Origin of the sequence: Shewanella marinintestina (assembly GCF_023283845.1) — a bacterium.
GTDB classification, from domain to species: domain Bacteria; phylum Pseudomonadota; class Gammaproteobacteria; order Enterobacterales; family Shewanellaceae; genus Shewanella; species Shewanella marinintestina.
In genome coordinates this window covers 57,672-98,634 of sequence record NZ_JAKILC010000020.1, presented here as the reverse complement: position 1 = coordinate 98,634, position 40,963 = coordinate 57,672, and the positions used below count along the sequence as shown (strand labels likewise).

Below are 40,963 nucleotides of genomic sequence, written 5' to 3'. Positions count from 1 at the left end.
TTCTATAATCCAGTGCGTCGTCATGGTAGTAATAATGGACTGTCTCCTGTGCAGTTCGAAAAGCAGTACTTTGAGAAACAGTTAAGTGTCTAAGAAATTAGGGGCTTACCAGACTCCATCTTCATAAGAGATACTGATATAAGCACTGTAAGTTTCTTTATGCTGAACGATAGACTCATTACGAAGAATAAATACATACTGTTTGTCTTCTGGATCCCAAGGTGAACGATCATAATCAGGGACTGAATAGTGTGCTGTGACCGTGACATCAAACTCAACTTCATATTCAGCATGTTCATTAGATACTTCTTGTAAATTACTTTTTGCAATAGAGACGGAGTCAATTTCAACTGAACTAATAATATCTTCGAAAGGATCAGAATTTTCGTAAGTAAATTCACTATCTCTTAAATAGTCTGTTACTTGTTCAATAACCTGAGCTGCCAAGCCCTCAAATATTTCATCAGCAAATCTAGTTGGCTCCGCTAGTGTCTCATCATGACGAACGACAAGGTCAATCAGTTCATCAACGGACTCAAGTGGAATAAATTTATCTTCCTTTTCAGCAAAAGACAGCATATCCCCATCACAACTGACAATATAAACAGAGTTCTGACGCTCCAAGCTTATGTTTTTGATTGCTTCCAGTGCGAATGCATCAGGAAACTCATGTTTTTTAGACTCTTTTTCAAATGGAGGTTTTGCTTTAAAATAAGCATCAAAGACTATTTTGGGATCAACCGTGTCAATTGATATTAGGTCTACGAGTCCATTTTCAATTAGTGCGATAAACTTATTATGTACAACTTTATAAATTTCATCGGATGAAACATCGGAGAAAATACCATGACAGTCTAGATCTGGGGTGTTTCTAAGAAACATTGCTTCTTTGGTAAGTTTTTTAACTTTATTTGCAGCGTCACTAGCGTTTTTATACAGATGAGCTTCTATTTCTTGCTTTGTTACATCAGTAATCAAAAGATGAATTTTTTCATCTTCAACAAGCTCCTGAAGACGCCCCAATGCATGCTGGCCAAATTGATAGTTTTTCTTTTCATACGCAGAGGTGTCAACAAACACCAAACGAGTCACAAGTTCCGCAGTCATGAACAACTCCAAATAAAAGGTAAGACAATGATTCTAAATGCAATAGTCGCCCAGTTAGGTACTTTCAGCAAGTCCAAATATTGTACGAATGACTCTTTACGTTAAAAACATGAGAAATATATCGAAATTTAAAGGAGTTAAAGAACTAAGCCCACACATAATCTAGAAAATACAAGCACATCAGTTCCAAAAAACAAATACCCCGCCAAAAGCTGAACAACTTGAGCTACTCCCAAGCCAATGCCTTAACTAACTTCAACATGTTCTCTATCTTGTACTCTTTGCCATAGCGGTCAAAGGTTATCGAGCCATGAGAATGACCAAGCAAACCTGCGACCATATCAGAGTTAAACTCTTTATGTTTGAGCTGAGTAGCCACTGCATGACGAATGCCATGTAAGGTGTCTCGCTCCCCCCAACCTAACTTAGGCTTAAAGGTGTAGAACCATTTAGAGACCTGATGTGAATAACCACGAGTCGATATCTTCCTAAGTTCTGGGAATAGTCGTTCGTGGCCGCTAGCCTGTTGCTTATCAACAAACTGAAGGAAGCCCATAGCGATTAACTTAGGGTGAATAGGGATGACACGTTCACTGGTCGCAGTCTTGATAGATTGATCTGGATGTGTCGCTCTAATGTGGATACAGGGGTAACCATCAATAACGGTAAAGTCATCTATATATAGTTGAGCTAACTCCCCTAGCCTCGCGCCAGTATAAGCAGCAAGCCTTGGCAACCATGCACGGTAAGGCATCTTATGCTCGGTGGTCGGTGGGATTTCCCTAAATAGCTGTTTGATTTTGGTCTCGCTCAAAGCATCACGAGCCTTAGAGGCTTTAACCTTTGCCGACACTTTAATACTTAAGCCTACCATCGGATTGCTAGTGCCGTAATGAAGACTTGCCCACTGTAATAATGAAGAGACTCGAGTCAGTCGCTTGTTAACTGTAGAGACTGCAAGGTCAGCTTTAGATGAGAAGTGTCGTTTGTATTCTAATGCCTTAGCCAGTGTGAACTGTTCAAGACGTATATCACCTAGAAGACCAATCATATCTTTATAGGTCTGACGGTTAACCTGTTCACTGTGTAGTGACCAAGCGCCTTGCTTACGTTTCTCTTGGCAAAACTCTTCTACAACTTGGCTGAGTCTTGGGAGCTTAGGATGACTGCTGTTGCTTTGGGTAGTAATAGTGGCGGCAGAAACCTTGGTAGGTCTTACGGCCTCTTGCGTACAGGCTTGAGTATGAACCTTCTCAGTCGTGCCTTGAGTATCACCATCGGCAACACATCTAAGTTGACTTAACACCTGCCAAGACTTACGAACGGCTTCAAGACGGTCTCTAGTCGCTAATGACTTTCTGATTTCACGTTTACCAAGGGAGCTTTGCTGAGCTTCAGGTACGACTATTCGCGCATACCAAATGCCATGACGAGATTGAAATAAATATGGGGGAGTTTTAGATAAACTATTTCTCATCGAGTGTACCACCAAGTGTATCACCTGAGGTCTTTCTGAGATAAGTCTTTGATTAGACTTTAGTTTGGAGGCTCCCCTAGAGCCGCACTCCGGCACATGAGTCACTTGCTGCGGTTGCTCCCTTCCAGGCCTGGCCGAGTTCACAAGTTATCATTGCGGAGGGACCCTAGGGTCACCATCGATTTCTGTTAGAGGCTTGCTCTAAAGAACGGACGCATTATCTATCATGCATCACCAGCAATCAAGTGATTATCGCCTAAGTTTGCCAAGATTGGGTCTAATCGATGATTCTATAAACAAAAGCTCTTAAAAAAGAGCTTTTAACGTAACAAAGAACATTTTATCTACAGGCTTAATCTACTTCGATTTTTCTCTATAAACTTTTCACCAATTCCTTTTACTTCTGTGAGTTGTTCAATAGAGTCAAATTTCCCATTTGCCTTACGGTACTCAACAATGGCTGCCGCCTTGGTTTCACCAATACCCTTTAAAGCGGAAAGCTCGGCAGCCGTCGCACTATTAAGTTTAATTAATTGAGCTTTCTGCACGGTTGTATCAGCATTGACTTTTGCTGGTTTGGTGGCAGATTGAGATGGAAAAGTTGTGAAGATAGATAGCAGTAAAAAAGCCGATAAGATTACTTTATACATAATAACTCCTTTTATTTATCCTTAAATTAATGGCCGCAATCCATTTCCTTGGCCACGATTAAAAGGTAGATCATGCTCTCGAATTTCGCTAGCAGGAGCTTACCATCACATCCATCAGCACACTAAAGCGATCCCGATCACACTTAGGTGATAACAACTAACTTTCAGTAACTTGGGTCCTCAATCTAATTAGTGCTTTTTTGTATAAAAAAATCGAAACAGCAGAACAAAAAACAGTCAAGCCAGTCACAAAAGACAAAATTAAGTGACTTAACACCATAAAATATGCACTCAATCTTGAAAGTTTGCGACGGCAAACTGAATTTTGAACTTGCAGTAAGCTGAACTAAAGTGAGCCATCTAAAATAATAATGGACATTCCAATGTCATTTGAATCTACAAAAGTACCCGATAATGCTGATGGTAAAATGTCAAAACAGCAGAAGAACTTAATTATTCTTGCTGCCGATTTGTTGCTGTTGTTTTTAATGTACAACTTCTTACCTTTCGAAGAAGGAGTGAATACTGGTTTATCCCTTCTCGTGTTTGCTGCGATTTTATGGTTAACGGAAGCCATTCATATCAGTGTCACAGCAATCATGATCCCCATTCTAGCGGTGCTATTTGGTGTATTTGAAACTCAGTCTGCCATGAGTCACTTTGCCAACCCAATTATTTACCTATTCTTTGGTGGTTTTGTATTAGCTGCGGCGCTTAACCACCAAGGAATTGACCGACTTATAGCCCAAAAAGTGCTAACGGTTTCTAAAGGCCGTTTATCTGTAGCCTGTTTAATGCTATTCGGGATCACGGCAGGTCTGTCTATGTGGATCAGTAACACTGCAACAACTGCAATGATGTTACCTTTAGCCCTTGGGATCTTGCATCAAATTGATATTGCAAAACATAAAAACACTTACCTTTTTGTACTACTAGGCATTGCTTATTCGGCAAATATCGGTGGTATTGGAACCTTAGTTGGTAGCCCACCAAATGCCATTGCTGCAGCCCAAGTTGGTTTATCTTTTGCTGACTGGTTAGAGTTTGGTCTTATTACTGTCGCGATTATGCTGCCGATGATGCTAATTGCGCTTTATATGTATTTTAAACCTGACCTTTCAATGATTTGCGAAGTCAAAACAGAACAGCACTCACTGACATTTTCAGGAAAAGTTACCCTACTGATCTTCATCTCGACTGTATGCTGCTGGATCTTCAGTAAACCGATCTCACAGGCCTTAGGTGGAATAGCAAAATTCGATACGATTGTTGCACTCAGTGCGGTAGTACTGTTAGCGGGTCTTGGCCTAGTTAAATGGAAAAAAATAGAAACAACAACTGATTGGGGCGTACTGATCCTTTTTGGTGGTGGCCTAACATTAAGTGCTGTTCTAAAAGCAACCGGCACCAGCGTATTCCTAGCTCATTGGATCACCGATATTTTCGGTAATACTCACATGGCTTTATTTACCTTTGTTGTGATTGCGTTTGTGGTCATGCTAACGGAATTTGCTAGTAATACAGCGAGCGCTGCATTGTTAGTCCCCGTATTTGCTGCAATTGCAGAAGCTCTAGGCCTATCCCCCGTCATGTTATCAGTACTAATTGGTATCGCGGCCTCTTGTGCCTTTATGTTACCAGTAGCAACCCCACCTAATGCGATTGTTTATGGCTCTGGCTACATCAAGCAATCTGAAATGATGCGAGCGGGGGTTATCATTAACTTTATTAGTATGATAGTACTTTACATCATCGCCCATATGTTTTGGGATATTTAGCTTTATTAACATGAGACTAAGAGCCCAGCATTAAACTGGGCTTTTTTATGACATAGCGGATCTTGAGATTAAGTTAATCTATCTAGACCCAAATTTAATGCTTGAATAATATCTTCAGCCGACTCCAAACCAACAGAGATCCGCAATAGACTATCACTGATACCTGCTTGGGTTCGCTCTTCATCGCTATAGGGGGAATGTGTCATTGACGCGGGGTGCTGAATAAGGGACTCAGCATCACCTAAACTAACCGCAATAGAAAAGAGTGATAATTGATTAATGAAGTTAATCGACTCTTCTAACGTTGCATCCAATTCAAAGGCAATGACTCCACCAGCTCTGCGCATTTGCGATCCAAGTAATTTAAACCCATTGTGGCTTTTCAAACCTGGGTAATAAACCTTAGATACCTTAGAGTGTTGCTCTAAATATTCAGCCACTTTTTGTGCATTATCGCAATGCCTTTCTAGACGTACATCGAGTGTTTTTAATCCTCGTAAAATTAGCCAAGCATCATGCGGAGAAATAACCGCTCCGACGTCCTTAAGCACTTCATACTTAATCACTTCCATTTGTTGATTGCTGGCACACACAATACCTGCAATGACATCACCGTGGCCATTTAAGTACTTAGTCGCACTGTGTATAACAATATCAATACCGTGTTTAATTGGTTGTTGGAGTAATGGCGTCATAAAAGTATTGTCGACGACGCTAGTCAAACTGTATTTGTTCGCTATGGCTGCAATCATGTCGAGATCATAAATATCTAGATGCGGATTAACCGGAGTTTCACAAAAAATCACCTTGGTATTTGGTTTAATGGCATATTCAATTGCTGCGCTATCGCTAAAATTAACCAATGTTACCTGTATGCCAAATTTTGCCAACTGAGAGCTCATTAATGAAAATGTGCAACCGTAGACAGCATTCGATGCAACTAAGTGATCACCATGACTCAGATTGGCTAATAAAGCGGCCGAGACAGCCGCCATACCTGATGCTGTAGCGGCCGCAGCTTCACTGCCCTCCAAAGCTGCCAGTTTGCGCTCTAACTCCGCAGTCGTAGGATTACCTAAACGGGTATAGATATAACCTGGTTCGGCTCCCGCAAACCTTGCTCCGCCCTGCTCTGCATTATCAAATACAAAAGTCGCGCTTTGGCACAAAGGACTTACTAAAGCCCCCGCTTCATTTCGCTCATGGCCTGCGTGGATAACTTGTGTTGCCGGTTGCCATTTCTGCTGCATATTTTACCCGCCTTATTGCTAACTAACTTTATAATCGTTGTGAGCGCCAGTTCTGTTTAAATTAGCTTAATAAAGTCAGCCAACACATGTTTAATAGGGAAATGAACAGCAAAGTTTGGCTTAACCTTAGATATCAAACATGAACTAGTCCGATTAAAAATCACACTCGTTGTACACAATTGACAAACAATTAATTGTAAATAATATGTTACAAGTGAGAATTTATGAAGTCAGCTATCGAAGTAAAAACTAAGCAGTCCGGCAGCAGAAATTAAGCGCAGATAAAAAATCCCAATAACGTTAAACGCTATTGGGATACTCTTGAACTCTATTTTTATAACTAACGAGATTGTACGCTTTTATCAGCCTTCATTGTTTTAGATAATACATTCGCTGACAACGCTTTAAGATCGATAAGGAGTTCTTTATGGATCCCTGAGAGTTTAGGTTTAGACTGCTCATTAAACTCTAGAGGCCGACACAATGACATTGCTTGATACCCTAGCCTTGCAGTTAACAATCCACCACCTAAACCTTGACCGAGTCTAGCGGAAAGCTTACCCGACATTTCAACTGACAATAATTGCGTACCTAAGTCAGTGATAATCTCACTAGAACCTGCATAAATAATATTTGCAATGATACTGCGGATCAGCTTTATCCTGCTCCAATAGCCAAGCTCGACTCCGTAACAAGCAGCGATCTTATTAATCATACTTTGATTGCGCCACAATATAATTGCCATATCTAATACAGCAAGTGGGCTCGCGGCTAGCAATAGTGCCGACTCTTGCGCAAAACGGCGAACTATTTTTTTTGCCACTAAATCTCGTTCGATTAACACAATCGAGTCAAATAAAACCAATTTCTCAGCATCATTATGCTCAGATGTAACACTGTCTAGATAACGACTGGTTTGCTTTGTTTGCGGTAGCTTATCGATCACTGAATCAATAAATGGATCGGCTTCGCCCATCTGCATACTTTGTACTAATCGATTACCTATGCTTTGTGTATCTTCAATCTGCTTTAACGATTTTAGCTTACGCCACTCAGCAAAGCTGACTTTACCCGCCCACAGAGTGACCAAGCCAGTCACCCCCGCATAAAGTGAAAATAGCCAAGTACTTTGATTAAAAGCCGCTTGCAGACTCATCACCATTTCAACAAAAACAACCACCGCGATACCTAACAAGCATAACTTGGCAAGTAAACTCTTTTTTCTGTTACCATTCTTGTTTGTATGATCTTGCTCTAACGAGTCAAACCCAGCTAACCGCTCGTCAACAAGCTCCTCTAATTCAGTATCAGAAAAGTTATCTTTTTCTACAAACTCGACCTCATCGTCAAAACGATTGGCAGCCGTAATCTTTAGCTCAACTTGAGATTCACTCTCTTCGAATCTTTGCTGCTTTTTAATGGCACTATCACCTGCTGACATAAATACTCACTTAATTACACTGTCGCGACACGCTGGATAAAAGCTACTGCAATTTATCACCAAGCAAATACTGCAATACATGATCTAAACGAATATGTTCAAAATCCGCACTGCTACGTCGGGATTGTTGGTTTTTCATTGGCGCAAAATTAACAAATTCAAACCCCTGGCTTTTCCAAAAGTCCGCAGAAGGTAAGGATTTAGGGACTTCGCCCGGGTATAGCGTTACAGGAGTCTGCTGCTTAAGTTCGGTGCCGCGCACAACTTCTATCTCACCACCATTTTGCTTAACCATGCCATGAGTCGTCGATTTAATAGCGCTAATAGCCATCGTTTCAACTTCACAACCTTCAAATTTGGCATGTTGCTGACTTTGATGAACTAACTGGGTCAGTAATGACAGTACATTACCTTGTTGGTCTCGAGTAATATGATCGACCTTACTCGCTGCAAACAGTAGTTTATCGATTTTCGGTGAGAATAAGCGTTTTAATAAACTCGACTGACCAAATTGAAAACTTTCCATCACCGCATGTATCGCTGAATTCATATCTTCAAACTGAGCATGCCCGCGATTTAGCGGGGTAAAACAATCAACTAGCAATAACTGCCTATCAAACTTAGCAAAGTAATCATGATAAAAAGGCTTAACCACACGCGCCACGTACTCTTTATAGCGCAGCTTTAAGGTGTGATAGAAACTGTTTGCGGCAGATTGCTCTAACGATTCAAAGCCTATTTCGTCCAGTTCAAGCAACGGGAACAATGCCAAAACAGGTGTACCTTCAAGTTCACCAGGTAACAACAGTCGTCCTGGCTGAGCATAATAAAAGCCATGGTTAGTCACACAATCTTGTAATAGCTTTTGATAACAATCAGCGATTTGCTGCAGTTTTAGCTCATCTGCAGTGGCCGCTAAGTCGACACTCTGCACTAACTGGCTAAATTCTGCGAAATAACTAGAGCGCTCAAATATCGCCTTTCTTTCAACTTGGGTGTTAGACCACTGCTGAAATGACAGTTTTAACATAGGCAAGTCGAGCAACCACTCACCAGGATAATCAACAATATCTAAATAAAGTGTCGCGCTATCGGTAAATTTTGATAATAAGCCTTTTGCCGGACGATACTTAATCGCGAGCCGCAATTCACTAATACTTCGAGTCGATACTGGCCAACTGGCAGGTTCTGCGGTTAAAGATTGTATTGCCGCATCATAATTAAAACTTGGAATTGTTAAGTCTGGTTGCATATCGCGTTTTACGCCATAAAGGCGACCATCGCGAGCAACTTTCCAAAGAGGCAAGTGAGCACTAGTTTCGCTAAGTCCACTATGCAGTAGTTGATTAACCAAGCCGGTGATAAAAGCCGTTTTACCTGCGCCAGCTAAACCCGTTACCGCTAGGCGTAAGTTTTTATCAGTGGTTCTAAGCGCAACAGCTTGAGTATTTTTACTGAGTTTTTTGAGGGAGCGTTTAAGACTTGACATAAAATGAAGTAAAACCCGCTAGAGAAAGTTCTTGGGCAGTATAACCTGCCCCGTCATTGAACTGTAATTTATCGCTTATTTGTGGCTTGAATTCGTGCCACTATAAATTGTTGATTTGACTTTTAAGGTCGTAATTATCAGAAGTGACATGACGTTCAAGATTCTGCAATCTCACTTCAAGTGATCTAAATTGGCTATTTACGTCCCTTAATGCCATTTTAGCTGGCTCACCTGACTGCCATACCTTTTTCTTCAGTCCAATTTCTTTATTTAAGACTTCGTTCTTACCAGTGCCGGGCTTAATATCCAAAATCATCCAAAGTAGCACATAGATGATTAACACAATGCCAGAGCCGCCGAGTAAAAAAATTGAAGCTGCAACGACTCTGACTAACCAAGTTTCAAAATTAAAGTAATCTGCAATCCCTGAACAAACACCTGCAATTTTACCTGATTGAGGAATTCGATATAACGTTCTATTTCCTTCGCTCATCTGCACTTCCTCCTATGAGTTATTTAAATAATGTTGCTTATTAACCGGGGTGGGGATCGTCATCTTAATCATGACGATTTCTCCATTGCGGCGCCTCGCTGTCTAAGATTGCTTCCAGTGTTTCAATACGGTGCGACATCTTGTCTGCTTTAGCAATAAGCTCGTTTAACTGGTTAAACTCTTCTTCTGTAAGTCCTTGGCTAACTTGCCTCTTACTGCGGTAATGAAGTATCAACCATATTGGAGCCACAATGACCATAAAAATAATAATTGGGGCCATCAAAATATCTGCGTCCATAACTCAACTCCTTTTTGGTTTTTACTTTGCTTTAGATTTAGCTTTGCTGTCCTTCATTTTTGCTTTAAGCGCTTCAAGCTCTGCATTTACAGAATCTTCAGCTTCTAAGGCAGCAAATTCATCATCAAGTGGATTCTTATTACCTAGGTCATAGGCGTCAACTTGAGACTCTAACCCCTCAACGCGGCGCTCATATTGCTCAAACTTGCTCATTGCGTTATCTATTTTGCTCGAATCAAGCTGCTTCTTCACTTCTAAGCGAGAAGATGCTGTCTGCTTGCGCATAATAATGGTCTTTTGGCGAGCTTTTGCGTCGGCTAACTTTTCTTGTAGCAAGTTAACTTCTTCTTTAAGGCGTAAAATATGCTCTTCTACCACCACTAACTCAGCTGCTAACGTTTGTGCAAGGTCATTAGCTTTTTGCTTTTCTACTAATGCAGCCTTAGCAAGGTCTTCACGGTCTTTCGACAAGGCTAACTCAGCTTTGCTTTCCCAGTCGTGAACTTGCTCTTGTACTTTAGCGATACGACGGATGATCTCTTTTTTCTCGGCTAGCACTTTAGCTGAGGTTGAACGTACTTCAACAAGAGTATCTTCCATTTCTTGAATGATCAGACGTACCATTTTTTCTGGATCTTCAGCCTTATCAAGTAATGCGCTGATATTCGAGTTAATGATGTCTGCAAAGCGTGAAAAGATTCCCATAATAATTTCCTCTAATTAACGTTGGATTCGATAAATATAATCCACTTTCCGTGCCAAGTTTTATAAACCTATAATATACAACAGCTTAAACAATTATTTAACTTTTACTTTCATTTATAAACTCAGCATCATATTATTATTTTCACCAATTATTAGCGTGAAAGACTAAATAACTGTGAGAAAGCAATTTCAACAAGATAATCTTATCGGACAATCCAATGCACTATTGGAAGTTCTTGAGCATATTTCCCAAGTCGCGCCTTTATCTAAGCCGGTACTAATTATTGGTGAACGTGGAACAGGTAAAGAGCTTATTGCTGAGCGATTACATTACTTGTCAAAACGTTGGGATCAAAGCTTTATCAAACTTAATTGTTCGTCCTTAAGTGAGAATCTACTTGAAAGTGAGCTTTTTGGCCACGACGCAGGAGCTTTTACCGGAGCCAGTAAAAAGCATCAAGGCCGATTTGAACGTGCAGACGGTGGTACCCTATTTTTAGATGAACTTGCTAATACATCGGGGCTCATTCAAGAAAAACTTCTACGAGTGATTGAATATGGCGAGTTCGAACGTGTGGGTGGCAGTAAAACCGTACAAACTGATGTGCGTCTTATTTGCGCCGCAAATGAGGATTTACCCACTTTAGCCGATGCTGGTGAATTTAGAGCTGATTTACTCGACAGACTCGCTTTTGATGTCATTACTTTACCACCATTAAGACACCGTGCTGAAGATATCATGCCATTAGCAGAATACTTTGCTGTGGGTATGGCAAGGCAATTAAAATTGGAATTATTTGAGGGCTTTAGTAGTAGTGCAATCGAGCAGCTTATGGAATACCCATGGCCAGGTAATATTCGAGAACTGAAAAACGTGGTTGAACGCAGTGTATACCGTAACGCTGATACTAATGCAGCGATTGAGCAGATTATTATCGATCCGTTTGCTTCACCTTATCGGCCGACTAAGCGTGTTAAAACTATTGAGCGTCAACAAAAAACTCCTACGGAAACTCCGCTAAATACGGACCTTTCGGAAGAACAGCTACAGGTTTCAAATAGCAATGGGCATTCAAACAGCGTTAACTTCCCTATCGACTTCAAAACACATTGTGAACAAAGTGAAATACAAATACTAAAGCAAGCATTAGAGGCTGGGCAATTTAACCAGAAGAAGACCGCGGATTTACTCGGTTTAAGCTATCACCAATTGCGCGGGATCTTAAAGAAATACAACTTACTGGATAAATAATTGCTGTTAGCTAGCGGGCACTGTTAAAATAGCTATTAACGTTCAGCTCAAAAATGATTGTTAAATGAAACTGCTGTTAAAGAGAATTAAGTTGATCACTGGGATCTCTGCGATTAACTTGTTCCTCATCGCCTGTGGCCCCCAGCAAGTTCCCACTGGTTTAGTCTATTGCTCTGAAGGCAATCCTGAGACTTTTAATCCGCAATTGGTGACCTCTGGTACCACTATTGACGCCACCTCACAGCAGTTATACGACAGTTTAGTCGATTATGACCCTGTATCTGGCGAAATCGTCCCTGCTTTAGCGACCTCATGGGAAACGAATGATGACGGTTTAAGTTATCGTTTTAAATTACGCCCAGATGTACAGTTCCATAAAACGGATTGGTTTAGCCCTACACGTACATTTAACGCCGACGATGTGCTTTTCTCCTTCAATCGTATTATCGATAGCCAAAATAGCTACCATGCTATCTCTAAAACTGGTTACCCATTTTTCCAGAGTATCGGTTTCACCCAACAGGTTGAACGCATTGAAAAGGTAGCGAATGACGAAGTTATCTTCCATCTAAACCAAACGAACGCATCGTTTTTAGCTAATTTGGCGACAGGCTTTTCAGTTATCTTGTCAAAAGAGTATGCCGATAATTTATTAGCAAAGGGCAAACCAGAGCAGCTCGACAGAATGCCTATTGGCACAGGGCCTTTTAAACTGGTTAATTACGTTAAGAATGAATATATTCGTTATCATAGAAACAACAACTTCTGGCGCACCCCACCTGAGTTTGAGCAACTAGTTTTTAATATTACTCCACAAAGTAGTGCTCGATTAACTAAGCTAATTACTGGCGATTGTAGTGTTTCAGCTCTGCCCAAAGCGGGTGAACTACCTGTCATCAAACAACATTCGAACCTTGAGATAGATACCCAGCTTGGATTTAACGTAGCGTTTTGGGCCTTTAATACTAAAAAGAAGCCATTTGATGATGTACGTGTACGCCAAGCCTTAGCGTACGCCGTTGATAAGCAAAATATTCTACGTGCCGTGTACCAGGAGACAGCAATTAAAGCGACCGGTATGTTGCCGCCACAATCTTGGGCCTATCATTACAACAAAAGTAGTTATCACTATAATCCTGAAAAATCACGAGCGTTACTTGCAGATGCTGGCATAAAAGATCTCACTATCGATATCTGGGCTATGCCTGTAGCCCGTATTTATAATCCAAATGCGCTAAAGACCGCCGAGCTAATCCAAGCTGATTTGGCTAATATTGGTGTTAAGGTCAATATTGTCACCTTTGACTGGAGTGTGTTTAACCAAAAGCTAAATAACAATCAATATGACTCGGTATTAATAGGTTGGAATGCCGATAATAGCGATCCTGATAACTTTTTCTCACCAATTATGAGCTGCGCTTCTTTAGCGTCCTCAAGCAATCGCGCACAATGGTGTAATCTAGAAATGGATCGCACATTAGCTAAGGCTAAAGCCACCACTTCAGAGCCAGAACGTAAAATTTTATATCAGCAGGCTGAAGCTCTATTTAACGAGCACGTCCCTATGATGACTTTTGCCCATGCCACACAGCTAACGTTTAAAAGTAAAAATGTGAAACAAACTCAACTCACCCCGTTTGGCGGGATTTCATTTGAAAATGCTAAGACGATAGCGCCTGAAGGAGATTTGTAATGGGTCGCTATTTAGTTCGTCGCTTAAATCTATTTATAGCTACAACTATCGCATTGATTACTGTGCTATTTATCACTACAGGGCATTTCCCTGTCGAAAGACCTTATGCGCTGTCAGGGATAGCGGCACCTACTTCAACACAACTGCAAAATATTACTGATAATTACCAACTAAACGGTAATCAGCTACAGCAGTTTATCGCCTATGCTCAGACCCGTTTAAGTGGTGATTTAGGTCTATCAGTGACTTCACAACGCCCTGTGATTGAGGAATTGACACAAGCTTTACCCGCCTCTTTCGAACTCGCTATAGTTGCCGGACTCATAGCGGTATTATTTGGTGTTCCATTAGGTGTTTTAGCGTCGTTAAGCAAAAACAAGGTCACTCAACACAGTATTATGGCAATAACCTTAACTGGCTATTCCATACCTGTATTTTGGCTAGGTTTGACCTTATCACTTTGGTTTGGCGTTGAATTAGGCTGGTTACCCGTTTCTGGTCGGATTAATTTGCTTTACGAAATAGAACCTGTCACAGGCTTTATGTTGATCGATACTTTACTGTCAGATTCAATCTACCGCGTATCGGCATTTAAAGACGCTGTGTTTCATATCATTTTGCCGTCAATAACATTAGCTGTATTACCTTTTACGGTAGTAGTGCGTATTACTCGTGCTGCCATGTTGACCATCATGGAACAACCTTATATTAAAGCTGCTGAAGCTCGAGGACTCCACACTGGTACAATTGTGCTACGTCATGCATTACCTAACGCACTCATTCCTGTATTAAAAAATATGGGCCTAATGTTAGGCACATTTGCTAGCTACGCTATGATAGTCGAGGTTATATTTTCTCGTCAGGGGGTAGGAAGCTGGCTCGTATCAGGCATTTATCAGCGAGATTACACAGTGATCCAAGGCGGTGTATTGGGCGTTGCGCTCATTATTATCTTCTTTAGTATTTTAATTGAAGTGCTGCATACAGCCTATAATCCGCTTAGTAGGAAAGAAATTTATGCCGCGAATTAGAATCTATCAAGAAGACCATATTCCTTCTCCGATGCAAAAGGTTTGGCAAGCATTTGCCGACAACCCATTTGCATTAATGGGGCTTTGGGCTGTTTTTTGTTTACTCACTTTAGCCTTGTTTGGTCCATGGATTGCGCCGTTTTCGCCAGAGCAACAAGATCCACTAGCTTTGCTGTTACCGCCATCTTGGGATGCGAGTGGTACTGTTGAACATTTTCTTGGCACTGATGATTTAGGTAGAGATATTTTTAGTCGCCTACTCCATGGTGCGCACCTGACATTTGGAATGGCACTTGCCATTGTTCTCGCATCATTACTCGTTGGTTTTATTATCGGCTCGATTTCAGGCATGATGAAAGGACTAAAATCATCAATTTTAAGTCACTTATTAGATGCACTTCTTTCTATCCCATCCTTGCTACTTGCGATCCTTGTTGTAGCCGTTATGGGGCCCGGTTTAGATAATGTATTTTGGGCTGTAGGTATTGCACTAACACCGCAGTTTGTCCGTGCTATCCACCAAGCCGTGCATGAAGAGTTGCAAAAAGACTATGTTACCGCCGCTAAACTCGATGGTGCCAATTCTATTCAGGTATTTTGGTATGTCATTATGCCAAACGTCTGGGAAACCGTCATTATTCAAACTACACTCGCCATTTCTGCTGCTATTTTGGATATTGCTGCACTCGGCTTTTTAAATCTGGGCGCCCAAGCGCCAAGCCCAGAATGGGGAGCTATGGTATCGCAAGGATTGGATAACTTATTGACCGCACCTTGGACTGTTACCATTCCAGGAGTTGCCATATTGTGCAGCGTTTTAGCCATTAATTTAGTTGGTGACGGATTGAGATCGGCGTTATCGCCCATCAGAAATTAATATTATGCCATTACTCGATATTCGTAATCTCACCATTGAACTCGACACCCCACAAGGACGAGTGAAAGCACTTGAGCGCGTTAGCCTGATGATTAACCCTGGTGAGCTACATGGCCTTGTTGGAGAATCTGGCTCAGGACGAACATTACTCGCGCGCGCTATATTAGGGGTGCCAGGCCATAACTGGACAATCACCGCTGACCGTATGATGTGGGATGGGCAGAACCTAATGGATATGTCTGCCAAACAACGCCGTAATTTAATGGGCAGCGAAATTGCAGTTATTTTCCAAGATCCTACAGGTAGTTTAGATCCTGCAATAACGGTAGGCAGCCAGCTTATTGAAGCAATGCCCTTAGACAAAAAGATTGGATTTTGGCGACGCAATAAAGCCCGTAAAGCTATCGCACAAAAGTGGCTTCACAAAGTAGGTATCAAAAACACTGAAGAGGTTATGAGCAGCTATGCTTGGGAGCTTTCAGCTGGTGAATGCCAAAAAGTGATGATAGCTATGGCTATTGCCAACCAGCCAAGGTTGTTAATTGCCGACGAACCTACCGATTCAATGGAATTAAGTACTCAAGCACAAATATTTAGGCTTTTGAGTAAACTCAATCAACTTCATAACGTATCAATTCTATTGATTAGTCATGAGCTAGACACGTTATCTGGCTGGTGCGATCAACTAACTGTGCTCTATTGTGGTCAGGTAATGGAGTCAGGCCCTACGGCTGAAGTATTAGAGCAGCCTTTTCATCCGTACACCAAAGCCCTTTTAGACAATATGCCAGACTATTCTGGCGGTTTAGCTCATAAATCGGTTATGCAGACACTGCCAGGTTCATCACCCGCGTTGCAACATCTGCCGATAGGCTGTCGCCTAGGTCCACGTTGCCCACAGGCGCAAAAACGTTGCGTCAGCAAGCCAAGTCTATGTCATCAAAAAGACCGCTATTTTGCTTGTCATTTCCCTTATAACAGCGAGCCATGTAATGACGACACCCCTTCTTAAAGTTAATGATTTAAGTAAAAGTTACTATGCTGGCTATAAACGTTTTAAGCGTCAGTATAACCATGCTTTGTCTCCAGTTTCCTTTGAACTTAATCAAGGCGAAACATTAGCCATTGTAGGTGAAGCAGGCTCAGGCAAAAGTACCATCGCTCGCATTCTTGTAGGCGCTGAAATTCGAAGTGGCGGTGAAATCTTCTTTGAAGGTGAGGCTTTAGAAAAACAAGACTTAAAGCAACGTTGTCGATTGATCCGGATGATTTTTCAAGATCCAAATACCTCGCTCAACCCACGGTTAACCATTGGCGAGCTGCTAGATGAGCCCCTTAAATTTAATACAAAATTGGATAGCCATGAACGTAAAGCACAAGTTATTGATAAACTAAGAAAAGTGGGGTTATTGCCTGAACACGTAGAGTTTTATCCTCACATGATTTCTGAAGGACAAAAACAACGAGTCGCCGTTGCTAGAGCACTTATGTTAGATCCTAAAATTATTATTGCCGATGAAGCCTTAACAGCCTTAGATCTATCTGTACGCTCACAGATCCTAAACTTATTGCTAGAATTGCAGCAGGATATGGGCTTATCGTATATTTTTGTATCACATAACATGAATATTATTCGTCATGTAAGTGACAAAATAATGGTGCTAAAAAAAGGCGTAATGGTAGAAAAAGCCAATACAGAACAATTATTTAATGCACCACAACACGAATATACTCAAAGATTAATTCAAGAGCAGAGTTTGTTTACTCGTAAAAAGTAACTCTGTTAAACATATTTTTTCGCCTTAAATGAGGTGAAAACCAATATCAAAATGGACAGTCTTGAGCGTGCTAAACTGCTCCTACCACTGATAAAAAAGCCGATTTTCGACAAAAACGAGTGCCATTTGATGTCGGTTTAATTATCCTAGAGACAATTTTTTAAGAGAATCAAAAAATATGATCATCAAACCTAGAATCCGTGGTTTTATTTGTACTACGACCCATCCTGTTGGCTGCGAAGCTAACGTCCTTGAGCAAATTAACTTTACCAAGGCAAAAGGCAAAATTGCTAACGGCCCAAAAAAAGTCTTAGTTGTTGGTTCTTCAAGCGGATATGGTCTTTCTTCACGTATCACCGCAGCTTTTGGCAGCGATGCAGCCACGTTAGGTGTGTTTTTTGAAAAGCCAAGTACTGAAACTAAACCAGGTACTGCTGGTTGGTACAACTCAGCGGCTTTTGACAAGTTTGCTAAAGCGGAAGGCCTTTACTCTAAAAGCATTAACTGTGATGCATTTAGCCATGAAGCTAAACAAAAAGCGATTGAGCTTATCAAACAAGACCTAGGTCAAATTGATATGGTGGTTTACTCACTTGCCTCTCCAGTACGTAAAATGCCTGATAGCGGCGAGCTTATTCGCTCATCATTAAAGCCTATTGGCGAAACCTACACCGCTACGGCTGTAGATACCAATAAAGACCTAATCATTGAAGCAAGCGTAGAGCCAGCTTCTGAGCAAGAGATTGCTGATACTGTCACCGTGATGGGTGGAGAAGATTGGGAGCTATGGATGCAAGCTCTATCAGAAGCCGGTGTTCTTGCTGACAACTGCAAAACGGTTGCTTACAGCTACATTGGTACAGAGCTAACTTGGCCTATCTATTGGCACGGCGCACTAGGCAAAGCCAAAATGGATCTTGACCGGGCTGCTCACGCTCTTGATGCAAAGCTTTCGGCAACGGGTGGCAGTTCAAACGTTGCGGTACTAAAGAGTGTTGTTACTCAAGCAAGCTCTGCTATTCCTGTAATGCCGCTATACATCGCAATGGTATTTAAGAAGATGCGTGCAGAAGGGCTACATGAAGGCTGTATAGAGCAGATTAGCCGTATGTTCAATGAGCGCCTATTCAAAGCTGATGGCACTAAGGCTGACGTTGATGAGTCAAACCGTCTGCGTTTGGATGACTGGGAACTTCGTGAAGAGATCCAGCAGCATTGCCGTGATATGTGGCCACAAGTGACGACTGAAAACCTAGCTGAACTGACTGATTACCGTGAATATAAGGAAGAATTCCTTAAACTATTCGGTTTCGGTGTAGAAGGTATTGATTACGAAGCAGACGTTAACCCACACGTTGAGTTTGACGTAGTTTCAATCTAATCATAGTAGCTACAAGAGCTAACCATAAAACGCTGTAATCATTGATTACAGCGTTTTTTATTTCCGCTATAAAAAACGCCTTTCCCTTCGAATGCCCTGTATAAACACATAACAAGACCTTCTCCGCCCCAAAGAAGGATCACTCGAGTCTTTGCCTTCATTAATGAGAACTCTATCCACTTTAGTGTATTAAGCTAACTTTCTGAGCAATAGTTAAATCATGCCTAATTTAAGACATAAAAAAACCGGCTTTATTAGCCGGTTTTTAATGCCTAGTTAAAAAGCTAGACGCTATTTATTCAGTAATGCTCACTGCTATTCAGCTACAGGGTAAAGCACTTCCCCCTTAGCTTTTAGAGAAGCGATTACCGCACGATAGTCATTCTCACTGTACTGAGAGCTTAAGCGTTGCTTTAGAGAATCTAGTAGAGCGGCGTCAACGCCATCAGCTGCATTAACTTGCTTTAGAACAACAACTGCATAGCCATTCGCAAGCGCTACAGTATCTACTGATGGCTTATCAGTAGGCTGTGCCATTGCAAATGCTTTATTAACAATTGCACCATCAATATTCTGGGCAAAACGTGCCAGCTTATCTTCAGTGGTAAAGTCAGCAGTAATACCAGATGCTTCAACAGCAGTCATCGCGTCTTGAGCTTGCTTACGAGCAGCTTCATTTGCTTGCTCTTGCTTTAGACGGTTAGCAATCGCATTACGCACATCAGCTAAATCCATTGTACCAGCCTCTTTATGGCTGTTAACACGGATAACTACAACATGGTTTGGCGCAACTTCAAGTACATCACTATTCATGCCATCAACTAACACATTTGTTGAGAACGCTTCTTTAAGCAGATCTGGCTTGCTAAATAGCTCTGGTGCATTATTACGCGTGAACTCTGGTGTTGTTTTAACGTCAACATCTAAGTCTTTAGCCGCTTCGACTAAAGTATCAGGAACTTCATAGCTAGTATCAGCAAGAATTTGCTGTAGTTCGTAGAACTTATCTACTGCGGCTTTATCTTGAAGCTGAGCAATAATCTTCTCTTTGACATCAGCAAATGGTGCTTGAGCACCAGCTTGAATATCAAGTGCTTTAATGATGTGGTAACCGAAGTTAGTTTTGACAACGTTTGAGTATTCACCTTTGTTTAGGGCAAACAATGCTGTATCAAACTCAGGCTCCATAACACCCGCTTCGAACCAGTCAAGTTGACCGCCTTGTTCGCCGCTGAACGTGTCTTCAGAATCTGTTTTTGCAAGTTCAGCAAAATCAGCGCCTTCTTGAAGTTGCTTATAAATAGCCTCGGCCTTCGCTTTAGATGCATCTTCATCATCACCTAACTGGACTAAGATATGCGCCGCTAAACGCTTTTCAGCTTGGGTGTAGTTGGCTTTATGCTCGTCATAATAAGCTTGTGCATCTGCATCAGTTACTTTGATGTCTTTCGCTAACTCTTTAGCGTCAAGCTCAATGTAATCAAGGCTAACGACTTCTGGGCGCACAAACTGTGCAAGGTTAGCATTGTAATAAGTTTGGATCTGCTCATCAGTGACACTGATGTCTGCAAGGAATGGAGTCGCATCAATGATTTTATAACCGATATCACGAGTCTGCCCTTGAAGATCCGCTACATATTGAGCTTCACCTGGTAGAACAAACTCTGAACCAACTAAGGTCGCTACAAGCTGACGTCGAGTCATATCAGTGCGCATCATATCGCGGAAAGTGTTTGCTTGATAACCTAACTGACGCAAAATAGCTTGGTAGCGATCGTTATCAAATACACCATCAGTTTGGAATGCAGGCTCAGTCATGATAGCGGCTTTGATCTGCTCGTCAGAAACACGAAGGCCTAACTCGGCAGCATTTTGATCAAGCAACTTTTCAGCAACTAAACGCTCTAATACGCTCTGCTTTACGCTTTGCATATAGTTGTCATCAGCTGACAAAGTCGCAAACATATCACCTAACTGTTGCTCTAAACGACCACGTTCATTTTGATATGCTTGTTCTAAAGCTGAGTTGCTGATCTCTTCACCATTTACGGTAGCAGCAGCAACCTCAGTTGAAGAACCTAAATAACTACTTACACCCGTAAATGCAAAAGAAAGTATCACAAGGATTAAAATACTTTTTGCAATGACGCCTTGTGAGCCTTCGCGAATCTTTTCTAACATCAGACTTCTCGCTTGTTGCGATTAATAAAATAAAAAGGCGCATCACTGTTTGATGCGCCTTTTTGTAATTTAAAGGAGAAGAAAAAATACTTCAAACTCCTGCTGGCAAAATTAAGGGGTAACTTAACTTGTGCCTTTTCTATTTGTAAAAAGCACTGCTAAACAGTGCTTTTCTACAATAGCCTTACAAAAGGCTGCATTGCTAACTTTATATTAGTTAACAGCGTCTTTTAGAGCTTTACCAGCTTTAAATGCTGGAATATTTGCTGCAGCGATTTTGATCTCTTTACCCGTTTGTGGGTTACGACCAGTGCGCTCTGCACGTTGACGCACTTCGAAAGTACCGAAACCAACAAGAGCAATCTTATCGCCTTCTTTAAGGCCGTCAGTAACAGCGCCGATGAAAGAGTCTAATGCACGGCCAGCTGCCGCTTTAGAAATGTCAGCACCAGAAGCGATTTTCTCGATTAGTTCAGATTTGTTCATGTCATCCCCTTGAATGTAATTTGTGCGCCGCACCCAAATTCTTGTCTAGAGCGGTCTGCGGAGGCTTTTTATAACAAGCTTAGAACCAAAGTTCAAGCCTTATAGGAAAACCAAATAAATAAATTAGGATACTACTCAAAACCAGTCACTCCAAGGGCTGGAGCGACTGACTCTCCACAGACTTAGGCTACCACAGCTTGATACAGAGGTAAGCCCTTTTTACTGTTTTTTTAAAGCATTCCTGCAATTTATTGCGTTAGTCCACGTTTTAAACTACTTCGAAGCCTTCAACTGGTCGTTCAAGCGCCAATTTCAGTACTTCATCTACCCATTTCACAGGATGGATTTTTAGATCTGCTATCACATTTTGTGGGATTTCTTCTAAATCACGTTCATTTTCTTTTGGAATAAGAACAACTTTAGTTCCACCGCGGTGTGCAGCTAGTAATTTCTCTTTCAGGCCGCCGATCGGTAAAACTTCACCACGAAGAGTGATCTCACCAGTCATTGCCACATCGGCACGAACAGGATTACCCGTTAGGCTAGATACCAGTGCAGTACACATTGCCGCACCCGCTGATGGACCATCTTTAGGCGTTGCACCTTCAGGTACGTGCACGTGAATATCGCGCTTCTCATAAAAATCAGGGTTAATACCTAATTGTTCAGCACGGGCACGAACAACCGTCATTGCAGCTTGAATTGATTCCTGCATTACATCGCCTAGCGAGCCGGTATAAGTCAATTTACCTTTACCTGGTACTGAGGTCGCCTCAATAGTCAGTAAATCACCACCAACCTCTGTCCACGCCAAACCTGTCACTTGACCAATCTGGTTGTTAGACTCTGCTTTACCGTAATCACAACGCTGTACACCTAAGAAAGATTTCAAATTTTCTTGGTTAACTTCAATATGTTTAATGCTCTTATCAAGCAAAATGTTCTTAACCACTTTACGGCAGATCTTTGAAAGTTCACGCTCAAGTGCACGCACACCGGCTTCTCGGGTGTAGTAACGAATAATGCCAATAATTGCACTATCATCTACCGTCACTTCCTTAGCCTTAAGACCATTGCGCTCAATCTGCTTAGGCAATAAATGCTGCTTAGCGATATTGAGTTTCTCATCTTCGGTATAACCCGATAGGCGAATGACTTCCATACGGTCCAATAGCGGACCTGGAATATTCATCGAGTTAGACGTTGCCACGAACATCACATCAGACAAGTCGTAATCGACTTCCATGTAGTGATCGCTAAACGCTGAGTTCTGCTCTGGATCTAATACTTCAAGTAGTGCTGACGCAGGGTCGCCACGCATATCGCTACTCATCTTATCGATTTCATCAAGCAAGAATAATGGGTTTTTAACGCCCACTTTAGACATCTTCTGGATCACTTTACCCGGCATAGAGCCAATATAAGTACGACGATGTCCACGGATCTCCGCTTCATCACGCACGCCGCCTAAGGCTACACGCACATACTTACGGCCTGTCGCTTTCGCAATAGACTGACCTAGTGAAGTTTTACCTACACCTGGTGGCCCAACTAAACACAGGATTGGACCTTTAAGTTGCTTAACACGGCTTTGAACCGCTAAATACTCTAAGATGCGCTCTTTAACTTTCTCAAGACCGAAGTGATCGGTATCAAGTACATCTTGCGCTTTCGCTAAATCACGTTTGATTTTCGAGCGTTTATGCCAAGGCACAGACACCATCCATTCAACGTAACTTCTCACCACTGTCGCTTCAGCTGACATTGGTGACATCATTTTTAACTTATTAAGTTCAGCAGAAGCTTTTTCCTTCGCCTCGCTAGGCATTTGTGCTTCTTCAATCTTTTTCGCTAAGCTTTCAAACTCATCATGAGACTCATCAATATCACCAAGTTCTTTTTGAATGGCCTTCATCTGCTCATTCAAATAGTACTCGCGCTGACTCTTCTCCATCTGCTTCTTAACACGGCTACGAATACGTTTTTCAACCTGTAGTAGGTCAATTTCCGCTTCCATCATCGCCATTAAGTATTCGATACGCTCGCTTACATTTACCATTTCAAGCACAGACTGTTTGTCTTCAAGCTTAAGTGGCATGTGAGCCGCCATAGTATCAGCAAGTCTAGCCGCTTCATCGATGCCTGATAATGATGTTAATACTTCTGGTGGGATCTTTTTGTTTAGCTTGATATAACCTTCAAACTGACCAACAGCAGAACGTACCAGCACTTCCTCTTCTTTCTCTGAAAGAGGCTCAGACTCGAGATAGTGAGCAGTGGCTTGGAAGATATCATCTTGTTCTGAATAATTGTCGATACGCGCACGTTGACCACCTTCCACTAATACCTTTACGGTACCGTCAGGCAATTTCAATAGCTGTAGTATCGAAGCTACAGTACCAACATCAAAAATGTCGTCACTGGTAGGATCGTCTAACTCAGCATCACGCTGAGCGACTAAAATAATTTGCTTATCTTGCTCCATTGCTTTTTCTAAGCAACGAATAGATTTCTCTCGACCGACGAATAACGGAATTACCATATGGGGATAAACCACCACATCTCTGAGTGGTAGTACGGGTAGTTCGATTCGCGCATCACGCTCTAGGGTCATAGCTCGATTCCGTTTTTTATGATTACTAATGAGTATATTGGGATGATTAGATAGGTTTCAATGGTGAAAAAGAATTAATTAAAGAAGTGTACAAAAAAGGAGCCATATAGGCTCCTTTTAATCTATCTAACTGTAGATGATAGTTTATTCAGCGGTCGCTGCTTGTGTTTCGTTGTTAGCGTAAATCAAAATAGGGGTTGATTCACCTTTTACTACTGATTCATCGATAACTACTTTAGCTACATCGTTCGTTGATGGTAAGTCATACATGATATCAAGCAGAATGCCTTCAACAATTGAACGAAGACCACGTGCGCCCGTTTTACGAGTCTGTGCTTTAAGCGCAATAGCCTTAAGCGCATCTTCTCTAAACTCTAAATCCACGCCTTCCATCTCAAACAATGCAGCATACTGTTTAGTAATTGCATTTTTTGGTTGAGACAGGATTTGGATTAACGCTTCATCATCTAGTTCAGCGAGCGTCGCAAGTACTGGTAGTCGACCAATGAACTCTGGAATTAGACCAAACTTCACTAAATCTTCAGGCTCTACTTGTAAAAGTCTGTCAGAGATATTTTTCTTATCTGCTTCACCTTTTACTTGCGCGCCAAAACCAATACCGCTACCTACGTGTGCACGTTGCTCGATAACTTTTTCAAGACCAGCAAACGCACCACCACAAACAAACAAGATCTTAGAAGTATCAACTTGTAAAAACTCTTGTTGTGGATGCTTACGACCACCTTGTGGTGGAACCGCTGCCACCGTACCCTCGATTAACTTCAGCAATGCTTGCTGTACGCCTTCACCGGACACATCTCGAGTAATTGACGGGTTATCAGACTTACGACTGATTTTATCAATTTCATCGATATACACGATTCCACGCTGCGCTTTTTCTACATCGTAGTCGCACTTTTGCAGTAGCTTTTGAATGATGTTCTCAACATCTTCACCTACATAACCGGCTTCGGTTAAGGTAGTCGCGTCAGCCATAGTGAATGGCACATCTAGAAAACGTGCAAGCGTTTCTGCAAGTAGCGTCTTACCACTACCTGTAGGGCCTATAAGCAAGATGTTACTTTTACCTAATTCAACGCCGTCCTTTGGACCTGCATTTCTTAAGCGCTTGTAGTGGTTATACACAGCTACAGATAACACTTTCTTAGCTTTATCTTGACCGATAACGTAATCATCTAAATGCGCACGCAGCTCATGAGGTGTCGGCAATCTGTCCTGATCTTGTTTCGGTGAAATCTCTTTGATTTCTTCTCTAATAATGTCGTTGCAGAGTTCAACACACTCATCACAAACATATACTGAAGGTCCAGCGATGAGTTTTCTTACTTCATGCTGGCTCTTTCCACAAAAAGAGCAGTACAGCAATTTTCCGCTGTCACCGTTACCTTTGTTTTCACCCATTACTTTACCTCTGTTTGCAGTCAAACTACTGCTTGGATCTTTTCAATACAACTTCTTTGAGCATAGCTCAGAGGAGCGTAAAAATCAGTCTCGTTTTGTCATCACTGAATCGACTAATCCGTATTCAGCAGCTTCAGTAGCACTCATAAAGTTATCACGGTCAGTATCACGTTCAATCACTTCTAGAGACTGGCCAGTATGCTCAGCAAGCATAGTATTTAGCTTGTTCTTGATCCCCAAAATCTCTTGAGCATGAATAGCGATGTCTGATGCTTGACCTTGGAAACCGCCTAATGGCTGATGGATCATCACTCGTGAGTTTGGTAAGCAATGGCGTTTACCTGGCGCTCCACCTGCAAGTAGAAATGCGCCCATGCTCGCCGCTTGACCAATACATACTGTACTCACGTTCGGCTTAATGAACTGCATTGTATCGTAAATTGCCATACCTGCAGTCACGCTGCCACCAGGTGAGTTAATGTATAGGTAGATATCCTTATCTGGGCTCTCTGACTCCAAAAACAGTAACTGAGCAACGATAAGGTTAGCCATATGTTCTTCAACTTGACCAACAAGAAAGATTACTCGCTCTTTTAATAGACGAGAATAAATATCATATGAACGTTCACCTTTAGCTGTCTGTTCAACAACCATAGGAACGAGTGCGTTAAGTACTGATTCTGGCGCTTTGTGCATGATTAACTTCCCTAAATAAAAATGGCCCGCATGAGGAACCTCATACGAGCCATTATAAATGGCTAATAGCCATTTAAGTCAAGCGATGGTTACGCGCGACCTGTAGCCTTGTTCATAAATTCTTCAAAGTTGACTGCTTTTTCAGTCAAAGTTGCAGTTTTTAGCAAAGCTTCAACAGCTTGCTCTTCTAGAGCAACGTTGCGCATGTTTTGCATAAGCTCTTCGTTACCGTTGTAGTAAGCTACAACTTCACTTGGATCTTCGTAAGCAGAAGCCATAGAAGCGATCAAACCTTGAACGCGTTCATCTTCAGCTTTTAGCTCGTTTGTTTTGATCACTTCGCCAAGTAGTAGACCTACTTTAACGCGACGTGCTGCTTGCTCAGTGAACAGATCAGCTGGAAGCTCAGGCATGTTAGCCGCTTGGTCACCGAAACGTTGCATAGCTTGCTTGCGCAATACTTCTACTTCGCCTTCGATTAGTGCTGCAGGCAATTCGATGTCGTTTTGCTCAACTAGACCATTAAGAACTTGCTCTTTAACGTTTGCTTTAAGCGCTTGCTCAAGTTCACGGCTCATGTTCTTGCTGATTTCGCCGCGTAGTGCGTCGATGCCACCTTCGGTAATACCGAATAGTGTAGCGAACTCGTCGTTAACTTCTGGAAGGTTAGCCGCTTGAACTTCGTTAAGAGTAATAGCGAAAGTCGCTACTTTACCCTTTAAGTTTTCAGCATGGTAATCTTCAGGGAAAGTCACTTCGATGTTAAACTCTTCACCCGCTTTGTGACCTTCAACGCCAGACTCGAAGCCTGGGATCATACGGCCGCTGCCTAGTTGAAGTTCGAAATCGTCAGCTTTGCCGCCTTCGAATTCTTCACCATCGATTGAACCAACGAAGTTGATCTTAGCTTTGTCACCTTCAGCCGCTGCGCGGTCAGCTACTTCGAAAGTAGCGTGTTGGTTACGTAGCGTTTCAATCATAGCATCAACGTCTGCTTCAGTAACTTCAGCAGTAGGCTGTTCAACAGTGATTGACTCAAGACCTTTAAGCTCTACTTCTGGGTAGATTTCAAAAGTAGCAACAAACTCAAAGTTTTCGCCTTCAGTTGAACCAGGAGTTAATGTCGGTGCGCCAGCTGGGTTTAACTTCTCAGCAATGATTGCTTCAACGAAGTTACGCTGCATCACTTCACCAGTGATATCTTGACGAATAGCTTTACCATAACGCTTATTAATAACGCTTACAGGTACTTTTCCTGGACGGAAACCTGGGATACGGGCACGCTTAGCTTCGCTTTTTAATGCTTCTTTAACAGTGTTCTCAATCTGCTCAGCAGGTACAGAAATTGTTAGGCGACGCTCTAAGCCTTGTGTGGTTTCAACAGAAACTTGCATTTTTTTACCTCGAAATATGTCTATCGTCCTTTGCAATAGTCGAAAACTCAACTATTCAGGTATTCGTTTCTTGATCCATAAATTTAACCAAAATGCCCATAAATACTGACGATCGGCACAGGTATCTTTTAGTTGATAATTATCAAGACGCGACATTATAGCTATGGAATGCGCCAGAGTCGAGCCTCAAAGCGTGATTTACAGGCGTAAAAAAAGCGACCTAGGGTCGCTTTTTTTACTTCTTTACAGAATGAGTGGGGTGACTGATGGGGTTCGAACCCACGACAACCGGAATCACAATCCGGGACTCTACCAACTGAGCTACAATCACCACAAAAATGGTACGCCCGGCAGGATTCGAACCTGCGGCCACCCGCTTAGAAGGCGGGTGCTCTATCCAACTGAGCTACGGGCGCTCGGTAATGAAAATAAATTCATTTCCTGAACTGGGCAACTAACGTTCCACGTTAGTTTAAATATGGTCGGTGATAGAGGATTCGAACCTCTGACCCTCTGGTCCCAAACCAGATGCGCTACCGGGCTGCGCTAATCACCGAAATTGTGAAACCTAATGTAAAGTACGTTTTCACGCTGGGATACTCTTTACTGTTTCTGGCCCTCAAGGACAACAACTTGCTGCTCGGTGAGGACGGAGCGCATAGTACCCCCACACCTAAAAGTCGTCAACGACTTTCTTCAAAAAACTTACCTGCATGATTACTTTGCAAGCTAATAGCTTTCTGTTTAACCAATCAGCTAGAAATTGCATCAATATTAAGTAATTCAGTACTGATTTTCATTAATACGCGCCAATCAGCTTCTTACACTTATAAACGTTTAATGAAACATAACAATACGTCATTATAAATTAAATTACAGACTTCCCTATTATAGAATGCGATTATCCGTATATTAGAATTGATTGTTAATTGCCTTAACCAATGACAGTTTACGGCTCTCCTGCTAAAATGTCGCCGTTTTCCATTATCGCGCCGTATAAAGGACACCAACCCCAATGACAGCCCAAAATATCGATGGTAAAGCGATTGCGCAAACCATTCGAACGCAACTCAAAGATAAAGTAACCGCCCGCAAAGAGGCTGGTCAAAGAGTTCCAGGTTTAGCCGTAATACTTGTAGGAGCAGACCCAGCTTCACAAGTTTATGTCGGCAGCAAGCGCCGCGCCTGTGAAGAAGTCGGTTTTATGTCTCGTTCATACGATCTAGACAGCAGCACCTCAGAAGAAGCACTTTTGTCACTAATTGACGAATGTAACGAAGATCCAAGTATTGATGGCATTTTAGTTCAATTGCCGCTACCTGAGCATATTGAAGAATCAAAAGTCATTGAACGTATTCGTCCAGACAAAGATGTTGACGGTTTCCACCCATACAATGTCGGACGTCTTGCACAGCGTAGCCCTGTTTTACGCTCATGCACCCCGATGGGGATCATGACGCTGCTCAAGTCTACTGAAATTGATACCTATGGTTTAGATGCGCTGGTTGTCGGGGCCTCTAATATTGTCGGCCGCCCAATGGCACTTGAGCTTTTATTAGCAGGTTGTACGACGACTATCTGTCACCGTTTTACTCGTAACCTTGAAGATAAAGTTAGACGTGCTGATTTAGTCGTTGTTGCTGTTGGTAAACCAGGCTTTATTCCGGGTGACTGGATTAAACCTGGCGCAGTCGTTATTGACGTGGGGATTAACCGCCTTGAAAATGGTCAGCTTGTGGGCGATGTTGAATTTGACGTTGCCGCTCAGCACGCAAGCTTTATTACACCAGTTCCCGGCGGCGTAGGTCCAATGACCATCGCAAGCCTGCTAGAAAACACCTTATACGCTTGCGAGCAGTATCACGACTAACTACAGTCACCAGCTCTTTAAATAATACTTCTCAGTATATTTGAAAGATTAAAAAAGCCTGCATCTGCAGGCTTTTTTGTGTCTTGTCGTTCAACTTTTGGTAAAAAGTTACTTCTTACGCCAAGTCGTGCCTTCTGGGCCGTCTTCTAGAATCACACCTAATGCATTCAAACCATCACGTGCAACATCAGCTGCAGGCCAGTCTTTTTCTGCACGGGCGCGATTACGCTCGACAATTAAAGCTTCGATCTCAGCAACTTCATCATCGCTACCTTCTCCCTTAAAGAAGGTATCAACGTCTTGGCCTAAAATACCAAGCACATCTGCAAGCTCTTTAAGCGCAACACCTAACGCAGAGGCTTTAGCCATATCAGTCAGCTTAAGACGGTTGATTTCACGCACCATGTCAAACAACACTGAATAGGCTTCTGGTGTATTAAAGTCATCATCCATCGCTGATTTAAACTTAGCGATAAACGCTTCAGCCGGCGCAGCCGTCACAGTTAAATCTAAATCTTTAAGCGCGGTATAGATGCGCTCAAGACCTGATTTTGCCTGCTTTAGGTTATCTTCTGAGTAATTAAGCTGGCTACGATAATGACCAGACAACAAAAAGTAACGCACAGTTGCCGCATCGTAATGGCCTAACACGTCACGGATAGTGAAAAAGTTATTCAAAGATTTTGACATCTTTTCTTTATCAACCATCACCATACCCGTATGCATCCAGTAATTTACATACGGTGTATCGTGAGCACAGCATGACTGCGCGATTTCATTTTCATGGTGTGGGAACTGCAGATCAGAACCGCCGCCATGAATGTCGAAGTGATTACCTAGATGTTTGCTGTTCATTGCTGAACATTCAATGTGCCAACCTGGACGACCTGGTCCCCATGGCGATTCCCAAGTTGGCTCGCCTGGCTTAGACATCTTCCACAATACGAAATCCATTGGATCGCGCTTGGCATCTTCAACTTCTACGCGAGCACCCGCTTGTAGCTGTTCAAGATTCTGGCCAGACAAACGGCCATATTCAGGGAATGAAGAAACACTAAATAGTACATCACCGTTCGAAGCTACATAGGCATGCTCACGCTCGATAAGCTTTTCAACCATGTCGATGATTTCTGGCATATGCAATGTTGCACGAGGCTCATTATCAGGGCGCGCCATATTAAGTGCATCAAAATCACGGTGCATCTCTGCAATCAAACGCTCAGTTAAATCGTCACAACTTTCATTGTTTTCGTTAGCGCGTTTAATAATTTTATCGTCTACGTCAGTAATATTACGTTGAAAATTAACATCGTAACCGCTGTATCTTAAGTATCTAACAATCATGTCGAAAGATACAAATGTACGCCCATGGCCAATATGACATAAATCATAGATGGTCACCCCACACACATACATGCCAACCTTTCCTGGTTGTAATGGCACAAACTGCTCTTTTTGGCGGGTAAGACTATTGTAAAGCTTCAACATTGATTATTCTCTTCAACGGCTATCTGTAAAAATGTGTTGTTCAGTCTACCATTGCAAAAGTCGCTGTTCCAAGCTGTTTTCGTGTCGAGAGTTCGCAAAAATGATTAGATAAGCAGGATCTAGGCAAGTTTATAATCCAAGCCTTGCTAACCTGAAGCCACAATCCCTGTCTAGTTGTCTAAATTCAGTACAAACACAGGCTAAAAGCAGTGGTTAATTCACTAAGCTAAACACTCAGAGCTTTATGGCATAGGGCAATTACGTTAGAATCCAGCCATAATCGACAACGTACTAAATAACGAGAGTTTTAAATATGATTACATTGCACACTAACCACGGCGAAATCAAGCTAGCCCTAGATGCTGAAAAAGCACCAAACACTGCGGCTAACTTCGTAAAATATGTCAAAGAAGGCTTCTACGATGGTACTGTTTTCCATCGTGTAATTGACGGTTTCATGATCCAAGGCGGTGGCTTCACTGAAGATATGGGCCAAAAGCGCACTAACGAAACAATCGAAAACGAAGCAAACAACGGTTTATCGAATAAAATCGGTACTATCGCTATGGCTCGCACGTCAGATCCACACTCTGCGACAGCTCAGTTCTTCATCAACGTTGGCGACAACACTTTCCTAGACTTTAAGTCTGAGTCAGCTCAAGGCTGGGGTTACTGCGTATTTGGTGAAGTTGCTGAAGGCATGGATATTGTTAACAAGATCAAAGCTGTTAGCACTGGTAACCGTGGTATGCATCAAGATGTTCCTCTTGAAGCTGTTGTCATCGAAAAAGTAACCATCGAAGAGTAATATTATTTCGATGCGTACTTTATTTGTGGGCGATTTGCACTTAAGTGCCGATCGCCCCGATATTACCCAAGCCTTTCTTAAATTTCTCGAGACTCAACTTCACGATACTGATGCCTTATATATCTTAGGCGATCTGTTTGAAGTCTGGGTGGGTGATGATATTGCAGAGCCTTTTGCAAATGAATTAGCTAATGCAATTAAAAAAGCATCTCTAAAACTGCCTATCTTCTTTATCCACGGTAATCGAGATTTTTTGATAGGGAATCGTTTTGCCCAAGACTGCGGCATGACCTTGCTCCCAGAAATCTACACAATCGATTTATACGGGGTGCCAAGTGTGATCCTGCACGGTGACAGCTTATGTACACTCGATAAGGCTTATCAACGTTTTCGTCGATTCAGAAATCAAAGCTGGGCCAAATGGCTTTATGCCCATTTACCCAAGTCCAAACGCTTAGGTATTGCGGCAAAACTGCGTAGCAAGAGCCAGAGCAGCAATCAGCAAAAAAGTTACACCATCATGGATGTTGAACCGGATGCTGTAAACGAATTGCTTAAGGTTACAGATACTCAGCAAATGATCCACGGCCATACTCATAGACCAGCAATCCATCAGTTACCCAATGGTAAACGCCGTATTGTGGTCGGAGATTGGTATGAACAAGGCAGCATGCTAAGTGTTAGTAAAGACAGTGTAGAACTGATTGAACTCCCTTTCGGCAAGTAATCGATAACTTGCCGTTCTTTAGCTAATACTTACCTGCCCTTAGCTTAAGCTACTTCAGTGTTAACTGTATTTATAGGCGAGCCACTGTGAAACTTAAAGTCTGCATCATCAGCTAAAATCAGCGCTGCCTCTACTGTGGCAAAGTGGGTGACTCTATCACTGATATCGGTAGCTGAAATAGCCTGCGCTAGCGTTAGATAATCTTGATAATGGCGTGCTTCAGAGCGCAATAAGGAAATGTAAAACTTCTTTAGTTCCTCATCTAAATGCGGCGCCAATTTAGCAAAACGCTCACAAGAACGTGCTTCAATAAATGCACCAACAATTAGTTTATCGACTAAAGTTACCGGATCGTGAGTTCTAACTTGTTTCATCATACCTTTTGCGTAGCGACCCGCTCTGGCACTCTGATAGTCAATACCTCGATGGTGCATAATTTCTAACACTTGCTCGAAATGGTGGAACTCCTCTTTAATTAGTCGCACCATTTTCGCGATCAATTCTTCACTATGCGCAAAGTCACTACGTCCAACCAACTCTGCCGCGAGCTCATTCTTTTTACTATTACCATTTAAGAAGACTTCGACATTTCTATCTTGGCTATAAACGAAATCAGAATACGGTTTAGCCCAGTCTTGCAAAATCTTGCCACTTTGCTCGTCCACCGCATATTTACGTACCACAAACATCGCTGTTTGAGCTGCTTTCAGCTCACAATTACAATGATCAATTAGCAAACCTTTTAAGCGCTCAGGCTTTTTAGCTTCTTCAATCCAACTATCTGGAGTTTCACATTTTAGAAAGGAGTTAATCGGTGCTAATAATTGCTGTACAGCTGAGTTCATCTTGAGTCCATCAGGCATTGTTAGTGACACTATTTTATCAGCAATTCTCAGCACAATCCTAGCTTTAGACCTATGCTTAATTTGACAGGCTTGACTCTTAGCAGATTTTGTTCAATAAATAACCTTAGAGCTGTAACAAGTTCGTCTGCAGTTTGGCGAGCCAAATTAATATAAAAGCTAAAAGCCAACGAGGATAACTATAATGATATTGAATCACTTAATGGGGCTATACACTCATCCAAAAGAAGAGTGGCACACAATTGAAAAAAACCACGAAGCGCTGCGCAGTAGCTTAAGCCATATTGTCATCATTGCACTAATACCTGCCATTTGTGCATTCATTGGTACCTCACAAATTGGTTGGGACTTAGGAGTTGGAGAGCGTCAGTTCCTAACAACTGAAAGCGCTATGATCATGTCTACTGGAATGTATTTTGGGCTATTCGCCCTCGCCTATCTTGCTTTTTGGATGGCTAAAACCTTTGATGCAAAACCTAGCTATACCCAAGCACTCGAACTCGCGGCTTATACCGCAACGCCATTGTTTATGGTCGGCTTATCGGCTTTATACCCAACGCTGTGGTTTATTATGGTTGTCGGCCTTGCTGGCCTAGCATACTCGGTTTACCTGCTTTATACAGGCGTGCCGATTATTATGAATATACCTGAAGAAAAAGGCTTTATTTACGCAAGCTCTGTAGTAACAGCAGGTTTAGTGTTGTTAGTTGGCCTAATGGCTTCAAGCGTTATTCTGTGGAGTGTGGGTTTTGGCCCTATGTATCAGTAATACCGCTTTGTCTGTTTAGTAAGCTAAAACCAAGCAAATAATATAAGTGACTAAAATGAAAGCAAGAAAAAGCCGACGTAATGTCGGCTTTTTTAGTACTCATGCTTTATGGCTAGCATCAGTTAAATTAAGCTTACTCGAAAGAATCTCTTAATGGCACGGTTAGGTTAAATACTAACGCGTCTGAAGTAGAGTCTTTACTATCAGCACAGAAGTAACCTTCACGCTCAAACTGATAAGCTTTTTCAGCTTCGGCATTCACAAGACTTGCTTCAACTAAACCATGCTTAATCGTTAGTGAATGTGGGTTTAGTACCTCATCAACAGATTCAGCTGCTGCTGGATTCGGATCGCTGAACAATCTTTCATACATACGCAGCTCAGCAGGTTTTGCAGTTGTAGCTTCAACCCAGTGAATAACACCTTTCACTTTACGACCATCGCTTGGATTTTTACCCAAAGTCTCGTCATCATAAGTACAGAAGATAGTGGTGATATTGCCATCAGCATCTTTCTCGCAGCGTTCAGCTTTGATCACGTATGCATTACGCAAACGTACTTCTTTGCCTTGCACTAAACGTTTGTACTTCTTATTTGCTTCTTCGCGGAAGTCATCAGCATCAATAAACAGCTCACGACCAAAAGATAGCTCACGCTTGCCCATCTCTTCCTTGCTAGGATGATTTGCCGCGTTGATAATTTCAACTTGGCCTTCAGGGTAGTTTTCGATAACCACTTTAACTGGGTTAATCACTGCCATCGCACGTGGTGCGAAGTCATTTAGCTCTTCACGGATACAAGCATCAAGCATGGCCACTTCAACCATGTTATCTTGCTTAGTCACGCCAATACGCTTACAAAACTCACGAATAGAAGCTGCTGTATAACCACGACGACGGTAGCCCGCGATTGTAGGCATACGTGCGTCATCCCAACCTGTTACCAAGTTGCGAACCACTAAGTCGTTTAGCTTACGCTTAGACATTAATGTGTATTCAAGGTTAAGTCTTGAAAACTCATACTGACGTGTTCTGTTTGGCGCTTGGAAATCATCTAAATGATCTAACACCCAGTCATACAATCTACGGTTATCTTGGAATTCAAGGGTACATAGAGAATGAGTGATGTTTTCAATCGCATCAGAAATACAGTGAGTGAAATCGTACATTGGGTAAATGCACCATTTGTCAGCTGTTTGATGATGGTGAGCAAAACGAATGCGGTAGATGATTGGATCACGCATACACATAAATGGTGATGCCATATCAATCTTAGCGCGCAGTGAACACTCACCTTCTTTGAACTCACCTAAACGCATTTTTTCAAATAGCGCTAAGTTTTCTTCAGGTGTGGTGTCACGGAATGGGCTGTTTTTACCTGGCTCTTTAAGCGTGCCACGGTATTCACGCGTTTCGTCACCATTTAAGAAACATACATAAGCTAAGCCTTTGTTGATTAATTCAACGGCGTACTGATGTAGTTGGTCAAAGTAATTTGACGAATAACGAATGTCACCATCCCACTGAAAACCGAGCCACTGCACATCAGCCTGAATAGAATTAACGTAGTCGATATCTTCTTTTTCAGGGTTGGTATCATCAAAACGTAAGTTACATTGACCTTTGTAGTCTTGTGCAATGCCAAAGTTTAGGCAGATAGACTTAGCGTGGCCGATGTGAAGAAAGCCGTTTGGTTCTGGCGGAAAACGAGTTTGAACACTCGAATGCTTACCCGTGGCTAGATCTTCATCTATGATATTACGTATGAAGTTACTAGGACGTACTTCAGTGTCCACATGACTCATGGAAATCCTCTTTGCGAACGATGATTAAAAACTAAAAACGCATAATCCTACAGTTTCTGTAAAGGATCAACGATTGCGGCTTAAAAACCTACTCTACTGGCTATAGCATAAGCATATATAGCGCAAAAAGCAGCGAATTATCGCTGCTTTTTATTACTTGATAACAGTATACGCTATTCGCGTTATTCCGTAATCACTTTAATGCCTGGAATGATAGTCTGGGTTTTCTTACCCTTTCTCTTAAGCCAAACATAAAATACCACTAGCGCCACAGTAAAGAAACCAATCCAAAGGCTTGATTGCAATGGATGCTGTGCAAACGTTGCCGCTTGGTAGAACACTGTCGCTACACCGTAAGCTAACCCAAATGTCCATAGGCCTGCAAATGCTGCCCAACGACCACCAAACTCGTTAACTAATGCGCCCATTGCCGCTACACATGGCGTGTAGAGTAAAACAAACAGTAGGTAAGCAAATGCTGCTGTGACACCGGCGAAACCAGCTTGCAGTGCGCCGAAGGTAGAGGTATCAACTTCTAATTCTTCCGATGCAGTTTCTACAGATGATACATCGCCCACAGAGATTGAAAGTGGATCTTCAGGTGCAATACCAAATAGGTTCTCAGGAATCGTGCCTAGCGCTTCTGTTAGCGTTTCACTAAATGGTGCTAGTTCTTCATCACCCGCACCGCCATCTGAATATAGGCTGTTCAAAGTACCAACTACGGCTTCTTTAGCAAAAATACCGGTAATAATACCAACCGTTGCAGGCCAGTTATCTTGCTCTACACCCATTGGTGAGAACAACGGTGTCACTTTTTGGCTTGCAACACTCAGTACTGACTCAGAGCTGTCTTCATGACCGAATGAGCCATCAATACCAATCGCGTTAACAAAGTTTAGCAAAGTCACCACAATAACAATGGTTTTACCCGCGCCCATGATAAAGCTCTTAGTACGCTTACCAGTGCGCGCCATTACCGTTTTGAACTTTGGCTTTTCGTAGCTTGGTAGTTCCATTACTACCGCACTGCTTGAGCCTGGTAATAATGTGTTACGAAGTAATAAACCTGTACCAATCGCGGCAAAAATACCAATGATATACAGCAAGAATACTAAGTTCTGGCCCGACTCAGGGAAGAAAGCTGCTGCAAATAATGCATAAACTGGCAAACGTGCACCACAAGACATAAACGGCGCCATCATACCGGTCACAATGCGCTCACGCTCACTGCCTAGCGTACGCGTTGCCATAATGGCTGGCACTGAACAACCAAAGCCGACAATCATAGGCACAAAGGCACGGCCCGGCAGACCAATACGGCGCATCAAGCCATCAACCACAAACGCTGCTCGGGCCATGTAGCCTGAACCTTCAAGTACGGAAAGAGCCAAAAACAAGGCTGCGATAACCGGAATAAAGGTCGCAACGGTTTGAATACCTTGGCCAACACCACCAGCAATAATAGTGACCAACCATGTTGGTGAACCTAGGCTCGTCATAAACGCGCCTAAGTGATCAACAAACAAAGCACCAGCGGTAATATCGAAGAAGTCGATAAACGAGCTGCCCACGTTAATACTGAACATGAACATCAAATACATAACAAACAAGAAAACCGGAATACCAGCAACAGGGTGCAGCACGATTTTATCAAGCTTGTCGGTAAAGGTTTCACGGTTATCGCTATCAACAGAACCCGTAAACACGCGCTCAACAAAATCAAATCGCGTTGTCGCAACCATGATTTCGATATCTTTGCCTTGGCTAGATAACGCTTGCGAGTATTGCTCGACTTCGCTAGCCATTTGGCTGTTTTTACACTTACCACAGCCTAAACCATTAGCTAGCATAGCTAATGCACGGCCACGGCTTAAAGAATCATCTTGAGCGAGTAAATTGGTTACACCTGATTCAATTTCAGTGTCGTACGCTAAAACCAGTGGTGCTTCAGAGACTTTTCCGTCAAGTAGCGCGACGAATTGCTGTTTGACCTTTTCAATATCTTTCTCTTCACGAGAGCACACAGCAATAACAGGGCAACCGAGCTCTTGGCTCATCTTGTTCACGTCAATCTTGATACCACGCTCAAGCGCCGCATCAATCTTGTTCAGCACAACGACTAACGGAATCCCCAACTCACGTAATTGAATCGTAAGATACAAATGGCGCTCAATATTAGTAGCATCAACAAGGTTAATTATGCCGTCAATTTCTTGTTCTGCTAGGTACTGCTGAGCAATCTGCTCATCTAAAGAACAATCACAGCTATTGCCAGCAGGTAGAAGATCATAAATACCCGGTAAGTCAGTTAAGAATACGTCGCTACCTTGTAAAGCAAAGTGGCCCGTCTTTTTCTCAACAGTTACACCAGACCAGTTACCGACTTGTTGGTTAGAGCCGGTAAGTGCATTAAATAGCGTAGATTTACCCGCGTTTGGGTTACCTACTGTGACACAGTTAAATTGTTTAGCCATTCGCTTTTTCAACCTCAATAATATCTGCTAAATCGCGACGCATACATAATTTACTGCCACGGATATCTAACTCAACACCTGAGCCCATCGGCGCTCTGCGGATCAATGAGAATCGAGTATTAGGGGTGATCCCCATCGAAAGGAGTTTGCGTTTAACTACGGCTGGTAAGTCAATTTGACCTACTTGAGAAATTCTGGCGATATCGCCCGGATTCAATTCACTTAACTTCATTGTGCATTCCACCTATTTACAGGCCCCGACTCTCTTTGAAATTAGTGTTGATTCTAAAGGAGGCAAAAGAGTAATAACTTTACCTAGATCAACATTTGGGCTTGTAAACGATAATAATTTTCAATTGTGTTCGCTATTATGTGATAAATCTCTCAACTAATAAACGCTTCTCTAAAAGATAAATGGCATCTGACAGAACCCACTTACTGATAATGGTTATTATTTACACTACCAATTTGTTAACAATAAAAATTCATTCATAGACTAAAGTCTAAACACCATACTAAATCGCTTTAAAATCAGCCTGCTTTTATTATAAATACCCCACTTTTGTTATGGAATTGTCACCAAAACTCGCTATGATTAAATATTAGTAATTTACAAAACTGCTAATATTAAATTATCAAAAATATCGTTATTAAAGCGAATGGGATGAGATGATGAACAAGAACACCGGATGGTTCTCTGGCAAAATTGCGCGTGGCTTATTATCAGCAATGTTAATTATTAGCTTCAACGTGTTTGCCGCCCCTTGGGACGACCAAGATCCACAGGAAGTTGAAGCGATACTCGATAAAAAGTTTGCTGAGGGGAAATACTCTCCTAAAGGCGCTGATTCCTGCCTAATGTGTCATAGGCGAAGTGAAACAGTCATGGCACTGTTTGATGGTATACACGGCAGTGATGCTCAAGGGTCTCCAATGCAAGATCTGCAATGCGAAGCTTGCCATGGTCCTCAAGGCAACCATAACCGCGGTGGCAAAGAGCCAATGATTACCTTCGGCGCCAACTCCCCCGTTCCTGCCGAAAAACAAAATAGCGTTTGTATGAGTTGCCATAACGATGATAATCGCATGGCTTGGCAAGGTAATCACCATGATAACGCAGATGTCAGCTGTGCAGATTGCCACCAAGTACATACTGGGCATGATCCCATCGCAGACAAGAACACCGAAGTCGCCGTTTGTACTAGTTGCCACACCCAGCAAAAAGCCGATATTAATAAACGTTCAGCTCATCCCTTAAAATGGCAGCAAATGGTTTGTAGTGATTGCCATAACCCCCACGGAAGTTTAGCCGACGCCAACCTAAAACAAATGAGCGTTAATGAAAATTGCTATTCCTGCCATGCAGAAAAGCGCGGCCCTAAGCTCTGGGAACATGCCCCCGTCACCGACAATTGTGCTACATGCCATAATCCACACGGAAGTGTTAATGAAGCAATGCTAATCACTAAGCCGCCAATGTTATGTCAGCAGTGTCATGCATCGGTTGGCCACACATCAAATGCTGTTTTTGGGGGCAACCCTAATGCCTTCAATGCAGGTCAAAGCTGTATGAATTGCCATAACCAAGTTCATGGCTCAAATCATCCGTCAGGCAAACTACTGCAACGCTAACAAGGAGTGGCCGTTATGTTTGTACACAAAAAAAACACTACACAACTCACTATGCTAGCGCTAGCAATAAGCGCCAGTGTTTCACCCGTATTTGCTGAAGGCTACGGCTTACAAAATGCCAATAGAGAAAAAGCCAACACCTCTAAGTGGGAGTGTAAACGCTGTGTTATCGAGACGGGCTTTAATGGCAGCGTAGGTGTAGGCGCGGCATATAATGACATCGATGATATTCATTTTGCTAATGCCAGTGGAACCGATAGCGATGGACTTGTTGGTCATCTTGATGCCGACCTAAACAATAAGTCAGACTCAGGTTATCAAACTACTTTTGTAGCCAACAAACTTGGCTATGACATAGGCAGTGCCCGCTTAGAAACAGGCCGTATTGGGCAGTACAAAATTGGTATCGGCTATCGTGGACTGGCCCATTACAATACCAATAACGCATTAACTCCCTATTCCAGCTCGGGTGACAACCTATATTTACCCTCAAATTGGCAAACTGGAGCGGTCACTTCACAAATGCCGACCTTGTATGACGATGCTAGAAATGTTGAATTAAAAACTCAACGAGATAGATATTTACTCGATGCAGTCTATAAAGGCAGCTTTTATCAAGCAGACATTAATTATCAACATGAAAAGCGACAAGGTAAGCGCACCTTCTCTGGTAACTTCCTAACTAATAGTGCCATGTTAGCTCAACCAATCGACGACACGACAGACGAGTTTGGTGCAAAAATCTATTTTAACGGTAAAGGTTGGTTAATTGGTATTGATTCCAGCTTTAGTCAGTACAGTAACGACCACAACTCTATGATTTGGCAAAATGCATTTACCCCAACCTTTGGCGCAGCATATCGTGGCCAAAGTGCGGTTGCACCAGACAACAAAGCCTATCGAGTTGGTGCCAATGCGCAACTTAGTGGAAATGGACATCAAGTCTTGATGTACCTTGGTGTTGCAAGTTTTACTCAAGATGATGCATTTTTACCTGCAACAGTCAACGGCCCAAGCCCTGCACTACCTAAA

General features: G+C 42.3%; 34 protein-coding genes, 3 tRNA genes and 1 other RNA gene (1 of these 38 running past the window's edge). 14 read left to right on the top strand and 24 right to left on the bottom strand.

Going from position 1 to position 40,963, the window contains the following annotated elements:
- Positions 1 to 105: 105 nt before the first annotated feature.
- The 4 genes from L2747_RS18425 to L2747_RS18410 form a co-directional block, all read right to left on the bottom strand.
- On the bottom strand, positions 106 to 1,107 hold the full coding sequence (locus tag L2747_RS18425) for a PIN domain-containing protein (RefSeq protein WP_249000463.1): 1,002 nt from the start codon (positions 1,105 to 1,107) through the stop codon (positions 106 to 108).
- A gap of 226 nt (positions 1,108 to 1,333) precedes the next feature.
- Positions 1,334 to 2,584, bottom strand: coding sequence for a site-specific integrase (locus tag L2747_RS18420; protein WP_249000462.1), 1,251 nt, complete (start codon positions 2,582 to 2,584; stop codon positions 1,334 to 1,336).
- A 73-nt stretch (positions 2,585 to 2,657) separates the two neighbouring features.
- Positions 2,658 to 2,754: signal recognition particle sRNA small type (gene ffs, locus L2747_RS18415), an RNA gene on the bottom strand.
- Between the two features lie 174 nt (positions 2,755 to 2,928).
- On the bottom strand, positions 2,929 to 3,234 hold the full coding sequence (locus L2747_RS18410; RefSeq protein WP_249000461.1) for a ComEA family DNA-binding protein: 306 nt from the start codon (positions 3,232 to 3,234) through the stop codon (positions 2,929 to 2,931).
- A gap of 428 nt (positions 3,235 to 3,662) precedes the next feature.
- On the opposite strand from L2747_RS18410, the gene L2747_RS18405 reads away from it, so the two are divergent.
- Complete coding sequence (locus L2747_RS18405) at positions 3,663 to 5,012, top strand: SLC13 family permease (RefSeq protein WP_428848541.1); 1,350 nt, start codon at positions 3,663 to 3,665, stop codon at positions 5,010 to 5,012.
- Positions 5,013 to 5,080: 68 nt separating this feature from the next.
- Here the strand turns inward: L2747_RS18405 and L2747_RS18400 are convergent, their stop codons facing one another.
- From L2747_RS18400 to pspA, 6 genes are all read right to left on the bottom strand, one after another.
- Positions 5,081 to 6,262: a trans-sulfuration enzyme family protein gene (locus L2747_RS18400; RefSeq protein ID WP_249000459.1), complete on the bottom strand. Its 1,182-nt coding sequence runs from the start codon at positions 6,260 to 6,262 to the stop codon at positions 5,081 to 5,083.
- Between the two features lie 340 nt (positions 6,263 to 6,602).
- Positions 6,603 to 7,703: a TIGR01620 family protein gene (locus L2747_RS18395; protein WP_249000458.1), complete on the bottom strand. Its 1,101-nt coding sequence runs from the start codon at positions 7,701 to 7,703 to the stop codon at positions 6,603 to 6,605.
- 43 nt (positions 7,704 to 7,746) lie between these two features.
- The gene (locus L2747_RS18390) at positions 7,747 to 9,192 is read right to left on the bottom strand and encodes a YcjX family GTP-binding protein (RefSeq protein WP_249000457.1); all 1,446 of its coding nucleotides are present in this window, start codon (positions 9,190 to 9,192) and stop codon (positions 7,747 to 7,749) included.
- Positions 9,193 to 9,292: 100 nt separating this feature from the next.
- Positions 9,293 to 9,685 carry an envelope stress response membrane protein PspC gene (gene pspC, locus L2747_RS18385; RefSeq protein ID WP_249000456.1) on the bottom strand — a complete coding sequence of 131 codons (393 nt, stop codon included), beginning with the start codon at positions 9,683 to 9,685 and terminating at the stop codon, positions 9,293 to 9,295.
- A gap of 64 nt (positions 9,686 to 9,749) precedes the next feature.
- Entirely contained in the window at positions 9,750 to 9,983 is a 234-nt protein-coding gene (pspB, locus tag L2747_RS18380) for an envelope stress response membrane protein PspB (protein ID WP_249000455.1), read from the bottom strand.
- A 21-nt stretch (positions 9,984 to 10,004) separates the two neighbouring features.
- The gene (pspA, locus tag L2747_RS18375; RefSeq protein ID WP_249000454.1) at positions 10,005 to 10,688 is read right to left on the bottom strand and encodes a phage shock protein PspA; all 684 of its coding nucleotides are present in this window, start codon (positions 10,686 to 10,688) and stop codon (positions 10,005 to 10,007) included.
- Positions 10,689 to 10,863: 175 nt separating this feature from the next.
- Here pspA and pspF point away from each other — a divergent pair, with 175 nt between their 5' ends.
- From pspF to fabV, 7 genes are all read left to right on the top strand, one after another.
- Positions 10,864 to 11,940: a phage shock protein operon transcriptional activator gene (gene pspF, locus L2747_RS18370; protein ID WP_249000453.1), complete on the top strand. Its 1,077-nt coding sequence runs from the start codon at positions 10,864 to 10,866 to the stop codon at positions 11,938 to 11,940.
- A gap of 64 nt (positions 11,941 to 12,004) precedes the next feature.
- Positions 12,005 to 13,633: an ABC transporter substrate-binding protein gene (locus L2747_RS18365; RefSeq protein ID WP_249000452.1), complete on the top strand. Its 1,629-nt coding sequence runs from the start codon at positions 12,005 to 12,007 to the stop codon at positions 13,631 to 13,633.
- Positions 13,633 to 14,664, top strand: coding sequence for an ABC transporter permease subunit (locus L2747_RS18360; RefSeq protein WP_249000451.1), 1,032 nt, complete (start codon positions 13,633 to 13,635; stop codon positions 14,662 to 14,664). Before L2747_RS18365 ends, L2747_RS18360 begins: the two co-directional genes overlap by 1 nt.
- Positions 14,651 to 15,541: an ABC transporter permease subunit gene (locus L2747_RS18355; protein ID WP_249000450.1), complete on the top strand. Its 891-nt coding sequence runs from the start codon at positions 14,651 to 14,653 to the stop codon at positions 15,539 to 15,541. The genes L2747_RS18360 and L2747_RS18355 overlap by 14 nt, the downstream gene beginning before the upstream one ends.
- A gap of 4 nt (positions 15,542 to 15,545) precedes the next feature.
- Positions 15,546 to 16,553 (top strand): peptide ABC transporter ATP-binding protein, encoded by a 1,008-nt coding sequence (locus L2747_RS18350; RefSeq protein WP_249000449.1) that lies wholly within the window; start codon positions 15,546 to 15,548, stop codon positions 16,551 to 16,553.
- Positions 16,534 to 17,319, top strand: a complete 786-nt coding sequence (locus tag L2747_RS18345; protein WP_249000448.1) for a peptide ABC transporter ATP-binding protein — start codon at positions 16,534 to 16,536, stop codon at positions 17,317 to 17,319. Before L2747_RS18350 ends, L2747_RS18345 begins: the two co-directional genes overlap by 20 nt.
- A 178-nt stretch (positions 17,320 to 17,497) precedes the next feature.
- On the top strand, positions 17,498 to 18,700 hold the full coding sequence (fabV, locus tag L2747_RS18340) for an enoyl-ACP reductase FabV (RefSeq protein ID WP_249000447.1): 1,203 nt from the start codon (positions 17,498 to 17,500) through the stop codon (positions 18,698 to 18,700).
- A gap of 315 nt (positions 18,701 to 19,015) precedes the next feature.
- On the opposite strand, the gene L2747_RS18335 is transcribed toward fabV, so the two are convergent.
- The 9 genes from L2747_RS18335 to L2747_RS18295 all read right to left on the bottom strand — a co-directional run bounded on the left by L2747_RS18335 (position 19,016) and on the right by L2747_RS18295 (position 28,049).
- Positions 19,016 to 20,881: a SurA N-terminal domain-containing protein gene (locus L2747_RS18335; protein ID WP_249000446.1), complete on the bottom strand. Its 1,866-nt coding sequence runs from the start codon at positions 20,879 to 20,881 to the stop codon at positions 19,016 to 19,018.
- 213 nt (positions 20,882 to 21,094) lie between these two features.
- Positions 21,095 to 21,382, bottom strand: a complete 288-nt coding sequence (gene hupB / locus L2747_RS18330) for a nucleoid-associated protein HU-beta (RefSeq protein ID WP_220736800.1) — start codon at positions 21,380 to 21,382, stop codon at positions 21,095 to 21,097.
- A gap of 253 nt (positions 21,383 to 21,635) precedes the next feature.
- Positions 21,636 to 23,981: an endopeptidase La gene (gene lon, locus L2747_RS18325; RefSeq protein ID WP_249000445.1), complete on the bottom strand. Its 2,346-nt coding sequence runs from the start codon at positions 23,979 to 23,981 to the stop codon at positions 21,636 to 21,638.
- 144 nt (positions 23,982 to 24,125) lie between these two features.
- Positions 24,126 to 25,403 (bottom strand): ATP-dependent protease ATP-binding subunit ClpX, encoded by a 1,278-nt coding sequence (clpX, locus tag L2747_RS18320; RefSeq protein ID WP_249000444.1) that lies wholly within the window; start codon positions 25,401 to 25,403, stop codon positions 24,126 to 24,128.
- An 84-nt stretch (positions 25,404 to 25,487) separates the two neighbouring features.
- Positions 25,488 to 26,099: an ATP-dependent Clp endopeptidase proteolytic subunit ClpP gene (gene clpP, locus L2747_RS18315; protein WP_249000443.1), complete on the bottom strand. Its 612-nt coding sequence runs from the start codon at positions 26,097 to 26,099 to the stop codon at positions 25,488 to 25,490.
- A gap of 89 nt (positions 26,100 to 26,188) precedes the next feature.
- Complete coding sequence (gene tig, locus L2747_RS18310; RefSeq protein WP_249000442.1) at positions 26,189 to 27,493, bottom strand: trigger factor; 1,305 nt, start codon at positions 27,491 to 27,493, stop codon at positions 26,189 to 26,191.
- Between the two features lie 255 nt (positions 27,494 to 27,748).
- Positions 27,749 to 27,824, bottom strand: a tRNA-His gene (locus L2747_RS18305).
- An 8-nt stretch (positions 27,825 to 27,832) separates the two neighbouring features.
- Positions 27,833 to 27,909: transfer RNA gene (locus L2747_RS18300), tRNA-Arg, on the bottom strand.
- A 63-nt stretch (positions 27,910 to 27,972) separates the two neighbouring features.
- Positions 27,973 to 28,049: transfer RNA gene (locus tag L2747_RS18295), tRNA-Pro, on the bottom strand.
- 459 nt (positions 28,050 to 28,508) lie between these two features.
- Here L2747_RS18295 and folD point away from each other — a divergent pair.
- Entirely contained in the window at positions 28,509 to 29,363 is an 855-nt protein-coding gene (folD, locus tag L2747_RS18290; RefSeq protein ID WP_249000441.1) for a bifunctional methylenetetrahydrofolate dehydrogenase/methenyltetrahydrofolate cyclohydrolase FolD, read from the top strand.
- Between the two features lie 108 nt (positions 29,364 to 29,471).
- Here folD and cysS read toward each other — a convergent pair whose 3' ends face one another.
- Positions 29,472 to 30,851: a cysteine--tRNA ligase gene (gene cysS / locus L2747_RS18285; protein ID WP_249000440.1), complete on the bottom strand. Its 1,380-nt coding sequence runs from the start codon at positions 30,849 to 30,851 to the stop codon at positions 29,472 to 29,474.
- A gap of 313 nt (positions 30,852 to 31,164) precedes the next feature.
- Between cysS and L2747_RS18280 the strand changes: the two genes are divergently transcribed.
- A complete protein-coding gene (locus L2747_RS18280) occupies positions 31,165 to 31,659 on the top strand; it encodes a peptidylprolyl isomerase (protein WP_249000439.1) in 495 nt (164 codons plus the stop codon).
- 10 nt (positions 31,660 to 31,669) lie between these two features.
- The gene (locus L2747_RS18275; RefSeq protein ID WP_249000438.1) at positions 31,670 to 32,386 is read left to right on the top strand and encodes a UDP-2,3-diacylglucosamine diphosphatase; all 717 of its coding nucleotides are present in this window, start codon (positions 31,670 to 31,672) and stop codon (positions 32,384 to 32,386) included.
- 44 nt (positions 32,387 to 32,430) lie between these two features.
- On the opposite strand, the gene miaE is transcribed toward L2747_RS18275, so the two are convergent.
- Entirely contained in the window at positions 32,431 to 33,231 is an 801-nt protein-coding gene (gene miaE / locus L2747_RS18270) for a tRNA isopentenyl-2-thiomethyl-A-37 hydroxylase MiaE (RefSeq protein WP_283107346.1), read from the bottom strand.
- 202 nt (positions 33,232 to 33,433) lie between these two features.
- On the opposite strand from miaE, the gene L2747_RS18265 reads away from it, so the two are divergent.
- Positions 33,434 to 34,018: a Yip1 family protein gene (locus tag L2747_RS18265; RefSeq protein ID WP_249000437.1), complete on the top strand. Its 585-nt coding sequence runs from the start codon at positions 33,434 to 33,436 to the stop codon at positions 34,016 to 34,018.
- A gap of 133 nt (positions 34,019 to 34,151) precedes the next feature.
- Here the strand turns inward: L2747_RS18265 and glnS are convergent, their stop codons facing one another.
- From glnS to L2747_RS18250, 3 genes are all read right to left on the bottom strand, one after another.
- Complete coding sequence (gene glnS, locus L2747_RS18260; RefSeq protein WP_249000436.1) at positions 34,152 to 35,822, bottom strand: glutamine--tRNA ligase; 1,671 nt, start codon at positions 35,820 to 35,822, stop codon at positions 34,152 to 34,154.
- Positions 35,823 to 36,004: 182 nt separating this feature from the next.
- Positions 36,005 to 38,299 (bottom strand): Fe(2+) transporter permease subunit FeoB, encoded by a 2,295-nt coding sequence (feoB, locus tag L2747_RS18255; protein ID WP_249000435.1) that lies wholly within the window; start codon positions 38,297 to 38,299, stop codon positions 36,005 to 36,007.
- Positions 38,292 to 38,531: a FeoA family protein gene (locus L2747_RS18250; RefSeq protein WP_220760411.1), complete on the bottom strand. Its 240-nt coding sequence runs from the start codon at positions 38,529 to 38,531 to the stop codon at positions 38,292 to 38,294. Before L2747_RS18250 ends, feoB begins: the two co-directional genes overlap by 8 nt.
- 497 nt (positions 38,532 to 39,028) lie before the next feature.
- Here L2747_RS18250 and L2747_RS18245 point away from each other — a divergent pair, with 497 nt between their 5' ends.
- Together L2747_RS18245 and L2747_RS18240 are read left to right on the top strand one after the other, a co-directional pair.
- A complete protein-coding gene (locus tag L2747_RS18245) occupies positions 39,029 to 39,931 on the top strand; it encodes a DmsE family decaheme c-type cytochrome (RefSeq protein ID WP_371986884.1) in 903 nt (300 codons plus the stop codon).
- Between the two features lie 15 nt (positions 39,932 to 39,946).
- A protein-coding gene (locus L2747_RS18240; protein ID WP_249000433.1) for an MtrB/PioB family decaheme-associated outer membrane protein crosses the window boundary here: on the top strand, positions 39,947 to 40,963 show its beginning. 1,095 nt of this gene lie beyond the right edge of the window; only the first 1,017 of its 2,112 coding nucleotides appear in the window; its start codon is at positions 39,947 to 39,949; the stop codon falls past the right edge of the window.

Coding starts and splice junctions, on each gene's coding strand:
- L2747_RS18425 (WP_249000463.1), bottom strand. CDS start 1,107: ATGACTGCGGAACTTGTGACTCGTTTGGTGTTTGTTGACACCTCTGCG.
- L2747_RS18420 (WP_249000462.1), bottom strand. CDS start 2,584: ATGAGAAATAGTTTATCTAAAACTCCCCCATATTTATTTCAATCTCGT.
- L2747_RS18410 (WP_249000461.1), bottom strand. CDS start 3,234: ATGTATAAAGTAATCTTATCGGCTTTTTTACTGCTATCTATCTTCACA.
- L2747_RS18405 (WP_428848541.1), top strand. CDS start 3,663: ATGTCAAAACAGCAGAAGAACTTAATTATTCTTGCTGCCGATTTGTTG.
- L2747_RS18400 (WP_249000459.1), bottom strand. CDS start 6,262: ATGCAGCAGAAATGGCAACCGGCAACACAAGTTATCCACGCAGGCCAT.
- L2747_RS18395 (WP_249000458.1), bottom strand. CDS start 7,703: ATGTCAGCAGGTGATAGTGCCATTAAAAAGCAGCAAAGATTCGAAGAG.
- L2747_RS18390 (WP_249000457.1), bottom strand. CDS start 9,192: ATGTCAAGTCTTAAACGCTCCCTCAAAAAACTCAGTAAAAATACTCAA.
- pspC (WP_249000456.1), bottom strand. CDS start 9,685: ATGAGCGAAGGAAATAGAACGTTATATCGAATTCCTCAATCAGGTAAA.
- pspB (WP_249000455.1), bottom strand. CDS start 9,983: ATGGACGCAGATATTTTGATGGCCCCAATTATTATTTTTATGGTCATT.
- pspA (WP_249000454.1), bottom strand. CDS start 10,688: ATGGGAATCTTTTCACGCTTTGCAGACATCATTAACTCGAATATCAGC.
- L2747_RS18365 (WP_249000452.1), top strand. CDS start 12,005: ATGAAACTGCTGTTAAAGAGAATTAAGTTGATCACTGGGATCTCTGCG.
- L2747_RS18360 (WP_249000451.1), top strand. CDS start 13,633: ATGGGTCGCTATTTAGTTCGTCGCTTAAATCTATTTATAGCTACAACT.
- L2747_RS18355 (WP_249000450.1), top strand. CDS start 14,651: ATGCCGCGAATTAGAATCTATCAAGAAGACCATATTCCTTCTCCGATG.
- L2747_RS18350 (WP_249000449.1), top strand. CDS start 15,546: ATGCCATTACTCGATATTCGTAATCTCACCATTGAACTCGACACCCCA.
- L2747_RS18345 (WP_249000448.1), top strand. CDS start 16,534: ATGACGACACCCCTTCTTAAAGTTAATGATTTAAGTAAAAGTTACTAT.
- fabV (WP_249000447.1), top strand. CDS start 17,498: ATGATCATCAAACCTAGAATCCGTGGTTTTATTTGTACTACGACCCAT.
- L2747_RS18335 (WP_249000446.1), bottom strand. CDS start 20,881: ATGTTAGAAAAGATTCGCGAAGGCTCACAAGGCGTCATTGCAAAAAGT.
- lon (WP_249000445.1), bottom strand. CDS start 23,981: ATGACCCTAGAGCGTGATGCGCGAATCGAACTACCCGTACTACCACTC.
- clpX (WP_249000444.1), bottom strand. CDS start 25,403: ATGGGTGAAAACAAAGGTAACGGTGACAGCGGAAAATTGCTGTACTGC.
- clpP (WP_249000443.1), bottom strand. CDS start 26,099: ATGCACAAAGCGCCAGAATCAGTACTTAACGCACTCGTTCCTATGGTT.
- tig (WP_249000442.1), bottom strand. CDS start 27,493: ATGCAAGTTTCTGTTGAAACCACACAAGGCTTAGAGCGTCGCCTAACA.
- folD (WP_249000441.1), top strand. CDS start 28,509: ATGACAGCCCAAAATATCGATGGTAAAGCGATTGCGCAAACCATTCGA.
- cysS (WP_249000440.1), bottom strand. CDS start 30,851: ATGTTGAAGCTTTACAATAGTCTTACCCGCCAAAAAGAGCAGTTTGTG.
- L2747_RS18280 (WP_249000439.1), top strand. CDS start 31,165: ATGATTACATTGCACACTAACCACGGCGAAATCAAGCTAGCCCTAGAT.
- L2747_RS18275 (WP_249000438.1), top strand. CDS start 31,670: ATGCGTACTTTATTTGTGGGCGATTTGCACTTAAGTGCCGATCGCCCC.
- miaE (WP_283107346.1), bottom strand. CDS start 33,231: ATGAACTCAGCTGTACAGCAATTATTAGCACCGATTAACTCCTTTCTA.
- L2747_RS18265 (WP_249000437.1), top strand. CDS start 33,434: ATGATATTGAATCACTTAATGGGGCTATACACTCATCCAAAAGAAGAG.
- glnS (WP_249000436.1), bottom strand. CDS start 35,822: ATGAGTCATGTGGACACTGAAGTACGTCCTAGTAACTTCATACGTAAT.
- feoB (WP_249000435.1), bottom strand. CDS start 38,299: ATGGCTAAACAATTTAACTGTGTCACAGTAGGTAACCCAAACGCGGGT.
- L2747_RS18250 (WP_220760411.1), bottom strand. CDS start 38,531: ATGAAGTTAAGTGAATTGAATCCGGGCGATATCGCCAGAATTTCTCAA.
- L2747_RS18245 (WP_371986884.1), top strand. CDS start 39,029: ATGTTAATTATTAGCTTCAACGTGTTTGCCGCCCCTTGGGACGACCAA.